Annotated in this window: 53 protein-coding genes and 1 pseudogene (2 of these 54 running past the window's edge); 30 read left to right on the top strand and 24 right to left on the bottom strand. The window is 70.8% G+C overall.

Annotated elements, in window-relative coordinates:
• The 3 genes from JK363_RS27340 to JK363_RS27330 all read right to left on the bottom strand — a co-directional run.
• Nucleotides 1-650, bottom strand: the 5' end (the start) of a protein-coding gene (locus JK363_RS27340; protein WP_201878284.1) for an MFS transporter. 652 nt of this gene lie to the left of the window's left edge; 650 of the gene's 1,302 nt are visible here — the first part of the coding sequence; its start codon is at nt 648-650; its stop codon lies beyond the left edge, outside the window.
• A gap of 91 nt (nt 651-741) precedes the next feature.
• Nucleotides 742-1,245 carry a MarR family winged helix-turn-helix transcriptional regulator gene (locus JK363_RS27335; RefSeq protein WP_201878148.1) on the bottom strand — a complete coding sequence of 168 codons (504 nt, stop codon included), beginning with the start codon at nt 1,243-1,245 and terminating at the stop codon, nt 742-744.
• A 92-nt stretch (nt 1,246-1,337) separates the two neighbouring features.
• Entirely contained in the window at nt 1,338-2,567 is a 1,230-nt protein-coding gene (locus tag JK363_RS27330) for a YncE family protein (RefSeq protein WP_307821884.1), read from the bottom strand.
• Between the two features lie 256 nt (nt 2,568-2,823).
• On the opposite strand from JK363_RS27330, the gene JK363_RS27325 reads away from it, so the two are divergent.
• The 3 genes from JK363_RS27325 to JK363_RS27315 are packed head-to-tail and all read left to right on the top strand — an operon-like array spanning nt 2,824 to nt 7,009.
• Nucleotides 2,824-3,570, top strand: a complete 747-nt coding sequence (locus JK363_RS27325) for an HAD family hydrolase (RefSeq protein WP_201878146.1) — start codon at nt 2,824-2,826, stop codon at nt 3,568-3,570.
• The gene (locus tag JK363_RS27320) at nt 3,567-5,912 is read left to right on the top strand and encodes a glycoside hydrolase family 65 protein (RefSeq protein ID WP_201878144.1); all 2,346 of its coding nucleotides are present in this window, start codon (nt 3,567-3,569) and stop codon (nt 5,910-5,912) included. The genes JK363_RS27325 and JK363_RS27320 overlap by 4 nt, the downstream gene beginning before the upstream one ends.
• A 20-nt stretch (nt 5,913-5,932) precedes the next feature.
• Nucleotides 5,933-7,009 carry a PHP domain-containing protein gene (locus tag JK363_RS27315; RefSeq protein WP_201878142.1) on the top strand — a complete coding sequence of 359 codons (1,077 nt, stop codon included), beginning with the start codon at nt 5,933-5,935 and terminating at the stop codon, nt 7,007-7,009.
• Between the two features lie 12 nt (nt 7,010-7,021).
• Here the strand turns inward: JK363_RS27315 and JK363_RS27310 are convergent, their stop codons facing one another.
• Nucleotides 7,022-7,594 carry a YceI family protein gene (locus JK363_RS27310; protein ID WP_201878141.1) on the bottom strand — a complete coding sequence of 191 codons (573 nt, stop codon included), beginning with the start codon at nt 7,592-7,594 and terminating at the stop codon, nt 7,022-7,024.
• A 203-nt stretch (nt 7,595-7,797) separates the two neighbouring features.
• On the opposite strand from JK363_RS27310, the gene JK363_RS27305 reads away from it, so the two are divergent.
• The 3 genes from JK363_RS27305 (at nt 7,798) to JK363_RS27295 (ending at nt 9,824) form a co-directional block, all read left to right on the top strand.
• Entirely contained in the window at nt 7,798-8,367 is a 570-nt protein-coding gene (locus tag JK363_RS27305; protein WP_201878140.1) for a hypothetical protein, read from the top strand.
• A gap of 17 nt (nt 8,368-8,384) precedes the next feature.
• A complete protein-coding gene (locus JK363_RS27300; protein WP_201878139.1) occupies nt 8,385-9,566 on the top strand; it encodes a hypothetical protein in 1,182 nt (393 codons plus the stop codon).
• A gap of 69 nt (nt 9,567-9,635) precedes the next feature.
• A complete protein-coding gene (locus JK363_RS27295; protein ID WP_201878134.1) occupies nt 9,636-9,824 on the top strand; it encodes a hypothetical protein in 189 nt (62 codons plus the stop codon).
• A 9-nt stretch (nt 9,825-9,833) separates the two neighbouring features.
• Here the strand turns inward: JK363_RS27295 and JK363_RS27290 are convergent, their stop codons facing one another.
• From JK363_RS27290 to JK363_RS27275, 4 genes are read right to left on the bottom strand one after another with little or no spacing between them, the layout of a single operon-like run.
• The gene (locus tag JK363_RS27290) at nt 9,834-10,307 is read right to left on the bottom strand and encodes a nuclear transport factor 2 family protein (RefSeq protein ID WP_201878132.1); all 474 of its coding nucleotides are present in this window, start codon (nt 10,305-10,307) and stop codon (nt 9,834-9,836) included.
• 47 nt (nt 10,308-10,354) lie between these two features.
• Complete coding sequence (locus JK363_RS27285) at nt 10,355-10,834, bottom strand: macro domain-containing protein (RefSeq protein WP_201878130.1); 480 nt, start codon at nt 10,832-10,834, stop codon at nt 10,355-10,357.
• Between the two features lie 42 nt (nt 10,835-10,876).
• Complete coding sequence (locus JK363_RS27280; protein ID WP_201878129.1) at nt 10,877-11,554, bottom strand: response regulator; 678 nt, start codon at nt 11,552-11,554, stop codon at nt 10,877-10,879.
• Nucleotides 11,551-12,822, bottom strand: a complete 1,272-nt coding sequence (locus tag JK363_RS27275; RefSeq protein WP_236076137.1) for a sensor histidine kinase — start codon at nt 12,820-12,822, stop codon at nt 11,551-11,553. Before JK363_RS27275 ends, JK363_RS27280 begins: the two co-directional genes overlap by 4 nt.
• A gap of 171 nt (nt 12,823-12,993) precedes the next feature.
• Between JK363_RS27275 and JK363_RS27270 the strand changes: the two genes are divergently transcribed.
• Entirely contained in the window at nt 12,994-13,887 is an 894-nt protein-coding gene (locus tag JK363_RS27270) for a CPBP family intramembrane glutamic endopeptidase (protein WP_215911325.1), read from the top strand.
• Nucleotides 13,888-13,959: 72 nt separating this feature from the next.
• Here the strand turns inward: JK363_RS27270 and JK363_RS27265 are convergent, their stop codons facing one another.
• From JK363_RS27265 to JK363_RS27245, 5 genes are all read right to left on the bottom strand, one after another.
• Nucleotides 13,960-14,778 carry a class I SAM-dependent methyltransferase gene (locus JK363_RS27265; RefSeq protein WP_201878125.1) on the bottom strand — a complete coding sequence of 273 codons (819 nt, stop codon included), beginning with the start codon at nt 14,776-14,778 and terminating at the stop codon, nt 13,960-13,962.
• Nucleotides 14,779-14,939: 161 nt separating this feature from the next.
• Nucleotides 14,940-16,148 carry a globin domain-containing protein gene (locus JK363_RS27260; RefSeq protein ID WP_201878123.1) on the bottom strand — a complete coding sequence of 403 codons (1,209 nt, stop codon included), beginning with the start codon at nt 16,146-16,148 and terminating at the stop codon, nt 14,940-14,942.
• Between the two features lie 73 nt (nt 16,149-16,221).
• Entirely contained in the window at nt 16,222-16,671 is a 450-nt protein-coding gene (locus tag JK363_RS27255) for an RrF2 family transcriptional regulator (protein ID WP_201878121.1), read from the bottom strand.
• Between the two features lie 36 nt (nt 16,672-16,707).
• Entirely contained in the window at nt 16,708-17,496 is a 789-nt protein-coding gene (locus tag JK363_RS27250) for a metallophosphoesterase (RefSeq protein WP_201878119.1), read from the bottom strand.
• A gap of 163 nt (nt 17,497-17,659) precedes the next feature.
• Nucleotides 17,660-18,727: an AI-2E family transporter gene (locus JK363_RS27245; protein ID WP_201878117.1), complete on the bottom strand. Its 1,068-nt coding sequence runs from the start codon at nt 18,725-18,727 to the stop codon at nt 17,660-17,662.
• Nucleotides 18,728-19,197: 470 nt separating this feature from the next.
• Between JK363_RS27245 and JK363_RS27240 the strand changes: the two genes are divergently transcribed.
• The 3 genes from JK363_RS27240 (at nt 19,198) to JK363_RS27230 (ending at nt 23,756) form a co-directional block, all read left to right on the top strand.
• Entirely contained in the window at nt 19,198-20,418 is a 1,221-nt protein-coding gene (locus JK363_RS27240; RefSeq protein ID WP_201878110.1) for a cysteine desulfurase-like protein, read from the top strand.
• A 427-nt stretch (nt 20,419-20,845) separates the two neighbouring features.
• Nucleotides 20,846-22,141: an acyltransferase family protein gene (locus JK363_RS27235; RefSeq protein WP_201878108.1), complete on the top strand. Its 1,296-nt coding sequence runs from the start codon at nt 20,846-20,848 to the stop codon at nt 22,139-22,141.
• A 193-nt stretch (nt 22,142-22,334) separates the two neighbouring features.
• A complete protein-coding gene (locus JK363_RS27230) occupies nt 22,335-23,756 on the top strand; it encodes an FAD-binding oxidoreductase (RefSeq protein ID WP_201878106.1) in 1,422 nt (473 codons plus the stop codon).
• 59 nt (nt 23,757-23,815) lie between these two features.
• Here the strand turns inward: JK363_RS27230 and JK363_RS27225 are convergent, their stop codons facing one another.
• Nucleotides 23,816-24,622 (bottom strand): SDR family oxidoreductase, encoded by an 807-nt coding sequence (locus JK363_RS27225; RefSeq protein ID WP_201878278.1) that lies wholly within the window; start codon nt 24,620-24,622, stop codon nt 23,816-23,818.
• Between the two features lie 205 nt (nt 24,623-24,827).
• On the opposite strand from JK363_RS27225, the gene JK363_RS44305 reads away from it, so the two are divergent.
• The 4 genes from JK363_RS44305 to JK363_RS27210 all read left to right on the top strand — a co-directional run bounded on the left by JK363_RS44305 (nt 24,828) and on the right by JK363_RS27210 (nt 27,468).
• Complete coding sequence (locus tag JK363_RS44305) at nt 24,828-25,334, top strand: SDR family NAD(P)-dependent oxidoreductase (RefSeq protein WP_307821883.1); 507 nt, start codon at nt 24,828-24,830, stop codon at nt 25,332-25,334.
• Nucleotides 25,237-25,569: an SDR family NAD(P)-dependent oxidoreductase gene (locus JK363_RS44300; RefSeq protein WP_307821882.1), complete on the top strand. Its 333-nt coding sequence runs from the start codon at nt 25,237-25,239 to the stop codon at nt 25,567-25,569. The genes JK363_RS44305 and JK363_RS44300 overlap by 98 nt, the downstream gene beginning before the upstream one ends.
• Nucleotides 25,570-25,645: 76 nt before the next feature.
• A complete protein-coding gene (locus JK363_RS27215) occupies nt 25,646-26,824 on the top strand; it encodes an AAA family ATPase (RefSeq protein ID WP_201878104.1) in 1,179 nt (392 codons plus the stop codon).
• Nucleotides 26,825-27,042: 218 nt separating this feature from the next.
• On the top strand, nt 27,043-27,468 hold the full coding sequence (locus JK363_RS27210; protein WP_201878102.1) for a VOC family protein: 426 nt from the start codon (nt 27,043-27,045) through the stop codon (nt 27,466-27,468).
• A gap of 111 nt (nt 27,469-27,579) precedes the next feature.
• On the opposite strand, the gene JK363_RS27205 is transcribed toward JK363_RS27210, so the two are convergent.
• Nucleotides 27,580-28,530, bottom strand: coding sequence for a hypothetical protein (locus JK363_RS27205; RefSeq protein WP_201878100.1), 951 nt, complete (start codon nt 28,528-28,530; stop codon nt 27,580-27,582).
• Between the two features lie 466 nt (nt 28,531-28,996).
• Here JK363_RS27205 and JK363_RS27200 point away from each other — a divergent pair, with 466 nt between their 5' ends.
• The 7 genes from JK363_RS27200 (at nt 28,997) to JK363_RS27170 (ending at nt 43,238) form a co-directional block, all read left to right on the top strand.
• Nucleotides 28,997-30,967, top strand: a complete 1,971-nt coding sequence (locus JK363_RS27200; RefSeq protein ID WP_201878098.1) for a helix-turn-helix domain-containing protein — start codon at nt 28,997-28,999, stop codon at nt 30,965-30,967.
• 620 nt (nt 30,968-31,587) lie between these two features.
• A complete protein-coding gene (locus tag JK363_RS27195) occupies nt 31,588-33,801 on the top strand; it encodes a hypothetical protein (protein ID WP_201878097.1) in 2,214 nt (737 codons plus the stop codon).
• Nucleotides 33,801-34,766: an AAA family ATPase gene (locus tag JK363_RS27190; RefSeq protein ID WP_201878095.1), complete on the top strand. Its 966-nt coding sequence runs from the start codon at nt 33,801-33,803 to the stop codon at nt 34,764-34,766. The genes JK363_RS27195 and JK363_RS27190 overlap by 1 nt, the downstream gene beginning before the upstream one ends.
• Nucleotides 34,763-35,983 (top strand): DUF58 domain-containing protein, encoded by a 1,221-nt coding sequence (locus tag JK363_RS44295; RefSeq protein ID WP_201878093.1) that lies wholly within the window; start codon nt 34,763-34,765, stop codon nt 35,981-35,983. The genes JK363_RS27190 and JK363_RS44295 overlap by 4 nt, the downstream gene beginning before the upstream one ends.
• Nucleotides 35,980-38,316: a transglutaminase TgpA family protein gene (locus JK363_RS27180; protein ID WP_236076149.1), complete on the top strand. Its 2,337-nt coding sequence runs from the start codon at nt 35,980-35,982 to the stop codon at nt 38,314-38,316. The genes JK363_RS44295 and JK363_RS27180 overlap by 4 nt, the downstream gene beginning before the upstream one ends.
• Entirely contained in the window at nt 38,309-42,673 is a 4,365-nt protein-coding gene (locus JK363_RS27175; RefSeq protein ID WP_201878088.1) for a caspase, EACC1-associated type, read from the top strand. The genes JK363_RS27180 and JK363_RS27175 overlap by 8 nt, the downstream gene beginning before the upstream one ends.
• An 88-nt stretch (nt 42,674-42,761) precedes the next feature.
• Nucleotides 42,762-43,238 (top strand): effector-associated constant component EACC1, encoded by a 477-nt coding sequence (locus JK363_RS27170; protein ID WP_201878080.1) that lies wholly within the window; start codon nt 42,762-42,764, stop codon nt 43,236-43,238.
• 131 nt (nt 43,239-43,369) lie between these two features.
• On the opposite strand, the gene JK363_RS27165 is transcribed toward JK363_RS27170, so the two are convergent.
• Nucleotides 43,370-43,918 (bottom strand): tellurite resistance TerB family protein, encoded by a 549-nt coding sequence (locus tag JK363_RS27165; protein WP_201878078.1) that lies wholly within the window; start codon nt 43,916-43,918, stop codon nt 43,370-43,372.
• Between the two features lie 246 nt (nt 43,919-44,164).
• Here JK363_RS27165 and JK363_RS27160 point away from each other — a divergent pair, with 246 nt between their 5' ends.
• The 5 genes from JK363_RS27160 (at nt 44,165) to JK363_RS27140 (ending at nt 49,063) form a co-directional block, all read left to right on the top strand.
• Entirely contained in the window at nt 44,165-45,034 is an 870-nt protein-coding gene (locus JK363_RS27160) for an LLM class F420-dependent oxidoreductase (RefSeq protein WP_201878076.1), read from the top strand.
• A gap of 229 nt (nt 45,035-45,263) precedes the next feature.
• Nucleotides 45,264-46,259: an alpha/beta fold hydrolase gene (locus tag JK363_RS27155; RefSeq protein WP_201878075.1), complete on the top strand. Its 996-nt coding sequence runs from the start codon at nt 45,264-45,266 to the stop codon at nt 46,257-46,259.
• Nucleotides 46,260-46,444: 185 nt separating this feature from the next.
• Nucleotides 46,445-46,957 (top strand): GNAT family N-acetyltransferase, encoded by a 513-nt coding sequence (locus tag JK363_RS27150; protein WP_201878073.1) that lies wholly within the window; start codon nt 46,445-46,447, stop codon nt 46,955-46,957.
• A 188-nt stretch (nt 46,958-47,145) separates the two neighbouring features.
• Nucleotides 47,146-48,048, top strand: a complete 903-nt coding sequence (locus tag JK363_RS27145) for a DUF817 domain-containing protein (protein ID WP_201878276.1) — start codon at nt 47,146-47,148, stop codon at nt 48,046-48,048.
• 130 nt (nt 48,049-48,178) lie between these two features.
• Entirely contained in the window at nt 48,179-49,063 is an 885-nt protein-coding gene (locus JK363_RS27140; RefSeq protein WP_236076135.1) for an aminoglycoside phosphotransferase family protein, read from the top strand.
• A 109-nt stretch (nt 49,064-49,172) separates the two neighbouring features.
• Here the strand turns inward: JK363_RS27140 and JK363_RS27135 are convergent, their stop codons facing one another.
• Complete coding sequence (locus JK363_RS27135; RefSeq protein WP_201878068.1) at nt 49,173-49,664, bottom strand: FBP domain-containing protein; 492 nt, start codon at nt 49,662-49,664, stop codon at nt 49,173-49,175.
• A 70-nt stretch (nt 49,665-49,734) separates the two neighbouring features.
• Between JK363_RS27135 and JK363_RS27130 the strand changes: the two genes are divergently transcribed.
• Both JK363_RS27130 and JK363_RS27125 read left to right on the top strand, forming a co-directional pair.
• Nucleotides 49,735-50,304: a TetR/AcrR family transcriptional regulator gene (locus tag JK363_RS27130; RefSeq protein ID WP_201878066.1), complete on the top strand. Its 570-nt coding sequence runs from the start codon at nt 49,735-49,737 to the stop codon at nt 50,302-50,304.
• A 90-nt stretch (nt 50,305-50,394) separates the two neighbouring features.
• Nucleotides 50,395-51,597, top strand: coding sequence for a GDSL-type esterase/lipase family protein (locus JK363_RS27125; protein ID WP_201878064.1), 1,203 nt, complete (start codon nt 50,395-50,397; stop codon nt 51,595-51,597).
• 26 nt (nt 51,598-51,623) lie between these two features.
• Here JK363_RS27125 and JK363_RS27120 read toward each other — a convergent pair whose 3' ends face one another.
• The 5 genes from JK363_RS27120 to JK363_RS27100 all read right to left on the bottom strand — a co-directional run bounded on the left by JK363_RS27120 (nt 51,624) and on the right by JK363_RS27100 (nt 55,484).
• Nucleotides 51,624-52,562 carry a MerR family transcriptional regulator gene (locus JK363_RS27120; protein WP_201878062.1) on the bottom strand — a complete coding sequence of 313 codons (939 nt, stop codon included), beginning with the start codon at nt 52,560-52,562 and terminating at the stop codon, nt 51,624-51,626.
• Between the two features lie 132 nt (nt 52,563-52,694).
• The gene (locus tag JK363_RS27115; RefSeq protein WP_201878061.1) at nt 52,695-53,564 is read right to left on the bottom strand and encodes a recombinase family protein; all 870 of its coding nucleotides are present in this window, start codon (nt 53,562-53,564) and stop codon (nt 52,695-52,697) included.
• A 432-nt stretch (nt 53,565-53,996) separates the two neighbouring features.
• A complete protein-coding gene (locus JK363_RS27110) occupies nt 53,997-54,866 on the bottom strand; it encodes a PhzF family phenazine biosynthesis protein (RefSeq protein ID WP_201878059.1) in 870 nt (289 codons plus the stop codon).
• A gap of 110 nt (nt 54,867-54,976) precedes the next feature.
• Nucleotides 54,977-55,288, bottom strand: a complete 312-nt coding sequence (locus JK363_RS27105; RefSeq protein WP_201878057.1) for an EthD family reductase — start codon at nt 55,286-55,288, stop codon at nt 54,977-54,979.
• Entirely contained in the window at nt 55,281-55,484 is a 204-nt protein-coding gene (locus JK363_RS27100) for a hypothetical protein (RefSeq protein WP_201878055.1), read from the bottom strand. Before JK363_RS27100 ends, JK363_RS27105 begins: the two co-directional genes overlap by 8 nt.
• A 139-nt stretch (nt 55,485-55,623) precedes the next feature.
• Between JK363_RS27100 and JK363_RS27095 the strand changes: the two genes are divergently transcribed.
• Nucleotides 55,624-55,920, top strand: coding sequence for a winged helix-turn-helix transcriptional regulator (locus tag JK363_RS27095; RefSeq protein WP_201878052.1), 297 nt, complete (start codon nt 55,624-55,626; stop codon nt 55,918-55,920).
• A gap of 3 nt (nt 55,921-55,923) precedes the next feature.
• Here the strand turns inward: JK363_RS27095 and JK363_RS27090 are convergent, their stop codons facing one another.
• A complete protein-coding gene (locus JK363_RS27090; RefSeq protein ID WP_201878049.1) occupies nt 55,924-56,526 on the bottom strand; it encodes a Tn3 family transposase in 603 nt (200 codons plus the stop codon).
• Here JK363_RS27090 and JK363_RS44750 point away from each other — a divergent pair.
• Nucleotides 56,522-56,626 (top strand): annotated as a pseudogene (locus JK363_RS44750) (VOC family protein); the annotation flags it as partial. The gene JK363_RS27090 and the pseudogene JK363_RS44750 overlap by 5 nt on opposite strands.
• 30 nt (nt 56,627-56,656) lie before the next feature.
• On the opposite strand, the gene JK363_RS27085 reads toward JK363_RS44750, so the two are convergent.
• Nucleotides 56,657-56,799, bottom strand: the end of a protein-coding gene (locus tag JK363_RS27085) for a DUF2268 domain-containing putative Zn-dependent protease (protein WP_201878047.1). 745 nt of this gene lie beyond the right edge of the window; the window shows 143 of its 888 coding nt (coding positions 746-888); its start codon lies beyond the right edge, outside the window; its stop codon occupies nt 56,657-56,659.

Raw genomic sequence — 56,799 nt, 5'->3', positions numbered from 1 at the left:
AGCGCCTTGAGCGGGTCGGCCAGGGATGTGCGGCGTGGCGGGACCGGGGTGGGTTCGACCAGTACGACGGTGGCCACCAGCGCGATGGCCATCAGGACCGACACACCGAAGAACGGACCGCGCCAGCTGATACTGCCCAACTCGCCGCCCAGCAGTGGTCCGATGGCGATACCGATGCCGAGCGCCGTCTCGTAGAGGATGATCGCCCCGGCGAAACCGCCGCTGGCCGAGCCGACGATGACGGCGAGGGAAGTGGCGATGAACAGGGCGTTGCCCAGTCCCCAGCCCGCGCGGAAACCGACGATTCCGTCGATGCTGCCGGACGCTCCGGCCAGCGCGCTGAACAGCACGATGAGTACCAGCCCGGCCACCAGAGTGCGCTTGGCGCCGATACGGCTGGAGACAAAACCGGTGATCAGCATGGCGACGGCCGTGACCACCAGATAGCTGGTGAACAGCAGGGACACCTGGCTCGGTGTGGCATGCAGCTTGGCGGAGAGCGAGGGCAGGATCGGGTCCACCAGGCCGATGCCCATGAACGAGATCACACAGGCGAAGGCCACCGCCCAGACGGCCTTCGGTTGGTTGAACGGGCTCTGGGCGCGGGGAGGGGTGGACCGGTCGGTGCCGGGGGCGGGGTGGGCGGATATGCCGGAGTGAGCGGACAACAAGGGCTCCGTCGGGTCAGGACCCGGGCCGTGACGGCATGACGAGCCGTGGCGCGGCGGGGGTGCCGATGGGTCAGGAAGCGGTGCTCCCCGGAGATCTGCGCACCCGCGCCGCGCTCTCGACCAGCCGCTGGAAAGCGGGGCCCGCGGCGCGGACGGCGGTGGCGAGTGCCTCTTCGTCCTCCGGGGACAGGGTGGCCAGCAGTTCGGTCAGCTGGGTGGTACGGCTGCGGCGCCGTGCGGCGAGCAGTGCGCGCCCGTCGTCGGTGACCGCCACCAGCACCACCCGTCCGTCGGCCGGATCGGCGACCCGGGTCACCAGACCCTGCCGCTCCAGTCGCTGGACCAGCTGGGTCATCGACGGCTGGGTGACCCCCTCGTCCGAGGCCAGTGCGGTCAGCCGCGCCGGACCCTCCCGGTTCAGTCGCCCGAGTGTGGACGCGGCCGTGAAGCTGATGTCCCGGTTGGTCAGATGGCGGATCGCGAGGAACGCCAGCTGCTCCAGTGCCTCCGCGACCTCTTCGCGGACCGCGGGGGCGTCGGGCTCACCCGGATCGGACTGCTGTGTGTACTCCACACTTATATTTGTATCACGGGCCTATATAGGTGGTCGATATAGGTGTCCATAAAGCGGGTGCAACGGCGTCGGGCAGCGGGGGAGCGTCGGGCTCAGCGGAAGATTCCGGTGTGGCCGAGGGAGTAGCGTCCGGGCTGCGGATAGACCGCCAGCCCGTGCGGCCCGCCGCCGACCGGGATCCGGGCGCGCAGCTTTCCGGTGCGGGTGTCGATGGCGTACACCTCGGAGTTGTAACGGCCGGACAGCCACAGCACTTTGCCGTCGGCGGACAGCCCGCCCATGTCGGGGCTGCCGCCACCGGGCAGCCGCCACCGGTCGACCAGCTTGCCGGTGGCGAAGGAGAGCACCGAGACGCTGCCCTCGCCCCGGTTGGAGATGTACATCGTGCGTGAGTCGCGGCTGACGTAGAGACCGTGGGTGCCCTTGCCGGTGGGCAGCAGCCGCGGACGGCTGAAGGTGTCGCCGTTGAGCACCCACACCCCGTTCGCCACCATGTCGGCCACGTACCACTTCCGGCCGTCCGGTGAGATCTTGACGTCCTGTGGCATGGCGCCCGTGATCGGCAGTCGCTGCTGCCCGATCACCTTCATCCGCGCGGTGTCCACCTTCAGCAGTTCGCCGGAGAACTCGCACGAGACGATGAAGTAGCGGCCGTCGGGGGAGAAGTCCGCGTGATTGACGCCGTAGCAGCTCACCGGCAGCGCCTTCACCACACGCATGGTGTGCGCGTCCCGGAAGACAAGCTGCCGGTCCTTGGAGGCCATCACCACGGCGTGTTTGCCGTCGGGGGTGAAGTAGAGGTTGTACGGGTCGTGGACGTCCACCGTCCGCCCGGCGCGGCCGGTGGCCGGGTCGATCGGGGTGAGGGTGTTGCCCAGGTCGTTGTTGACCCACAGCGTCTTCAGATCCCAGGAGGGGACCACGTGCTGTGGCTGGTGGCCGACCGGGATCGTGCGGATCACCTTGAGGGTCTTCGGGTCGATGACGCTCACCGTGTCCGACAGGGTGTTGGGCACATACACCCGCGACGGGAAGCGCTTGACCGCCTTGGCCAGCTTGCCCGGCCGGTCTGCGGCGTACAGATCGTGGGGATCCAGCGGTGGGGGCATGCCCGGCAGCAACTTGGCGCGGGCGGCCTTCTTCGCCGCGGCCGAGGGGTGGACCCCATGGCCGGCCCGTGATGTCGCCCGGTCCCGCTCATGGCCGTGATCGCTGGAGGAGGCGCAGGCCGGGACCGCGGCACAGCACAGCAGCAGGGCCGTGGCGGCCCGGACCGCAGCGCGGCGGCGCGCGGGGGAGCGGTGGGTCGGGCCACTGGCCACGGTTTCCTCCAGCGGTGAACTCCAGTGGTGAAACTCCGGCGGTGAAGGGGACTGCGGCCGCTGCCCGGACCACGGTGGGCCGTGGCCCAAGATTGTCACCCGCACCCCCCACCGGCACCCGCCGACGTCCAAGCAGGTGAGGCGCGTACCGCCGGTGGCCGAAACCTGTCCCCGGGCCGACGGGCGTATCGGCGCCCCGCCCGCGTATTCCCGTGCGCATCCGCATATTCCGGCGCGCGCGGGGGATTCGGGGGCCATGACCATGCCCTGCCTCCCGACGGTTATCCGGGCCTGTCTGTTCGATCTCGACGGGGTCCTGACCCGGACCGCCGTGGTGCACGCGGCGGCGTGGAAGCAGACGTTCGACGCATTCCTCGAGCGCCACGACGGCCCCTCCTTCCGTCCCTTCGACCGGGTCGCCGACTACGACGCGTACGTGGACGGCCGCCCGCGGGCCGACGGTGTCCGCACCTTCCTGGCCTCCCGGGGTATCGAGCTCCCCGAGGGCGCGGCGGACGACCCGCCCGACAAGGACACCGTGCACGGTCTCGGCAACCGCAAGAACGCCCTGGTCCTGGCCAAGATCCGGGAGGAGGGCGTCGAGGCGTACCCCGGATCGGTGCGCTTCTGCGAGGTGGCGCGCGCCGCGGGGCTGCGGACCGCGGTCGTCTCCTCCAGCGCCAACTGCCGTGATGTGCTCATCGCCGCCGGTATCGAGCACCTCTTCGAGGTGCGGATCGACGGTGTGGTCGCCGCCGAGCGCAAGCTGCCGGGCAAGCCCCACCCGGACACCTTCCTCGAGGCCGCGCGCGAGCTGGACACCGCCCCGGACGCGGCCGCCGTCTTCGAGGACGCCCTCGCGGGCATGGATGCCGGGCGCGCGGGCCATTTCGGCCATGTGGTGGGCGTGGACCGGGTCGGCCAGGCCGACGCACTGCGCCGCCACGGCGCCGACGTCGTGGTCCGGGATCTCGCCGAACTGCTGGAGGAGGACGCCTCGTGATCACCGACTCCTCGTACGCCGTCGACCCCTGGCTGATGCGGGAGACCGAGCTCCACCTGGATGTGCTGCCCCAGAGCGAATCGGTCTTCGCGCTCTCCAACGGCCATGTCGGCTGGCGCGCCAATCTGGACGAGGGCGAGCCCCACGGTCTGCCCGGCTCCTACCTCAACGGGGTGTACGAGCGGCGCCCGCTGCCGTACGCCGAGGCCGGATACGGCTACCCCGAGGCCGGTCAGACCATGATCAACGTCACCAATGGCAAGATCATCCGGCTGCTGGTGGATGACGAGCCCTTCGATCTGCGCTACGGACGGCTGCGCTCCCACGAGCGCGTCCTCGATCTGCGCGGCGGTGTCCTGCACCGCAGTTGTGAGTGGACCTCCCCCTCGGGCACCAGCGTCCGGGTGCGCTCCACCCGGCTGGTCTCCCTCACCCAGCGGGCCATCGCCGCCATCGCCTATGAGGTGGAGGCGCTCGACGCCACAATCCGCGTGGTCGTCCAGTCCGAGCTGGTCGCCAATGAACAGCTGCCCAGCCTCGCGGGAGACCCCCGCGTCGCTCAGGCCCTGGAGTCCCCCCTGCTGCCCGAGGAGAACGACGCCAGCGGCAACCGGCTGCGGCTGATCCACTGCACCGACGCCAGCCGGCTGCGGGTCGCGGCAGCCGCCGACCACCTGATCACCGGACCGCCGCCCACCCGCCACTCCAGCGAGAGCAGCGACGATGTCGCCCGGCTGACCGTGACCTCCGTCCTCGAACCGGGACAGATCCTGCGGCTGGAGAAACTGGTCGCCTACGGCTGGTCCAGCGTCCGCTCCCTGCCCGCCGTACGCGACCAGGTCGAAGCCGCATTGGCCGGGGCCACCAGCACTGGCTGGCGCGGTCTGGTCCATCAGCAGCGCGCCTGGCTGGAGGACTTCTGGGACCGCGCCGATGTGGAGGTCGAGGGCGATGCCGAGATCCAGCAGGCGGTCCGCTTCGCTCTCTTCCACGTACTCCAGGCGGGCGCCCGCGCGGAGGAACGCGCCATCCCCGCCAAGGGCCTCACCGGCTCCGGCTATGACGGACACTCCTTCTGGGACACCGACACCTTCGTCCTGCCCCTGCTCACCTACACCTTTCCCGAGTCCGTGGCCGAGGCGCTGCGCTGGCGCCAGTCCACCCTGACCGCAGCCCGCGACCGGGCCCGTCAACTCGGCCACGAGGGCGCCGCGTTCCCCTGGCGCACCATCGAAGGGTCCGAATGCTCCGCCTACTGGCCCGCGGGTACGGCGGCCTTCCATGTCAACGCCGATGTCGCGGACGCCGTGGTGCGCTATGTCGCCGCCACCGGCGACGAGGAGTTCGAACGCGAGACCGCCGTGGAGCTGCTGGTGGAGACCGCCCGGCTGTGGCGCTCCCTGGGCCATCACGACCACCACGGCCGCTTCCACATCGACGGGGTGACCGGCCCCGACGAGTACAGTGCCCTCGGCGACGACAACGTCTACACCAACCTCATGGCCCAGTCGAACCTGCGGGCGGCGGCGGATGTGGTGGAGCGCCACCCGGCCAAGGGCGCGGCGCTGGGCGTCGACGACGAGGAGGCCGCCGCCTGGCGGGACGCCGCGGAATCCATGACCATCCCCTACAACAAGTCCCTCGATGTCCACGAGCAGCACACCGGCTTCACCGGCCATCAGGAGTGGGACTTCCAGAACACCCGCCCCGACGACTACCCGTTGATGCTCCACTTCCCCTACTTCGAGCTGTACCGCAGACAGGTGATCAAACAGGCCGATCTGGTGCTGGCGATGTATCTGCGCGGTGAGTGTTTCACCGAGGATCAGAAGGCCCGCAACTTCGCCTACTACGAGCCGCTGACCGTCCGCGACTCCTCCCTGTCCGCCTGCTGCCAGGCCGTCATCGCCGCCGAGGTCGGCCATCTGCGGCTGGCCTACGACTACTTGGGCGAGGCGGCGCTGATGGATCTGAAGGACCTGGAGCACAACACCCGCGACGGTCTGCACATCGCCTCACTCGCGGGCACCTGGATCGCCCTGGTCGCCGGGTTCGGCGGAATGCGCCACTTCGCGGACAGCCTGGAGTTCGCGCCCAAACTGCCGGAGAAGCTGGCCCGCCTCGCCTTCACCGTGCAGGTGCTGCGCCGGCGGCTGAGAGTGGAGATCACCAACACCTCCGTCATCTACTCCCTGATCGAGGGCGCCCCGATGGAAATCCGGCACTACGGCCGGGCGATCACCGTCTCCGACAAGGCGCCCAAGACCTGTGAGATCCCCGATCAGACCGCCCGCCCCGAACCGCGCCAGCCCCCTGGCCGCCGGCCCGACCGCCGGGCCTGAGACGAAGGGGCGTGCGTGCGATGGATCCGCTGACCGCCTTGGACCGGATCGCCTTCCTCCTGGAGCGCGCCCAGGCGCCGACGTATCGCGTACGCGCCTTCCGGACCGCCGAAGCCATCCTGGCCGAGCTGCCCGAGGAGGAGGTACGGCGGCGGGCCCAGGCGGGCACGCTCACCTCGCTCAAGGGGATCGGCCCCAAGACCTCGCAGGTGGTGCGGGAAGCGCTGCGCGGCGAGGTGCCGGACTACCTGGCCACGCTCGAAGCCGAGGCCGCCGAGGCCGCCCAGAAACCCGATCCCGCGGCGGCAGCGCTGCGTGCGGCGCTGCGCGGTGACTGCCATCTGCACTCCGACTGGTCCGACGGCGGCTCACCGATCGAGCTGATGGCGCGTACGGCCGCACGGCTGGGACACGACTGGGCGGTGCTCACCGACCACTCGCCACGGCTCACCGTGGCAGGCGGTCTGTCGGCGGAGCGGCTGCGCGCCCAGCTCGACGTGGTGGACGCACTGCGTGCGACCCTCGACCCGTTCCGGCTGCTCACCGGTATCGAGGTCGACATCCTCCCGGACGGATCCCTCGACCAGGAGCCGGAGCTGCTGGACCGGCTGGACGTGGTCGTCGCCTCGGTCCACTCCAAGCTGCGGATGGACGCCCGCTCCATGACCCGCAGGATGGTGGCCGCGGTCCGCGATCCGCATGTCGATGTGCTGGGCCACTGCACCGGGCGGCTGCTCGGCGGCAAACGCCCGGAGTCCGCGTTCGACCCGGCCGAGGTCTTCGGTGCCTGCGTGGAGTCGGGCACCGCCGTGGAGATCAACTGCCGTCCTGAGCGGCTGGATCCGCCGCGTCGGCTGCTCCGGGAGGCCGTCGCGGCGGGGACGTTCTTCTCCATCGACACCGACGCCCACGCGCCCGGCCAGCTCGACTGGCAGATCAACGGATGCACGCGGGCGGCGGAGTGCGAGGTGCCGCAGGAGCGGATCATCACGACCTGGACCGAGCGGCAGCTGCTGGAGTGGACGCGTACCCGCAAGGCCCCGGGCCGCCCGGCCCGGCGCGGTAGCGCCTCCCGCCGTACGGCCGACGGAAACTGACCGCCCGGAACCTCAGGACCGCGGGCCCGCGGGGTCGAGCACCGCCTCGATGTCGATGGTGAGGTCCACCATGTCGCTCACCACCACACCGCCCCGGTCCACCGTGTCGTTCCAGGACACCCCGAAGTCCTGCCGATTGACCCGGGCCGTGGCGAGGAAGCCCGCGCGCCGCCGCGGCCCGAGGTTCTTGTCCCCCTCCCACCAGGGTGTGTCCCACTGCCCCAGATAGTTCACCCGCAGGAGCACGGGGCGGGTGACACCGCGCACCGTGAGCTCCCCGTCGACATCGAACTCGGTCCCGCTCAGCTGCGTGACACTGGTTCCGGAGTAGGTCCACGTCGGATGGTTCTCGACATCGAAGAAGTCCGCGCTGCGCAGATGGGCGTCCCGCTGCGGCTGGCCCGTGTACACCTGGGTGGCGTCGATCGTCGCCTCCACCCGGGCGCTCTCCGGGTGCTCCGGATCCACCTCCAGAAACCCCTCGATGTTCTTGAACTGCCCGCGCACGAACGTGACCATCATGTGCCGGGCCTTGAACTCTGCGCCCGTGTGACCGGGCTCGAAGAACCACCTGGTGACTGCCATAACCGCTTCCTGACGTGTGATCCGCTCTGGGCCGCCCCGGAACGATCATGCGCCAGAGGGTAGGGGGCGACCTCGGGGGCCATACACGAAATGCGCGGTGAGTTCACCTATTTGCCGTAAGTCATCACATCGTCTCCTTCGATCGGGCTACCGTCATTCCGTCGCGCACGCCCGTCCGTGGCGTGGCGCATCGGGGGGAATCCATGACGGACATGACAGGGCTCAGCGACACCACGATCAAGCGGATCCTCACGATGGTCGACGCGTCCGCGCTCGCCGTCGCCGAGGAGGAGCACGAGGAGCTCTTCGAGGAGTTCGCGGAGGAGTTGCGCGCGGGCCGGCGGGTGCCGGGCGCGGGGGAGTTCTTCGACGACACCAGTGGGGCACCGGCCGTCGACACCCATGTGTATCTCACCATCGGGCTGTCCGTGCTCGGCCAGATCGCCTTCAAGGTGCTCTCGACGGCGACCGACATGGCCATCGAGCGCGGGCTGCGGGACGCCGTCGGCTACCTCACACGGTGTCTGCGCGGTGGTGACGGCGGGGAGGGCGACGACGGCGGGGAGGACGGCACCGTGGCGATCGCCCAGCGGGTGACGGTGGAGCTGAGGCTGCCCCCGGAGGTCGACCCGGAGACGGTACGGACCGTCGTACGCATCCAGGCGGAAGCCCTCGTCCGCTCCGCGGGAGAACCCGCGGGCGAGCCCGCATCCGCATCCGCATCCGCATCCGAACCCGGATCCGGGCCTGGCGGCGGGGACGACGCCGGGTAACGCCCACCGTGACCACCGTGTCCCCGGTCCGCCGGCTGCGCCGCGCCGAGCGGATGTGCTGGCTGATCCTGCTCGGCCCGGTGTGCGCGGCGCCCGTCACCACCGGCAGTGTGATGGTCACCGGGGATGACCCGCTGAGCGTGCCCGCCGCGATCGGCGGGACGGCACTGCTCGCCGTGGTGGTCCTCGGCGCGCTCTTCCTCCTCCCACTGATCAACGAGTGGCGTTCCGACTCGCTCAGTGGCCGTGAGGCGGACGAGGAACTCACCCAGATCAATTGGACGGAGAAGGGCTGGAAACGCATCCGGGACACCTTCCACGCGGCCGGGCTGGACACCGCGGAACTCCACGCGGTCTCCACCTGGGCCCCGCTGCCGGGGCTCATGGTGCTGCATGTCCCGCAGCCCTCACCGGGCTTCCTCGGCCGGATGGAGGACTGGGGGACCCGGCTCCAGCGCCGCAAGTCCGTGTGGGCCGTGAGCGCCGCCTGCGGACTCGCCTTCGCGCTGCTGAGTGACCGGATGACGCTGCCGGTCGACGACGACGAGCTCCTCGTCCCCCTGACGGTGGCGGTCGTGGCCATCGCCGCCGTGGCGGGAGTCTTCCTTTACCACGCCTTCTCCCTCAACGTCCGCAAACCCACGGTCCACGTCACCATTCCGCAGGGCTGGCGCACCCTGCTGCGGAGCCCGGTCGGAACGGTGCTGCTCCGCCACGAGATCTCCCATCTGCGCCACCGCGATCCGATGCGACGCCGCTATCTGCGCCATGTACCGGCGGTGGGAAAGCTGGCCGTGTGCTTCGACTCCGTGGCCGCCCTCGGCGTCACACCGGTGGAGACCTCCGGCCAGACCATCGTCTCCATGACGGCCTGTGCCCTCGCCCTCACCGGCGGGCTCTACGCCAACAGCCGCGCTCGCCGACTGATGGTGACGCTGATGGAGATGCGGGCCGACGCCGAGGCGGCAGCCCACGACACCGAGTCGGCGGACCGGCTCGCCGCGTTCCTGGCCCGTCAGCAGGACAAGAACCCCACCCCGCAGAAGGCCGCCCGGCTGCACGCCCTCACCCACCGGTGGACCGTCGGGTATCCCGCCCCGTACACCCGGGCCGTCGCCGCCGTTTGTGTGTTCGCGGTCGCCACCTGCGTCCCGGCGATCGGGTTGTGGACCGGCGTCCTGCATGGAGTGTCGTCGTGAGCGGCGGCCGGGGTACCGTTCGGAAGGGTGTGGGGTGCACGGTGAAAGCTGCGAAAGGGGACGCGGAGGATGACCGGTACGGCGGAGCCGGGTGGCGGCCCACAGGAGGAGCCGGAGAGTCACCGGGCGCCCGCGGAGCCCGAGGGCGGCGAGCCCGCCTGCTGGCTGGACCGCGTCTGCGCCGTATGCGGCGCCATCCAGGACACCGTCCCCTTCGACCGCTGCGCACGCTGCGGAGCGGTCGCTGAGAAGGACTGATCCCGTCGGCTACTGGCCCTCCGCGTCCCCCAGCCGCCCGGTCGGCCCGCCGAAGGCCAGGTGCGTGGTCCGGGAGGCGAGCAGCCAACGCCCCTCCACCTTGCGGAACGTGTCCTCGTAGTGCCCCACATTCGAGGGCAGCCGGGTGGGGACGATGCCTTCCGCGTAACCGTCGACCCGGTACGTCGCGAAGTAGGACGTGGCGGTGGCGGCGGTCGCGGACTCCACCGTGACCGCGATGTTCGAGGTCAGGCGGCGCGAGAGCCGGTCCGCCGGGCGGGAGCCGAAGTGCGTCCCGAGCGCCTCACGCCCCTCCACCCGGCGGTTTCCGGCGGGCCACTCCCACACCCCGTCCACGGTGAACAACTCGGCCACCGAACTCGGATCCCCCAGATCGAGCCGGTGGAGGAAATCTATGATCAGGCGCTCACAGGCCCGTTCGGCGAGCAGCCGGTCGATCGGGCCGAGTTCTCCAAAGTCCATGATCTCTTCCTACCAGGGTCGTGAAAGGGCTTTGCGCTCCTGCCGCTTCAGCTCTCGTGGTCGTACACCGTCACCGGAACACCCCGGGCCACCACATGCCGCGCTATCAGCGGCTCGACACGCGACCAGCGGCCACCCGCCAACCCGCAGCCGATGCGGGGCATATGGACCGAAGCACCCTCCTCGGCGGTCCTGGCCGCCACCGTGGCCAGGGCGGTTCCTATCGCCTCGTAGCGCACCGGAACCCCCTTGCTGCCAGGGCGCATTCCCCGCTGACCGATCATGTTCGCCACGGTCAGATACGGGCTCACCCGCACCAACTGCACCGCGCCCAGGCCGAAGTCATTGCCCGCGCGCTCCCGGTGCCAGCGCCGGTACGCCGCCTCCGGCTCCGGCCAGCGGCGCGAGACCGCCAGCACAAAGCCCTTGCCCCAACCGCCCAGGTCGTTGCAGACATGAGCGATGATCTTCTGTCCCTTGCCGCGCGGTGAGGTGGCATCCCCGCGGACGTACACGATGTCCCCCATGGCTCCACCGTACGGTCCGCCACTGACACACCCCAACGGAATTCAGTGCGGTGCCAGCCCCGCCTGGAAGGCCACGATCACTGCCTGGGTCCGGTTATCGGCACCCAACTTGGCCAGCACATTGCCCACATGCGTCTTCACCGTCTCCAGGCTCACCGTCAGGCCGTCGGCGATCTGCTGATTGGACAGCCCCTGTGCCATCAGTTGGAGGATCTCCGTCTCCCGGCGGGTGAGCGCGGCCGCTCGCGCCGCCGCCTCCGGCCGTACCGGGCGACCGGTGGCCAGACGGCGTACCGCGTCGGGGAAGAGCATCGAGTCGCCGGTGGCCACCAGCCGGATGGCATGGGCGATCTGCTGGGACGGAGCCCGCTTGCGGATGAAACCGTCGGCGCCCGCCTCCAGCGCGTCGTAGACGTACTCGTCGTTCTCGAAGGTGGTGATCACGATGACCTTCGGCGGCTCGGACAGCGTGGTCCGCAACTGCCGGGTCGCCTCGATCCCGTTGAGCGTGGGCATCCGCACATCCATCAGGATCACGTCGGGGCGCAACGCCATCACCAGTGGCAGCACTTCGGAGCCGTCCGCGGCCTCGCCGACCACCGTGAGATCGGGCTTGGTGGACAGCAGGGTCCGCAGCCCGGTGCGGGTGAGTTCCTCGTCATCGACAACCAGCACACTCACCGTGCCGTCCGCCGGATTCGACGCATCCGTCGCGCTCATCGCCCCGTCCCCAGCGGCAGCCGCGCCATGAGTCGCCACCCCGCCGCGTCGGCCGCCCCGTCGTGGGACATGTCGTGCGCGGGGCCCGCGGCGACCTCGCCGCGCAGCAGCCGCACCCGTTCGGCGATCCCGTTCAGCCCCTGACCGGAGCGTCCGGCCCCGCGGGCCGCCGGGCCATCGTCTCCATGGCGGACCAGATTGACAAGCTCCACCTCCAGCCGCCCGCCGCGCACCTCGACCCGCAGCCGGATCCCCGTCTTCTCGCCGTACCGCAGCGCGTTGGTCAGCCCCTCCTGCGCGATGCGGTACGCCTCCCGGGACACGGCGGCCGGGAGCCGCCCCAGATCCCCGCCGCGCTCCATCCGCAGCTCGGCGCCCGCCTGCCGTACCGACTCCACGAGCGCGTCGAGATCGGCGAGGGTGCGCTGCGGCGCCTTCGGGGCCTGCTCGTCGCGGAGTGCGCCCAGCACATGGTCCAGGTCGTCCATCGCCGCGCGCGACGTCTCCTCGATGCTGGTGAGCGCCCGCCGCGCGGCGGCTGGATCACGTTCCAGCAGTTCCCCGGCCACCGCGGCCTGGATGGTCGACGCGGTGAGCGTGTGCCCGATGGAGTCGTGCAACTCCTGGGCCAGCCGATTGCGTTCGGTCAGCACATTCATCCGCTCCTCGGCCGCTGCCAGCCGCTCGGCGGGCCGGTGGTCGAGGAAGACCGGGGCCAGCAGCCGCAGTGCGGCCGTACCGACCGCCGTGGTGTATCCCGCGAGCAGCAGGCACACCACCGAGCCCAGTGGTGTCCACAGCCCCTCGCCGCCCGCCGGTACGGTGACCTGCCCCCCGAAGACGGCGATCTCGCCGCCACCGCCCCACCACACCGCGGGAAGCGCCACGGCGCCGAAGACGAGCAGCCCCGTCACGGTGATCACCGCCACGCCCACCGCCATATGCGGCACCAGCCACGCCGCCGTACGCAGCCGGTTGGCCCACCGGGACCGCGGTGATTCGGCGGCCGGGTGCGGAAGTCCGGTACCCAGCAGCCCGTTGGCCAGCCGTACACAGCCGCGGCGTGCGGCGCGCGGCGTGCCCAGGGCGGTGACCATGACCACCAGCGCGAGGGTGAAGCCCGCGATACGTGCCGTAAGCGGCCACCGGGGCGGAGCGGACAGGGCGGCGGCCGTCAGTGGCGGCGCGCTCAAGGCCGCCCCGAGCAGTGCATGGGCCCAGCCCCGGTAGGTCGCCGTGGTGAACAGCGGACGGATCAAGGTGTGCATGGACCGCACAGTAGCCGCCGGGAGTTGGGGCCGCCTCCCTCCGAAGAGCCAGCTCATATCGCTGTTTCGAGCGGCATGGAGTTCGCTCCGGGAGGCGATGTGCCCGGTTGCCGCGCCATGACACCTTCACCGCTGTCAACCCGTCGCGGAGTACGAAGGGCGAACACATCGATGTCATCGACCACCACCGGGCAGACCACCCCCTCGCCACCGGCCCCAACGGTGTCACCGACCCGAGGGTGGGTGGTATTCCTCGTCCTGTCCTTCGCGGGTACCTGGCTGTGGCTCCTGATCGGGCACACCCTCCTCGGCCTCTCGGCGCTCAACCTGCTGCTGCAACTCCCGGGCTTCTGCATACCGGGTCTCGCGGCGGTCATCGTCCGGCGCTGGGTCACCCGGGAGGGATTCGCCGACGCGGGCCTCGCGCTCCGTCTCCGGTCCGCCTGGGCCTACTACCTCGTCGCGTGGCTCGGCCCGTTGGCTCTCGCAGCGGTGACCATGGGATGCGCGGTCGTCCTCGGCCTGTGGCATCCGGATCTGTCGTCCCTGGACGAGCTGTCGCCGGGGATGCCGGGATGGGTGGCGGTGATCGCCCTGATGCTGGTCCTTCCCCTGCTCACTCCGGTGTACTGGGGTGAGGAATTCGGCTGGACGAGCTATCTGAGGCCGCGGCTGTTCGGCGGCCGCCTGCTGCCGTCCATCGTCGCCACGGGACTGATCTGGGCGTGCTGGCACTTTCCGCTGGCCTTCATCGGCTACGTCGACTTCTCGAACGTGGTTCTCGGCCTGGCGGTGTGGACCGTCTGCTTCCTGTGCCAGGAAGTCGTCCTCGCCTGGCTGTATCTGCGCAGTGGCACGGTGTGGGTGGCAAGCCTGGCCCATGCGGGAAACAACATGGTCCTCTTCCTGCTCACCGGCCAGTTGCTCACCGCCGACGACGGCCACGGCCCTGCCCACGGCGCCATGGTCACCACGCTGCTTCCCACGATTCCGGTGGCCGTGCTCGCCCTGTGGGCCGGATACCGGTTGCGCGTCCGACCGCCCCAGGACGTCCGGACACGGTGAGGTCTGGCCACTCCGGCGCCGGGTGCCCCGGCGCCGGACCGGGACGCGGCCAGAGCCCGTCTTCCAAGAGGTCTAGAAGCGGTAGCGCAGAATGCGGCCCACATCCCGGAAACCGGGCAGATGGGCCATCACCTTCATGCTCATCCGCCCCGTCGAAGGCATCTTCTCCAGCCCCGGCATATCCACGCTGCGCACCGCGTCCAAGCAGCTCAGTCCGTCGTGCCAGCCCTCGAGCTCATAGGGGTCGTCCAGCCCCCAGTGGAGCGTGGCCCCCGCGTTGCGCACCGCCGGAACACACTTCTGGAGCTTGATGCCCAGCGAGCCGTAGCAGTCGAACAGCAGCTGTCCGCTGGGGAAGCGGCCGGTGATCCGCTGGATCAGCCGCTTGCCCTCGTCCTTGGTCAGATACATCGTCAGGCCCTCGAAGACCGCCACCGTCGGCCGGTCGTCGGGCACTTCACTCAGCCACGCCTCGTCGGTCACCGAGGAGGCGACCATCTCGTAGTCGCCCGACGGCTCCGGGAGCAGCCGTCGGCGCAGTTCGACGACGTCCGGGAAGTCGACGTCGATCCAGTGCACCGATGACGGCGGATCGAGCCGCTGTACCCGGGTGTCCAGTCCGCAGGCCAGATGCAGCACGGTGGCCTTCTGGTGCTCCGCCAGAAACGCGGTGGTCCAGTCGTCGAGCTGTTTGGCTCGCAGCGCCACGCCCACCGCCGTCGTGGCTGTCATCCCCGTTTTGCCGAAGTCGTACGCGATGCGCTCCACCGCCGCCTGGGCGGCGGTGTCGCCCAGGACGGTGTCCGGTGAGCGGCTGTCCACCGCCCTGGCGTAGAGCGTGGCGAGCATGGTCTCCTGAGTGCCGCTGAGAGTGATCTTTTCCTGGTCCATGGTTCCTCGGTCGATGTGGGGGTGCCGGGGCCCCTGAGTGAGGTCGGGCACGGAGTGTTCGTGTCCGTGTGCGTACAGTCCCACGTGTTCCCTGGCGAAGGCGACCGAGTCCTGGGCCGTTCGAGTGCTTCCCGCCATCTCTCCGGGCCCGCCGTGGGCCGTCAGTTCTGCGCGGCGAGCCACAGATCGGGGCCGAACACCTCGTAGTGGACGGCGGAAGGCCGTACGCCCCGCTCCAGCAACCGGGCACGTACGGCCCGCATGAAGGGCAGCGGTCCGCACAGATAGACCTGCGCGCCTTCGGGGACCGCGACGCGGGACAGGTCCACCAGACCGGTGTACGCCTCCGGCCACTCGCCCTCCGGCCGTTCGTACCAGAAGTGGGCCGCGCCATGGGCCAGCTTGGTGACCAGCCGCTCCTGATCGACGCGCAGCGCGTGGTCGGCGGCGGAGCGGTCGGCGTGGACAACCGTCACCGGACCCTGGTGCCCCCGGTCGACCAGATCCTCGAGCATGGCCACCATCGGAGTGCATCCGATGCCCGCCGAGATCAGCAGCAGCGGGGTGTACGTGTCCGTGGTGTCGAGGACAACGTCGCCGTACGGAGCCGAGACGCTGATCACGTCGCCCACCCGGACGTGGTCGTGCAGCTGGCCGGAGACCTCGCCCACCGGTCCTCCCTGCTCCCCGTCCGCCCGCTTGACGGTGAAGGAGCGCACGGTTGAACCGGGTGCGTTCGTCAGGCTGTACTGGCGTATCTGCCGTGCTCCGTCGGCCAGTTCGACCTGGACGGACACATACTGGCCCGCCCGGAACGCCGGGGCCGGGCGGCCGTCCGCGGGCCGGATCCGGAAGGTGACCACATGCGGGGTCTCCTGGACCCGCGCCACCACCGTCCACGGGCGCCAGGTGTCCCCGGCGAGCACGCCCTGTTGTGCGTACAGCCGCCGTTCGATCTCGATGAGGGCGTTGGCCATCAGCCAGTAGACCTCGTCCCAGGCGGCGGCCACGTCCTCGGTGACCGCGTCGCCGAGCACCTCCGCGATGGCTGCGGACAGATGGCGGTGCACGATCGCGTACTGCGCGGGTGACACCCCCAGCGAGGCGTGCTTGTGCGCGATCCGGTCGAGCAGGGCGTCGGGGCGGACGCCGGGCTGTTCCACCAGGGCGGTGGCGAACGCGGCGATCGCTCCCGCGAGTGCCTGCCGCTGTGTTCCCGCGGCCTGGTTGCCGCGGTTGAACAGATGACGCAGCAGCTCGGGGTGAGCCTCGAACATCCTCCGGTAGAAGAGCTCGGTGATGGTGCCGATGGCCTCGCCGACGGCGGGCAGCGTGGCGCGGACGGTCTCAGCCGACTTCGGGGAGAGCATAGGAGGCTCCTAAGTTGAATGTGAGATTCGTATTTAACGGCGTGAAGAAGTCCGCCACGGGGGGCTCCTGGAATCAGCGGGGCAGGTCGGGGCTGCGTCCCACCAGCCCCAGCAGTACCGGGCCAGTGGGGGAGGCGACCAGATCGTCGACCGTCAGTGGATCGAGCGTGGCGTAGAACGCCTCCTGGGCCCGGCGCAGCGCCATCCGCAGCCGACATCCCTGTCGCAGCGGGCAGGGGGCGTCCCCCTCGCAGTCGACAACATCACCAACCCCCTCCAACTCCCGGACGAGTTGGCCGATCGAGGCGGTGCGCCCGGTCTCGGTGAGCACCAGTCCGCCGCCGCGCCCCCGGCGTGTCTCGATCATGTCGAGATGCTGGAGCCGGGCGGCGACTTTGGCCAGGTGGCTGTACGGAACCTGCATCTCCGCGGCGACCTGCCGCGCGGTGCACGGCTCGGCGCCGCTCACCGCGAGGCGCATGATCGCCCGGAGGGCCAGATCCGTTGACTTCGTCAGCCGCATGGCAGCAGATTAGATAATGCGCATCTGAGATGCAAATTAACCGGCGTCGGTCGGAACGGCGCGGAAGTGGGTGGTCACCCGGTTGGTTTCGTCGAGGACGTGGAAGGCGACCATCGGCGGCAGGCCGAAGTTGATGGGGCCGTCCTCGTCCCCGCACTCGCTGGGCAGGGTGAGCGTGGAGACCACCCCGGGCGCGGCCAGCAGGGGAAGACCGGCGAAGGTCGTGGTCGCGGCGGTGTGCGCATGGCCGCACAGCAGCGAGACCACATGGTCGTACTGGTCCAGCACCTTCTCCAGGCGCTCGGCCTGGAACTGCCGGATCTCATCCACGTAAGGGATGTGCAGCGGCAACGGCGGGTGGTGGAAGGCGACGAAGGCCGGGACATCCGGAGGAGAGTCGGCCAGCTCACGGTCGAGCCACGCAAGGGTGACATCGTCCAGCAGTCCGTCATGGCGTCCGGGCACCGAGGAGTCGCACATCAGGAAGGTGGCCCCGGGGAGATGGTGCGCCCGGTTCACCGGAGCGGTGGCGTCCGCACCCGAGGTGTTCTCACCCAGGAAGTGGCGCCGGTAGGCGGTCCGTTCGTCGTGGTTGCCCGGACAGGTCAGGACCGGGCGTGGCGAGGTGAGGAGCGCGGCCGCCTCGCGGTACTCCTCCTCGGTGCCGTGGTCGGCGAGGTCACCCGTCACCAGGATGGCGTCGAGCTGCCCGGGGAGACCGTTCAGATACGCCATCACCCGGCGGGTGCGCTCGGCGGCCCGGGCGCCTCCGTCCCCGCGGTCCTGCCCCACGTGCACATCACTGATCTGAGCGAACACCAACATCACAAGCCTCCTGACGACGGGGCCGTCCCCGGCCGCGCGGCGGATCGGCCGTGGTCACCCTATGCGGCCGACGGCGGCGCCCGCCGCGTCATTTCGCCGACCTCGCCCCGTGCGCCCGGAGCCCCGTCAGATCCCAGCGAAAGGGCCCGCCTTGGCTGCCCCGTCAGACACCCTCGGGCGGAGCGTCGCGCAACGCGCGCGTCACCGACCAGGCGACGGACACCATGGGCACGGCCACCACCGCCCCGGCCACCCCGGCGACGATGCCCCCGCCGATGACCGAGATGGCGACCACCACCGGATGCAGCCGCACCGCCCAGCTCATCACCAGCGGATGCAGGACATGGCCCTCGAATTGCCCGACGACCACGATGAGCGCCAGCACGACCGCCGCGATCACCGGCCCGCGCCCCGCCAGCGCCACCACCGTGGCCACCGCCAGCGCGATCGGCGACCCGATCAGAGGGACGAAGGTGGCGAAGAAGACCAGGAGGGTCAGCGGCAGGGCCAGCGGCACCCGCAGCAGAAACAGCGCGACACCCACCAGGACCGCGTTGGTGGCCGCCACCAGGATGATGCCCCGGGTGTATCCGGCGAACGTGCTCCAGGCCGCCCGGCCGGCCCGGTCCCATGGCGACCGAGCGGCCTCCGGGAGCTGTCCTCGGAACCACCGCCACATCCCGTCGCCGGAGTGGACGAAGAAGATTGAGCAGAACAGCGCCAGAACCGCCGCGGTCAGCGCCTCCACCGCGCGGCCCGCACTGCTGAGCGCCCGGCTGATCAGGGCCCCGCGGTTCCGGGCGACGAAGGAGTTGATCCTGTCGTGCAGCCCCTCCAGGGTGCCGCGCCGGACATGGAACGGAGGCCCCTCCAGCCAGTGTTGGATCCGGCCGATTCCGCCGCGGAACTCACCCACCAGCCTGCTCGCCTCACCGGCCGCCGCGTTGCCCACCAGCGCCAGCAGCCCCAGCACCAGGAACAGGCTGCCGAACACCGAGAGCGCCACCGCCAGCGGCCGGGGCACCACCCGGGCCAGCAGATCGGCCAGCGGGCGCAGCAGCGCCGTGGCCACCAGCGCGAGGAATACCGCGATCGCGACGAGTTCGAAGCGCCCCAGCACTGTGAACGCCAGATAGACGGCGACTCCGACGACCAGGATCCGCCATGCGTACGCCGCGGCCATCCGCAGCCCGGGATGGACGAGCCCACCGTCCCCGCTCGCTCCGCGCATGGCCGCGGCGACCGCCGCGGATCCGGAGCGGGCACGGGCCAGGGCGGCTCGTGAGGCACGACGCGGACGACCGCCGGCCGCCCTGCGCGGAGGTCGTGAGCGCCGCGACGTACTCCGGCTCGTGTGCTTCTCGCCGCTCGTCGCGCCGCCCCGCTCCGGTCCGTCGTGTGCCGCGCTGTTGTGTGCCGCTCCGTCAGATGCCGGTCCATCGGACGGAGGGAGAGACCCGTCGCTCACGTCGGCGCCACCGCCTTCCGTGTCCCGGCCCTTCGTGATGGAAAGCGTCCGGACTCAGGTTATTTATCCGACTGATCCTGAATGTAATGATTGAAGCAGGGTGGGTGTCCGGGCGCTCGCCCCGGGCGCGGCGGGTCGCACGGCCGCCGCGTCCACGGAGCGAGGAGCTGACCGTGGTGTTCCCTCCCGCCCACGGTGACTCCATAATCGATCACCCGTCCAAGGAGTCGCCCGTGACGTACGACATCGCCGCCGTCCGCGCGCAGTTCCCCGCCCTGAAGGCCGGATCGGCGCACTTCGACGGACCAGGCGGCACGCAGACACCCCGACCCGTCATCGAGGCCGTCTCCGAGGCGCTGGCCAACCCCCTGTCCAACCGGGGCCGGCTCACGGTGGGGGAGCGGAACGCCGAGACGATCGTCGCGGACGCACGTCTCGCGCTGGCGGACCTGCTCGGGGCTGACCCGGGCGCGGTCGTCTTCGGCCGCAGCGCCACTCAGCTGGCGTACGACTTCTCCCGCACCCTCGCCAAGACCTGGGCGCCGGGCGATGAGGTCGTGGTGTCGCGTCTGGACCACGACTCCAACATCCGCCCGTGGGTGCAGGCGGCCGCCCGTGCGGGCGTCACCGTCCGCTGGGCCGACTTCGATCCGGCCACGGGCGAGCTGACCCCGGATCACATCGGCGCCGTACTGAGCGACCGCACCCGGCTGGTCGCGGTCACGGCTGCCTCGAACCTGATCGGCACCCGCCCGGCGATCACGGAGATCTCCCGCATCGTCCATGCCGCCGGAGCACTGCTGTATGTCGACGGTGTGCATTACACCGCGCATGCCCATGTCGATATCGACCGGCTCGGGGCCGACTTCTTCACCTGCTCCCCGTATAAATTCCTCGGTCCTCACCTCGGCGTTCTGGTGAGCCGTCCGGAAATCCTGGAGAGTCTGTCCCCGGACAAACTACTGCCGTCGACCAACGCCGTCCCCGAGCGTTTTGAATTCGGCACCCTTCCCTATGAATTCCTCGCCGGAACGCGCGCCGCGGTCGATTTCCTGGCGGGCCTCGACTCGGCGGCCCGGGGTGGCCGCCGGGAGCGGCTGGCCGCGTCGTTCGAGGCCCTCGAAACGTACGAGGACTCCCTGCGGCTGCGGATCGAAGCGGGCCTTGCCGCGTTCGACGCGATCACGGTCCACTCCCGGGCCGCGCACCGCACCCCGACCCTTCTGCTGACCATCGACGGACGCGACACGGCCGACGCTCACCGCTGTCTCGCCGCCCGTGGTGTCGACGCCCCGTCCGGCTCCTTCTACGCGCTGGAGCCGTCCCGCAGGCTGGGGCTCGGCGACACCGGAGGGCTCCGGGTCGGTCTGGCTCCCTACACCAGCGCCGAGGATGTGGACCGGCTGCTCAACGGCCTGTCCGACTTCCTGAACGAGCCGGTCACACACCCCTGAAGCCGTCCGTGTACCGTCCGCACGCGGCCCGCACGCCGTCCGTGCTCGCCTCGGCCGGAGCGCGGACGCGGTGGCCATCGGGCACCCGGTCGGGAGAGCTTTCCGGCGCGACGGGGCGTGTGCTGCCGCGCCCCGTCGCACACCGAAGCCCCGATTCCCCCGCCGTGCCCTCAGAAGGTGTACCGGCAAGGGCGTGCCGCGGTCCGCGCCACCACCGCTCCGGCCATGACCTGGCGGTCCGTCATCCAGTCCCGCCGTCCGGCAGGTCGGTCGCCGCGGCCTGCCGAGCCGAACGATGACAGCGGCGCGCTCGGCTGCCTTTCCGTCCGTTGCTCGTAAATAAGTTCTCCGCCCTACGCGGTGCTCCGACGGTCTTTTCCGGGCATGCTCATTCCGGTTCGCTCCCCACATTACGGAAAGGCATCCCATGGCCAGCGCCTTACCGCATCCGGACAGGCTCCCCTCGCTCACCGGCTATCGATTTCTTCTGGCGTGCGCGGTCCTTTTCGGTCATGTCCTGACACTGGGAAGACTCTTTGCGGACGAGGCGATCTACGAGGCCGCCGACAGGTCCCATATGCTCAGTGCCGCGGCCGTCTCCACCTTCTTCATGCTCAGCGGCTTCGTCCTGACCTGGACCCTCCGCCCGGACGACACCGCCGGACGCTTCTGGCGGCGCCGGTTCGTCAAGATCTTCCCCAACCACGCGGTGACCTGGACCCTCATGCTGGTCCTGCTCATGGCGACGGGGACGGCCACACTGCTCCCCGTACCGGACCCGGCCATCGACGAGGCCCTGAAGAATCTGTTCCTCGTCCACACCTGGGCCCCCGACATGGCGGACTTCAGCAGTGTGAACCCGGTGACCTGGTCCATCTCCTGCGAGGCGTTCTTCTACCTCCTCTTCCCCTTCCTGATCCGGCCGCTGAACGCCCTGCCCGCCCGCCGGATCTGGCCCGGGATCGGACTGATCGCCGCACTGATCCTCGCCACGCCCGCGATGGTCACGCTCGTCACCGACGAGGCCGCTGCCGGGAGTTGGACGCCCCTGTCCATGGAGCGCTGGTGGCTGATCTACTTCTTCCCGCCCGTGAGGTTGCTGGAATTCCTCCTCGGCATGCTGCTCGCCCTCGCCGTACGGACGGGCCGGTGGCCCGCGCTGCGGCTGCGCTGGCCGCTGCTCGTCCTCATCGGCCTCTTCGTGGCGCAGCCCCGGCTGCCGGACGAGTACGTCTGGGGAGCGGCCACCTGTCTGCCGCTCGCCGCGGTGATCGCCGCACTCGCCGGCCGCGACATCGACCGCCGCCCCACCTGGCTCGCTCTGCGCGGTCTTGTGGTGCTCGGCGAGGCGTCCTTCGCCCTGTACATGATCCATTTCCCAATCCTGTACGCGATCCGCCTGCTGCTCGGTGAGCGAACCTTCGGCACCCTCGCGGCCACGGCCATCGCGCTCGGTGTGGCCACGGTGTGCGTCCTCGCCTCCCTCCTGCTGTGGCGCACCGTCGAGTTGCCCATGATGCGCCGCTACTCCCGGCCCCGGTCCCGTCCCGCCCATCAGGCCACGGCGACCGGCGGCGCGGCCATGGACCACACCACGCCCGGCCACGGCGTGACCGGCCACGTCACGACCGACCACGTGACGACGGACGACGACACGATGGAACGCGGCCGGGCCGACCGCGGCCGGGCGGGGAGGGCACCGCAGCAGGATCCGCTGCCCTGACCCAGCCGCACCGCACACCACCGCCGAGGACGTCCCGGGCAGGGCGTGGCCCCGGCCACGGCCGGGGCCGGTGGAACGGGGCCGGCCTCCCGAGCGACTGTGCCCGGCCCCCGCCCCGACGTTACGATCGAAGGGGAGGGTCTGGGCCCCACGGGAGCCCGGGCGGCACCCCGGGGGGAGAGAGCGGGGCTCCATGACACCCGGTGGTATGGACGGCACGGCTCTCGCCGGTCTCCGCGAGGGGCTGGCGGGTGAGGTGATCGTGCCGGGCGACCCGGCCTACGACGAAGCCCGCACGATCTTCAACGCCATGATCGATCGGCGACCGGCGATGATCGTCCAGTGTGAGAGCCAGGACGACGTCAGCCGCGCGGTCGCCTTCGGCCGCGACCGGGGGCTGCGGATCGCGGTCCGCGGCGGCGGGCACAGCGTCGCGGGCATGTCCCTGTGCGACGACGGCCTCGTCATCGATCTGCGCCGGATGCGGGCGGTGACGGTCGACCCGGGGGCCCGGGTGGCGCGCGTGGGCGGCGGCGCGGTGATGCGCGATCTGGACCGGGCGACCGAACCGTACGAGCTGGCGACCACCGGCGGCCGGGTGTCGACCACGGGCGTCGGCGGCTTCGTCCTGGGTGGTGGCACCGGCTGGCTGGACCGTGCCTTCGGCCTGGCCTGCGACCACCTGCTGTCCGTGGACCTCGTCACCGCACAGGGCGAAGCGCTGCACACCAGCGAGGACGAGCACCCCGAGCTGTTCTGGGCCCTGCACGGAGGCGGCGGCAACTTCGGCGTGGCCACCTCCTTCGCCCTCCGGTTGCATCCGCTCCCTGTCGTCACGGCGATGCTGCTGATGTGGCGCCCCGGTGCGGGCCGGCACGTGGCGTGCGCCTACCGCGACTTCCTGGAATCCGCGCCCGACGAGATCGGCGGCGGACTCCTCTACCTCACGGCTCCGCCGGAGGACTTCGTCCCCGCGGACATGGTCAACAAGCTCGCCTGCGCCGTCATCGTCACCTTCACCGGCCGCGAACAGCAGGCCCGATCCATCGCCGCCCCGCTGCTGCACCTCGGCCACGACGCCGAGATGATCACCGAGTTGCCCTACGCGGATCTCCAGTGCATGCTCGACGATCCGCCCGGCTACCGGAACTACTGGTCCGCCGAATACCTTGACGCGTTCCCGGACCCGGCGGTGAACCTCTTCTGCGCCCGCGCGACGGACATGGTCATCCCTTCTCCCTCCCAGCATGTGCTGTTCCCCCAGGGCGGGGCGGTGGCACGAGGCCCCGCGGACTATCCGGTGCCATGGCGGAGAGCGCCGTGGATCGTCCATCCCTTCGGGCTGTGGGAGGACCCGGCCGACGACGACCGCGCGCGGCGGTGGGCCCGCGCCACACGCGAGGACGTCCGACCGTGGTCCAGTGGCGCGGTCTACCTCAACTTCATCGGCGCGGAGGGCGAGGACCGTGTCATCGCGGGCTTCGGCCCCGAGAACTGCCAGCGGCTGACCGAGGTGAAGGCCCGGTACGACCCCGACAACGTCTTCCGGCTCAACCACAACATCAAACCCCGCCCGGCGGGCCAGAAGGCCGCCGCGGGAATGGCCGGAAGGTAGGCGGGGTGCCGCCACCCCCTGTGCCGCCACCCCCGCGCCGCCACCCCGCGCTCGCACCGTCAGGCGAAACCGCCGTTGCTCATCAGCAGTTGGCCATTGACCCACTGGCCCTGCGGTGAGCAGAGGAAGTCCACCAGATGGGCGGTGTCCCGCGGGGTGCCCAGCCTGCCCAGCGGTGTCCGGTCCTGACAGTACGACCGCACCTCGTCGGACATCCAGCCGGTGTCCACCGGTCCGGGATTGATGACATTGGCGCTGACACCGAGGTGCGCGAGCTCCTGCGCCGCGGCCAGAGTGATGCGGTCCTGGGCGCCCTTACTCGCACCGTACGGAAGGTTCCCGGCGGTGTGGTCGCTGGTGAGACCGACGATCCGACCGCTCCCCGGCACACCGCGGAAACGCCGCCCGTACTCACGGATCAGCAGCCAGGTGGCACGTGCGTTGACGGCGAAGTGCCGGTCGAAGCTCTCCACCGTGGTGTCGAGCAGCCCGGAGTCGACCGACTCGCAGTGGCACGTCACCAGGGCGGTGACACCGCCCAGCCGGTGTTCGGCCTCGTCGAAGATCTTCGCGGGCGCGTCCGGGTCCGCGAGGTCCGCCTCGATCGCCACGGTGGCCGCCCCGTGCTCCCCGAGGGAGCCGATGATGGCGTCGACCGCTCCGGGCTCGGCGCCCCAGGGCATGCGCTCGTCATAGGAGCGCCAGAAGGTGAAGGCGATGTCCCAGCCCGACATCGCCAGCCGACAGGCGATGCCCGCTCCGATCCCGACCGTGCGGCCCACGCCGGTGACCAGCGCGAGCGGACGGGAGCGGCCGGACACCGGGTGGCCGCTGTTGATGTCCGGCGCTTCCGGGTCGATGGTCATGGCGAGGATCATCGCGGCCGATCCGATGACGGGCAACTCCGCGACGTACAGGGGCAGTACCCGGGGCGGACGGTGTGCCATGGCCCGTTCGGCCCCAGGACGGCGGGCCGGTCCGCCGCGACGTGCCGATGTGGGGTAGACCTCGACTGTCGGCTTCGCCCTGCCACCCCACCACCATGTGACGGCTATGTCGAGGAGTGCGCGCGTGAGTACGGAACTGAGCGGGTCCACGGTCCTGGTCACCGGTGGCACCGCGGGAATCGGCCGTACGGTCGCCCTGCGCTTCGCCGCGCTGGGGGCGGAGGTGGTGGTCCACGGCCGCCATGCGCGGCGGGGAGCCGACGCCGTCGAGGACATCCGTGCCACGGGCGGACGGGCCAGATTCATCGCGGCCGATCTCGCCGACCCCGACGCCGTCCGCCGTCTGGCCGCCGAGGCGGGCGAGGTCGATGTGCTGGTGAACAACGCGGGCATGTACCGCTTCGCCAGCACGCCGGAAGGTACCACCGAGATGTTCGACACCCACATGGCGGTCAACACCCGCGCCCCGTTGCAACTGGTCGGCGCACTCGCACCCGGCATGGCGGCCCCGTGGCCACGGAGCCATCGTCAACATGAGCACCGTGGCCGCCACCACCCCGGCGCGCGGCGCCGGAGTGTACGGCGCCTCCAAGGCCGCGCTGGAACTGCTCACCCGCATCTGGGCCGATGAGTTCGGCGCCCAGGGAGTGCGGGTGAACGCCGTACGCTCCGGTCCGGCCCGCACCCCCGGCACTGTGGAGATGGGGGAGGACATCCTCCAGGCACTGGGTCGGACCACCATCCTGGGCAGACCCGCAGAGCCCGAGGAGATCGCCGAAGCGGTTGTCTTCCTCGCCTCCCCGCGGGCCGGCTACATCACCGGCACCGTCCTCGAAGCACGCGGTGGCGAACTCGCCCTCAACTGATCGCGCCAACCCCGCCCGGATCGCACCCGCGCACCCGGCCGGAACAGCCGGTACGGGGGTGACATAGCCTGGGGATGTGATCACCACACTCGCTGTCGAGAACTACCGGTCGCTGCGCCGACTGGTGGTCCCCCTGGGACGACTGACCGTGGTCACCGGCGCGAACGGCACCGGCAAGTCCAGCCTCTACCGGGCCCTTCGCCTGCTCGCCGACGCCGGGCGCGGGGGAGCGGTCGCAGCCCTGGCCCGGGAGGGCGGACTGCCGTCCGCGCTGTGGGCCGGACCCGAGACCTCCGCACGGGCCGTGCGGGAGGGCCTCCACCCCATCCAGGGCACCGTCCGGACCGAACCGGTCAGCCTCCGCCTGGGCTTCGCCGGTGACGAGTTCGGCTACGCCGTCGACTTCGGCCACCCCACACCCTCCCGTTCCATGTTCGACCGTGATCCGGAGATCAAGCGGGAATGCGTGTGGAGCGGTGCCGTCCTGCGGCCCGCCGCCCTGCTGTCGGAACGCACGGGCCCCGCCGTGCGCACCCGGGACGCCCAAGGGGAGTGGAACCGTACCCAGGGGGCCGTGCGCCCGTACGACAGCATGCTCAGCGAACTGGCCGATCCGCAGCGCGCCCCCGATGTGCTCGCCGTCCGTGAACACATCCGGTCCTGGCGCTTCTACGACCACGTACGCACCGACGCCCACGCCCCCGCCCGGGCAGCCCAGGTCGGCACCCGCTCCCCGGTCCTCGCCTCCGACGGCTCCAACGTGGCCTCGGCCCTCCAGACCATCCGGGAGATCGGCGACGGCGACGCGCTCGACACCGCCATCGACGCGGCGTTCCCCGGCAGCCGCGTGGAGGTCGCGGACCGCGGTGGCCGCTTCGAACTGGCCCTGCGCCAGCACGGGTTGCTGCGCCCCCTGGGGGCCGAAGAGCTCTCCGACGGCACCCTGCGCTTTCTGCTGTGGGCGGCCGCGCTGCTCACCCCGCGCCCACCGGATCTGCTGGTGCTCAACGAGCCCGAGACCAGCCTGCACCCCGAACTGCTCGAGGCGCTGGCCGGTCTCATCCTGACCGCATGCGACCAGACCCAGATCGTGGTGGTCACGCACTCCCGCCCGCTGGCCACCGCACTCGCGGACGGCGCCGGGCGGTCCCGTACCGAGGTGAACACCATCGAACTGGTCAAGGAGGCGGGCCGGACGCTGGTGGACGGGCAGGGCACCCTCGACGAGCCTCTGTGGTACTGGCCCAAGCGGTAAGTACGGCCACGCATTGCCGTTGCCTTCGACGGGTATTAGGGTCGGTCGGGTGACTGCCGGGTCGGCCATGGGCCATACACGAGTGAGGCGCCCGGCCTCGGCGTGAGCGCGAGGCGGGCCAGAGCCCCGCCTTCCCTCTCCGTGTCTATGACCCGGGCGCCGCGCACGGTGCCTCCGTTTCCATGTGGAACCCCAAGTCACCCGGAGAAGACTCACTGATGACGCTCAATCAGCAGGACCAGCCGCAATCCTCCGCCACCACCGCCGTCCAGTTGAACCACACCGCGGTCTTCGCCCGGAACAGGCAGCGGTCGGCCGAGTTCATCGCCACGATCCTGGGCCTCGAAGTCGGCGCCCCGTTCGGGCCGTTCCTGCCCATCGACCTCGGCAACGGGGTCACCCTCGACTACTACGAGAAGAGCGATGAGCCCGTCCAGTCGCAGCACTACGCGTTCCTGGTGCCCGACGAGCAGTTCGACGACATGATCGCCCGGTTGGAGGCGGCCGGTACCACCTACTACGCCGACCCGAGCCACACCGAACCCGGGCGGATCAACACCCTCTTCGGTGGTCGCGGCGCGTACTTCGACGACCCGGACGGCCACAACATGGAGATCATGACCCGGCCCTATATCCGGCCCTGAGAAGCGACCGGGAGGTATCGCGGCGCGAACGTGGCCGAGGTCGGCGAACCAACCAGGAAATGGCCGGTGTTCGGGGGAGTGGGGCCGCAATGAGTCCGCGGCTCCCCTTCGTCAGACCCCCAGACGGTCTTGCCACCGCCGGAACTCGCCCACCGGGTTCCCGTCCCGCCGCCACGGCCAGGAGGTCACGCGCCCTTTCAGCAGCCGGAAGATCTGGGTGGCGTCGTCCTTCCGGTTGGCGGTGATGAGGGCGTACGCCAGGAGGTTCAGATCGGCGAGGGCCGCGGCGTGATGGAAGAATCCCGGCTTCTGCCAGGTGTCGTAGGCCCGGTCCAGCGCCTGGGAGACCGAAGGGTTGGCCCAGTGGTTGCGGGCGAGGAGTGCCTCCATTCCGCCCCTGTCCAGCACGGTGTGATATTGCATGACATGTGCGGTCAGCTCCACCACGGCACACGGCGCGTTCGCCGGCATCTGGGCGCGCATCCCGTCGATGAATTCGAGAACGTGCATATGGGAGCCGCCCTCGTCAGGCGAGAGGAAGTCCAACATGCTCAGATGGGCTTCGCGATGCCACCGATCGCGCGCCAGTAGTTCCTGCCACAGCGCGAACACGTCGTTGCGCGGGTAGCGCTCCAAGCGGTAGACGCCCAGCAGCACCACCCACGGCGTGGGGTCGTGCTGGTTGAGTTCGGCGGCACGGTGGCATTCTTCGACCACCGCGGCGGCGTCGGGCAGTCCTCCCTGCCAGCGGCCACGGACGAGCTGGACCCAGGTGTGGAGCACCAGCGCATCGGGGTTGTTCGGCTCACGAGCGGCCCACTCGGACGGGAGGCTGGAGTCCGACAGGGCATGGGCCAGCACCGAGACCCGGTGGGCCCGGCGGTCCCAGTCGCCCGGGTTGCGCTTCAGAACGCCGCCCACACGAGCCGCGCCCAGCTCTGCCGCGCCGATGGTGCCCCATGCGCTCGAGTCACGCAGCATCTTCATCAGCTTGGCCAGCTCCCCGTCGTCGAGTTCAGGAGTGAGGCGTGCTCCAGTACGGCGAAGGGAAAACATTGACATGATCGAAGGCTATGAGCGCTGGGGCGCAGGGCAAGCGATCTGCGGAGATCGTTATCCCACGCATATCTTCGCGGCGGGAGGCCATCCGCATGCTGAGATGCTGCCGATGGCGCTTGACAGCGGTGGCCGTCACCGTCCCGATTCCGCTTCCGACGTGGACTCGGGACCCCGTGATCAGACGGTAGGGGGCGCCGTGTCGATCTCCGCCAACCATGGGGACCATCGTCGGCGGCCTCGTGCTGCCGGCAGCGGCCCACGAGAACGCCGTCCGACGGTGCGCAGGACACCTGTGGAGCACGACGAGTGGCCCCCGCGCCGGCTCGCTCGTGGCATTGTTACGTATTCATCATCTCCCCATGCAGGGCTCATGATGTGGCCGGTCAACCGTGCGAGCATGGACGCTTGGACGACTCCCACTCCACGCTTCGTACAACGTGATACTCCCGCTCGCCGTGCCCTCACCGCCATGTTCCCCGCACCGCCCGCAAGCGGGAAAACGGCATCCCTCACGCCTCCTCCCCTCGTCGGCCGCGAGGCCGAATGCGCGGAGCTGGCGAGGCTGGCCGCCTCGGCCGCCACGGGCAACGGGCGGGCGGTGTTCATCCGGGGCGAGGCCGGGGGCCACGGACACGACGTCGACGGGCTCACCCGGCCCCCTGCGCTCGGCAGCCGCACCGTACTGGAGCCGGGGCCACTGCCCCCGTCCGCTGTCCTCGCCGTGCTGACCGGCCTGTGCGGCGGTGAGCCGGGCCCGCGGCTGCGGGCGATGGCCGAGGGAGCGTCGGGAAACCCGCTCTACCTCACGGAACTGGTCACCGCCCTCCGGCGCGAGGAGGCGCTCGAGGTGCGCAACGGCACTGTGGAAGCCCTCACCGACTGCCCACCACCCGCGCTCGCAGAAGTGGCCGGCCAGCTCGCGGAAGCCGAGGAGACGGCACGATGCGCACTGCTCGGCCCCGGCGCCACGGCGTGGGAGTGGCCCCTGCGCTGGATCCTCGTCCAGGCCGCCTGCGGGCGCGGCCGGGCCGAAGTGGCACTGGCGGAGTGCCGCGCCGCGTACGGCCGCGAGGGCGTGGCGGCGGCCGAGGCCGTCCGGTTCCGGGCCTTCGCGGCGGTGTGTCTGCTCGCCCTGGGCAGATTGCCGGAAGCCTGGGCGGTCGCCGCGGCCACCCGGCACACGGCAACGGCGAACCGGGATGGACCCGCCCTGGCCGACGCCCTGCATGTGCTGGCCGCCCGAGGCTTTCTGGAAGCGCCCGGCACCGAGGCGCTGGACCTGGCCCGGTACGCGGTCCGACTCGCGTCGCCCGCGCACCGTCCCGCGCAGCACATCGCACTGCAACTCACCCTGGCCAACGGATGTACCGCCCTCGACCGCGGCCATGACGCCCGGCACGCGCTCACCGCCGTCCACGACGAGAGCCGGCGCATCGGCGGTGTCTTCCTGCCCTGGCACCACCTGACCAGCGCTCTCCTGGCCTTCCACTCCGGACGCTGGGACGATGCTCTCGCCGATGTCGAAGCCGGGCTCGGCCGCGGTGAACACGACGCCCTGAGCCGGGCGCTGCGTGCGATCGCGGGCCTGATCGCCGTGCACCGAGGGCAGCGGATCACCGCGGCGGCTCCTGATGCCCCCGCGGCGGGGGCGTCCGAGACCACCGTCATCGCCTGGTACTACGCGTATCTGCCGGTGTGCGCCGAGGCGCTTCTCGACGAGGCGCGGGGGGATGCCGAACGGGCCTACCGCAGGCTCACGGACGCCTTCGACCACGGCATCGGCGATGTGCCCGGCCGCCTCGTCCTCGGCCCGCTGGCCCCCGATCTGGTCCGGCTGGCCCTGGCCCACGGCGATCGGAGACGCGCACGGCGGTACGCCGCCGCGTCCCGTGCCAGGGCCGGTCGCGGCGCGGGACCAGCCCACCACGGCGACGCCTACCGCTGCCAAGGGCTGCTGACCCGGGACCCCGAGTTGCTGCTGCGAGCGGCCGACCGCTACCGTACGGCGCCCAGACCGCTGAGCGAAGCGCACACCCTCACCGACGCGGCGGAGCTCCTGGCCCGTCGTCGGCCCGCGCAGGCCAGAACCCTGCTCGACCAGGCACTGGGGATCTACGCACAGCTGGACGCCCGCTGGGACATCGCCCGCGCCACCTCCCGGCTGCGCGCCGTCGACGTCCACCGCGGCAGACGGGGGCCGCGCAATGGCGCGCGTTACGGCTGGGAGGCGCTCACCATCACCGAACTCCGGGTCGTCGAACAGGTGGCGGCAGGGGACTCCAATCCCGACATAGCCACCCGTATGTGCGTCTCACCGCGCACCGTCAGCACCCATGTGTCGAACATCCTGCGCAAGCTCGCCATGACCTCGCGCGTGGAACTGGCCGCCGCCGTCATTCAGCGCCGGCACCAGAACCGCTCCTCGGGTGGGAAGGAATGATGGGCGTCAGGTGTGCGTGCCCGATCCCGGAGCGGATTCCTCGCCGCGCTCCCGCATGCCTACGTCAGCTGACGGATGTATCGCACAGGGCGCGATGGCACGATCCTCGTGCCCGCGTGCGCGACAGGGCGCGTCGGGCGGTGGAGACCACCCGGTGACCCCGGAGGAGAACACCCCTCTCCGCGGCAAGCACAGCCCCCGGCAGGGCTTGCCGCGCAGCGTGCCGACGAACGGCCGGCCACTGCCTCCGTGGCCGCGTCGGCACAGGGGCCTTCCGGCTGACGCGGATGCCCGCCGTCGGCCGGAAGGCTCCGTCCTGACACCGTTCGAAAGTCTGTCCCGCAGTGCGTTTCCATGACGCATTGAACCCCGGCATGACTCGCCCCAACGGCTTGTTCCTTGCCGTCGATCGATGAGAGGGGCGGCTTCCACCTGCCCGAATCGCGTGGTGGTTTGGCGGCGAACCCTGTCGGGAAATCACGTTGCGACGCGCGGCCGTATGGGATCGGCGGTCGCGAGGGGGCAGGGGGACGCGGGTGAAAGTAGCCTTACGCATCCGGTATCGCCGTATTCATGCCGCTGTGGCGTGTTTCTGTGCCGCGGTCGTCTGGGTCACGCTGATGAACGCGGAACCGCGACGGCCCGCCCGGCTGGAACTCGACCCCGGCACGGCCTGGTTGGTGAGTACGAAGCCGGGACTGCTCACCGCCGTCAGCGGGGAAGCCGCCGCCCCGTCCGCCCAGGTGCCCGTACCGGACACCCGGGCGGCGCCGAGGATCGACACCCATGAGGGCCCCGGGTTCGTCGTGGTGGCCAACGCCTCGTCGAGCCCGAAGGACGGGGCGCGTGGCTTCGTGCTGGACACCACCCGGATGAAGGTCGTCGGTACGCGTCGGTTCGATGCGGAGGACGCGCGCATCGAGCTGTCGGGCCGTGCCGCCTACGAGGTGCATCCCTCCGCGGGCAAGGTGATCCCGGTCAGGCCCCCGGCACTCGGGATGTCCGGAAGGACGGTGGATTTCCACTCACCGATCAGCGCGGTGGTGCCCGACGGTACGGGAGGCTTATGGGTGCAACTGCTCGCCAGCGGCCGGACGGTACGCGTCCGGGGCGAGTCCGCGCGGACCGTCCTCCGGGGCGAGCCACGCCATGACGTGCTGCTCACCAGTGGGGACGGACGGGTGGTCGTCATCGACCGCACCGCCTCGACGCTCACCGTTCTGCACACCGCCGGGGGGCACCGGCAGCCCTCCGAGATGCAGCTTCCACTCGACACGGCCTCCCGGCAGCGCGTGGCTGCCGCGGCCGTCGGGCCACGGAACCGGCTTCACCTGGTCATCACGCCGTCCAACGACCTGCTGACCGTGGACCTCGGCACTGGACGGACGCTCGACCGCGCGAACCTCGTCGCCGGGGCACCGCACCAGTTCGGGACACCGGTGGAGGACCGCGGGCAGGTATGGGTGCCGGACCGGAGCACCGGCCGGATGCTGCGCTATGACCGCGCCACGCACAAGAGCCTGACTCCCGTCACGGTGTCCCACGGCCGTGCGCCGATGCTCCGGGTGTTCCGGCGCGGCGGCTTCGTCTGGGCCAACGACCCCCAGGGTCCGTCGGCGATGGTGGCCGGTGGGCGCGCACCCACCGTCTTCCGCAAGTATCCGCCGATGCGGCGCTCCGGCGGCCATCCGTCCCCCACACCCTCGACGCCCGCCGCCCCCGCACCCTCACCCGACCACGCCTCCAGCAGTCCTCGGCCCGAACGGTCGGCCAGGCCCACGCCCTCGGCCACCACCGGGCCGACGGCGAAGCCGAAGCCGTCGGACGCGACCTCACCCCCTCCCACCGATGGGGACGAGCAGACCTTCCCGTCCCTGCTCACCACCTACTCCGGCGGCAGCTGGGGCCGATTCTCACCCGACGGAAACGCACTGGCCGTGCTGGGAGGCGACCGCTCGACGATCACCTTGTGGTCGATGGAGAAGCCGTCGGAACATCGCCGTCTGAGCCGCTTCCAGCCGTTGGGAGCCTCCGAGACCCACGGCTTCGTCTTCCCCCGTGACCGGCGGAAGATGTTCGTCACCGGGAGCGGCGGAGTCGGCATCTACGACATCGGAGATCCGAAGAATCCACGGGAAGAACATCGCTGGCGCTATCTGGAAAACGTCCCGCCGTCCATGAACGTCCTGGCTGTCAATCCCGACGCGACCCTCATGGCCTATCCCTCCTATGTGCGCTTCGATCAGGCCAGCCAGCTGAAGATCGGTGACACGTCGGATCACTCCGACCTTCCTGAAATCGACTACGGGCGCAGCATCGGAGGAGAAGGCTCCTTCATCCACGGGGTCGAGTTCAGCCCGACCGCCCCGCTGCTGGCCGTACGGGTCTGGGACGTGTCCGGACAGGGCGTGAGGGTCCTGCACTTCCTCGACCTCACCGATCTCGCGCATGCGCAGTCCGTCTCCTGGACGGTGCGAACCGGAGCGCCGCCCCGGTTCACCGCCGACGGCCGTCTGATGGCCGGTCCGGGGACCACGACCGAGATCTCCCTGTGGGATGTCACCGACCCGGCACACCCGCGCGAACATCCCGTACGGAACACCGCCCGGACCGTCACCGCTACGGCGTTCAGCCCCGACGGCACGATGCTCGCCCTGGGCGACGGGAACGGCAAGGTGACGCTCTGGCAGGTCTCCGGAGACGGCTCGGTACGACGGCCCGTCACCTTGCCCGGCAGCCGTTCCGAGGACATCTCCGCACTCGACTTCAGCCCCGACGGCCACCTGCTCGCCGTCGGAAGCGATGACTCCGTACAACTGTGGAAGGTTGGCTGATGCAGCGCCCTGCCCAGGAGGACTTCGACGGCCTGCGGATCCGGTTCGACACGGTGGCGGAGGCCGTGGGCGAGGTGCTGCGCGGTAAGCGCGAGGCCATCCGCCTGGCGCTCATCTGTCTCATGGCGGAGGGCCACCTGCTCATCGAGGATGTGCCAGGGGTGGGCAAGACATCGTTGGCCAGGGCCCTGGCGGCGGCCTTCGGAGTGACCAGCGGCCGGATCCAGTTCACCCCCGATCTGCTGCCGTCGGACATCACCGGAGTACAGGTCCTGGAGCGGGGGGCATTCACCTTCCAGCCCGGCCCGGTCTTCGCCCACATCGTCATCTGCGACGAGGTCAACCGGGCCTCGCCCAAGGCACAGGCGGCACTGCTGGAGGTGATGGAGGAACGCCAGGTCTCGGTGGCCGGTGAAACCCGCCCCGTACCACGTCCGTTCATGGTGGTGGCCACCCAGAACCCCATCGACTTCGAAGGGACCTACCCCCTCCCCGAGGCACAGCTCGACCGCTTTCTGATGCGCGTCAGCATCGGACCCCCCGACGCCCGGGTCGAGAGCGAGATCCTGGCCCGGGAGGCCACCACACTGAGCCCCGAGGCCACCATCGGCACCGTGCTGGACCGGGAGTCCCTGCGCGGCATGATCGAGACCGCACGGCGGGTCAGGGTCGACGGCTCGGTCAACGACTACATCGCCGCCCTGCTCCAGGAGACACGGTCGCCCGCACACCGCGAGGAGATCAGGCTCGGCGCCAGCACCCGCGCCGGACTCGCCCTGCTGCGTGCCGCGCGGGTGTCCGCCGCGGCCGAGGGCCTTCAGGGTGTCCTCCCGGACCAGGTCCGCGCACTCGCCGTACCGGTCCTGGCCCACCGTCTGGTGCTGACCGAGCGCGCCGTCTGGGACCAGGTCACCTCCGAGGACGTCATCCGCCGGATCCTCAGCCGGGTACCGGTGCCGCGGTGATCACGCGTACCGGTGCCGCGGTGCTGGCGGGTTCGCTGGTCCTGGCGCTCCTGGCATGGACCTTCGCCTCCACCGCGCTCGCCGCCCTCGCCGGATGCGGGGCGCTCGCCGTGGCGGCCGGACGGCTGGTGCTCCACACCACACCCCGGATCGCCACCGCCCCGCGGACACCCACCCGCCAGATCCCCCGTGGCGAGCCCCTGACGGCGACCATCCCCGTGCCCGCGGTGCGCCGCCGGTGGCTGCCGCGGCCCACCGTGCTGGTCACCTGCTCACGGCAGCCCGCCCTCGGAGCGCCGGACGGCCGGGCGGACACGGTCGTGGCCGGCACGGTGGCGGACAGCGCGGAAGGCGCCGAGTACCACCTGCCGCTGCCCACCGACCGCCATGGACCCCTGGTCGTCGGACCGACCCTGGTGCGCCGGTCCGACCCGCTCTTCCTGTTCCGTTCCGACACCGCCGTCGGCACACCCCTGACCGTTCAGGTGCTGCCCCGTGTGCTGCGGGTACCGGCGGCGCCGTCCCGTGACGTCACCGGTCGGGACGGTGCCGCCAGGCGCCCCGGCCCGCTCGGCGCCTGGGAGTTGCACTCCCTCCACGCGTACCGCCCCGGCGACGACGTACGCCGTATCCACTGGCCGAGCAGCGCTCGCGGTGACACACCGCTGGTACGGCGCGACCTTCAGCCCGACGAACACCTCCGTCACCTGTGGCTGGACACCCACCCCGACGCGTACTCCACCGGCGCCGACTTCGAGGAGGCGGTGGACACCACCGCCAGTCTCGCTGTCGACGCGCTCCGCCGTGGGCTGGCGGTGCGCTTGTGGACCAGCGCGGGGCGCTTTGTGCACGGGGATTCCCCACCGGGCGGTGTGACGCAGGTGCTGCGCTTTCTCACCGCCGTCGTGCCCACGGCCTCCGTCGGCCCGCCGGGGGCCGGACGCCCCGGCCGGCTGCGCTCGGGTGGCCCCTCGGTGGAATCGCTCACCGTGGTCACCGGTGACGCCCCGGCGGTGTCCCTGCCGTCGCTGTCCGCCCGGCGCGGGCGGCTCCTGGTCCTCCGGCTGGGCACCGCCCGGCGTACGCCGGGTCGTTCGCCGGGACGCCGTACGACGGGCGTGGCCGACCGGGGCACGGTGCGGTACGCGGCCGACGCGGAACAGGCCCTGGCGCTCTGGAGCGCCGCGTTCGGAAGCGGGGTCGGCCGGTGGCGATGACTCCCTCCCCGTACACCTCCGCCCGCCTTCCCGTGACCGCCACCGCCCCGGCGTCGGCCGTTCTCGCCGCCGCGGTGGCGGGAAGCGCGTTCCACCCCGTCTTCGGCTACCGGCCCCTGCTGTTGCCGGTGGCGGTCGCCGCGATCCTCCCCGTGCTCCTCGCCACCGTGTGCGCCCGCCGGGCCCGGCCCCTCCCGCCCGAACTCGCCTTGTGCGCAAGCGTTGTGCTGTGGCTGGCCGCCTGCGCGATCACGGTGTACGACGTGCGCACACCCGGGGACATCGGCACCGGTCTGCGACGTGTGGCGGAAGAAACGCCGAGCGGGTGGGGGCGGCTGCTGGATGCACCACTGCCCGCTCCGGCCGAAGCGCCCCTGGTGGCCGTGGTGTTCACCCTGACCTGGGCCGCGGCCGCCGCCGGAGCCGAACTCGCGCTGCGCACCCGTGGCCGCGCCCGGTGCCTGGCTCCCGCGCTGGCGCTCTTCGTGGCCGCCACCGCGACCACCATCGGCGGGCCGGGAACGACTCTTCCCCAAGCGGTGGCCATGGCGGTCGTCTCCGGGGCCGTACTGGCCGTCGGACACCAGCCGGAAGTGCGGCTCGGGAGTTCGCCGGACCGTGCCACAGGCCCGGCCACCACGCGCCGCCGCCCCGCCCCCGTGGCCCGCGCCCTGCTGTGGCCGTCGCTGATCGCCGCGCTGGCCGTGCCGTCGGCCGCGGCCCTGCCCTGGACACCGGGCGGCGCCCCATACAACCCGCGCGAACACCGCACCGAGCGCACCGCCCCGGTCCATCTCACCCATCCGCTCGAACAGTTCTCCGGCTGGCGTTCCTCGCCCCGCCAGGTGCTGTTCACCGTGCGCGGCAGTGCCGTCGGACGCTGGCGGCTGACCGCGCTCACCGCCTACGACGGTGCCCAGTGGAAGCCCTCGGGGCTGTTCACCCGCCACCTGGGCACGGATCTGAAGCCGGGCACCGAAACCGGACGGCCCACCCACTCCGAGGTCACCGTGAAAGGACTCACCGGGCGGTTGCTCCCCGTGCCGGAAACCCCGCTGCGCGCCGGGGCACCGGTGGCGGTGAACGCCGAGGACGGCGCCGTCCTGGCCGATGACCCACTGGCCCGCGGCGTCCGGTACCGCGTCACCAGTGTCACTCCCCACCATCCCGCACCCCTGGACGCCGCCCGGTTGCGAGCGGCACCCGGCGCTGCCACCACCCTCGCGGTGCCGAGCGAGGCCCCGAAGGCGCTGACCGTCCTCGCCCACCGCGCCCGCGTTGCCTCCCGTTCCCCGTACGGACGCGCCACCGCACTGGCCGCCATGCTGCGCAAGGAGTACACATGCCTGCCCAAGGCGCCGGGGAACCAGTCCCTCGGCGCCCTCGACCGCTTCCTCACCGAACGCCAGGGCGCGCCCGTGGACTTCGCCTCGGCGTTCGCCCTGGCCGCGCGGGTAACCGGACTGCCCACCCGGATCGTGGTCGGCTTCCAGGTCACCCGGCGCGGCTCCGGCGACCTCCGCGTGACCGGGGCCGATGCCCGGGTGTGGAACGAGATCGCGCTCGCCGGGGCGGGCTGGGTGCCCGTGGATCCGGTGCCGCCACCCGGGCGGGAGCGGCACACCCCACCGTCCGCCGAACCCACCCCCGCTCCTTCGCCCTCGGCCGAACCCCGGCCCTCGCACCACCCCACGCCCGCACCGCCCGCCCGCGGCGCCGCCCCACGCCCCTCGGTCGGCCCGGCCACCGACATGGACTGGGTGCTGGTCGCACTCTGGGGCGTGAGCATCGCCGCCGTGGCGGCACTGCTGCTGCGCGGGTGGCTGCTGCTGATACGCCCGTGGCTGCGGATCCGGCGCGGCAGAACCGCCCCTGTCCCGGCGCGGCGCGCCACAGCCGCCTGGCAGGCGGTTGTTGAACAGGCCACGGTGGCGGACACCTCCGACCCGCCGCCGTCCGCCACGTACCACGACATCGCCACCCACCTCGCGGCGACCGGAGGCCCCGGCACCCGCGCCGCGGCCGCGCCGCTGGCACTGCTGGCCGCACGGGCCCGGTTCTGCGAACCCACCGCGGAGGAGGCGGCCCGCGAACCGGCGTGGCGTCCGATGCCCGCACAGGACGCCGACCGTGCCTGGCTGCACAGCGATGTCATCAGGGCGGAGCTGAAAGCACATCAGGGGTGGCGGGCGCGCGGCTGGGCCCGGCTGCTGCTCCCGCGGCGCATACGCCGACTGTCAACCGGCCACTCCTCCGGGCGAGATGGCAGCGGCTCTCTCCGGCGAGACGGCGGCGGCTCTTCCCGGCGGGGCGATGGGAGCGGCGATGACTGACCTCGCACTGGGACTCGCCGGGCCCGGCGCTCGCGCCCTCCTCATCGGCACCGGGACGGTCGCCGACCCCGCGGTGCTGCCGCCCGTTCCGGCCGTCCACCGGACGCTCGTCGATCTGCGCGCCATCCTGCTGCGGCGCACCGGGCTCAGCGAGGACCGGATCCGGGTGCTGGAGGACCCCGAGGACGCGCGGACCATCGGACAGGCCGTCACCGAGGCCGCGAAGGCCGCCTCGGACACCCTGCTGCTGTACTACGTGGGCCACGGACTGGTGGGAGCCGCGAACGAACTGCGCCTGTGCACCCGGGAGACCACCGGCGACGCCGACACCGACCCCTTCACCACCGCGTCCTTCCGGGACCTTGCCGCACTCATACGCCGCCACCGGCCCACCCGGTTCGTCATCGTCCTGGACTGCTGCCACGCCGAGCGCGCGGGCGACGAATCGCTCACCGCCTTCCGCCACCACTACCTGCTGGCCGCGGCCGCCCGCGACCAGCGGGCACTGGCACCGGTCGGGGACGTGCACACCGCGTTCACCGGTGAGCTGATCCGGCTGCTCCACAGCGGCGATCCGCACGGCCCGGAGGTGTTCACCCTCGAGGAGCTGAGACGGGCGCTGGCGGACCGCGATCTGAGCCCGAGGGCCCGGCACGACGCGCCCACCGCCTGGTTCGGCTTCGCCCGCAACCCGGCGGCCCGCGCCGAACCGGCCGCGGAGCCGACGGGCCACGACACCGGGGTGTGCCCCTATCCGGGCCTGTCCGCCTACGACGAGACCACCCAACACTGGTTCCGCGGCCGGGACCGGCTCACCGGCAAGCTGGTCCGCGAGGTCACCCGCGCCGACGGCCCCGGTGAGCCCGTGGTGCTGCTCGGCGCGTCGGGATCGGGGAAGAGCTCACTGATCCGCGCCGGACTGCTGACAGAGCTGAGACGGAGCGCCATCGGCAACTCCCCGGACACTCCCGGCCATTGGCGGCCGCTGGTGTGCACACCGACCGCGGCACCGCTGCGCGCGCTCGCCGAAACCCTGTCCGGGCCCGCGCGGCTGCCGGTCCCCGCGGTCGAACGCACCCTCGCGCACGACGCCGCGGAGCTCGTACGGCGGTTGGCCCGGCCCGAAGCCCCCGTGCTCCTGGCGGTGGACCAGTTCGAGGAGGTCTTCTCCCTGTGCGAGGACGAGACCGACCGCGCGGCCTTCATCCGTGCGATCGCCGCCCTCGCCACCACCGGCGCCACACCCTCGGCCCCGGTACGGGTGGTCCTGGCCGTCGCCGCCCCCTACTACGCCTCCTGTGCCGAGTGGCCGGAGCTGGCCCATGCGCTGTCCGGGCGGCAGATCCTCGTCACACCACTGAGCGCCGAGGAGGTACGGGAGGCCATCACCGAACCCGCCCGCCAGGAACACCTGAGGGTCCAGGAGGGGCTGGTCGAGCTGATTCTCACCGACCTCGGTTACCCCCGCGCGGCCACGCCCGTCCCCGAACCGGGTTCGCCACCCCACCCGTTCACCCTCGCCCACTTCGCCCAAGCCCTCACCGCCACCTGGCGGCGGCGCGAGCGCGGGGTGCTGACCGTCCGCGGATACCAGGAGTGCGGCGGACTGTCCGGCGCCATCGCCCAGGCCGCCGACAGCGTGTACCAGGACCTCGGCTCCGACAACCAGCAACTGGCGCGCATCCTGCTGCTGCGCATGGTGCGGCCCGGCAGACCGCTGGAAGGTGTCCCACCCGCCCGACGGCCGGTCGACCGCGCCGAGCTGGTACGCGAACTCGGTGGCGGACGGGCGGACGCACTGCTGGGCCGATTCCTCGCCAAGGGCCTTGTCGTCGAGCGGGAGGGGGCCGTGCAACCCGCACATGACGCGGTCCTCCACGCCTGGCCCCGGATGCGGGCCTGGCTCGCCGCGGATCCGGTGTGGCGGCTGCACCACGAGCAGCTGACCGCCGCGGCCAGGGCCTGGACCGACTCCCAGGGCGATGAGGCCGACCTCTACCGTGGACACACCCTGGCCAGGGCGCTGGAACAGGTCGAGGGACGGCCCCGGCTGGAAGTCGGTGAGGACGTCTGGCAGTTCCTCAACGCCTCCGTGGCCAGGCAGCGTTCAGCCGCCCGGCGCTCTCGCCGCCGTCGCCGGACGCTGCTCGTCCTGGCCATCACCACCGCCCTGTGCGTCATCGCGGCCGTCGCCGCGCTCTGGACCGCACGTGACGCGCACCGCGCCGGCTCCGCGGCCGAGGACGCCGACACCTCCCGGCGGCTCGCCGCCGCCTCCCGCTCGGTGGCACCTACCGATCCGCCACTGGCCGGACGGTTGGCGGTGGCCGCGTACCGCAGCGCCCCCACCGACGAGGCATGGGCCGCCATGATCGCCGCCGCTGGGGGCTGGTCGAACGCCTCGGACAGCGGGGACGACGGTGGCCGGATCCCCGGCGGCGTCTCCGTCGAGTTCTCGCCCCACCACGATCTGCTGGCCATCAACGACGGTCAGGGGCTGTGCCTGTGGGACACCGCCGCCCGGCGCCTGCTGGGTGCACTGGGCACACCCGGGATCGGGCCCGCCGTCAAGGACATGGCGTTCAGTCCTGACGGGCGACGCATCGCGTTGCTGCTGCCAGACGGCACCGTGCAAATCTGGCACACCGACAAGCCATCGGGACCACCGGTGGACCAGATCGTGATGCCGGGGCCGACCCAATCGGGGGCCTCATGGGTGTCCTTCGGTCCTGGCGGGCGGACCGTCGCCGTCGCCATGGTGACGGGCGGAGACGCGAACCGGGCCACGGGTATCACCTGGGTCACACCGCTGCCCGGGAAGAGCGAACCGCGACGCCTCGACCATGTGCGGGCGCGCTACACCGCCGGTGGCAGGTTGCTGATCGGGCTGGAGGACGGCGGACGGCTACGGGTCACCCGCGTGTCCGCCACCGGAGCCACCCGGCACACGGAACGGCTGCCCCGCCGCCCCTCCCCGTACCGGGGCACACCCGCTGTCGCGGCACAGGGCGGCACGCTGGCTGTCGCCTACGACGACGGCCTGGTGGAAGTACACGACATCACCGAGGGCGGCCGCGTCCGGCCGCGCACACGGCTCCGGACGAACGTGAGCGCGCTGGCACTGTCCCCGGACGGAAGGCTGCTCGCCGTGCAGGAGAACGATGGCCCGCTCACCCTCTGGGACGTCACGACAGGTGACGACCCCGTACCCCTGACCTCCCGGCCCGGCGTTCGCAGTACCGACGAGCGCGGCCTCGCCTTCAGCCGGGACGGAGGGCTGCTGGCCGCCATCACGAAGGGCGGGACCGCGCTGGGTGACATACGGTCCGCTCGGCAACCGGCGGTACTCGCCGACATACCGGTGCCGGACGGAGGACCCACGGCGGTGGCACTCTCCGCGGACGGACGTGTCACCGCCATCGGCACCCGGCACGGCACCGTCGCTCTGCGGTCCGTCGACGGCCGGTCGCCACGCGCGCCAACCGGGCTGGCCGACCCCACCGGACACCCCGTGGTGGACCTCGCCTTCGCGGCTGACCGGCGCACCCTGATGGTCACCCGGGGGAGCGGTGTCGAACTGTGGGACAGCACCCGCCCCTCCGCCCGGCGCCCCCTCGCGGTACTGCCCGGCGCCCGTGCGGCCGTTGCCGTGAACGCCCCCGTACTGCTCACCCGTGCCCCCGGCGGCGTCGCCCGGCTGTGGCGTATCACCCGTCCCGAACGGCCGGACCACCAGAGCGACTTGGACGAGTCATCCGGCACCGAGGAGGCCGTCGCACTCACACCGGACGGCCGCACCGCCTACACCGGCGCGTGGTGGAACGTCCGTCGCGCCGATCGGCCCCACGTGATGAGTGGGCCGGGCAGTCGGCACGGGGAGGTCGATCCGTCCCTCCCCACCGGTGCCATGCACCGGGTGAGCCTGGCCCCGCACACCGGTCTGCTGGCCGAAGCGCGGAGCCCGTACGCACGCACCTGGACCGATGAACCCGGCCGAACGCTGGAGCAGGTGGCCCATCCCGGGACCGTCCTCACCGGTCTCGCGGTGTCCCCCGACGGTCGGCTCGCGGCCACCGGAGACGATGAGGGCGGAGTGCGGCTGCACTCAGGATCCGCCACCGCCGGATGGCATCCGCTGGCGGACTTCCGCCTACGCGGAGCCCCGATCTCGGCCCTGGCGGTCGGCCGTGGCGGCGTGGTGGCGGTCGCCTCCGAGGACGGACGGGTGCGTGTCTCGGATGTGTCACCCGGCGCACTGCAAAAGCGGCTGTGCAGGGGGACGTTGCCGGTGGACTCCGCGGCTGCCTGGACCGCCCACGCGTCAGGAGACCTACTGCCCGAGGACTGCGGCGCATGACATCTGACTGCATGACCCCTGACTGGGGCTCATGACCACCGTGGGACGACGTTCGCACCCAGAAATCGCACACAGAACAGGAGACTCCGTGGCGCTGCACATCAGCATCGAGGACGGAAGCCGGAGCACCGAACCGGACGACTGGCGCGGGCTGGCGGACCGACTGCGCGATGAACCCGATCTGGGGCCGGTGCGTGAACTGCGCTCACCCGTCGGGCAGGGCGAGCTGGGCGCGGACCTCCTCGGTGTCCTCGTCGAGGTCGGCGTGGCGGCGGTCGCCACCCTGGGAGTGGTCCTGGAAGCCTGGCTCCGGCAGCGCGGTGGCAGCTTCAAGGTCACCTGGGAGCGCGAGGACAGCGACACGCGCGTCCACATCACCCTGGAGGGAACCAACGCCCACGGTGCGGCAACGGCCCGCGCCTTGCTGGACGACCTCAACCAGGCGGTGGCCCAGGCGGAGCCGACCGGAGAGCGGTCGGACGCACACGGCCAACGCGACGGCCACGACGGACAGGACGGCCACGACGGACAGTCGGACGATCCTCCGGCCGCGGCCGTCGGCTGAGCGGGGGCCATGACCCACGCCGGGCAGCCGCCGAGCCCTGCCCTCGCGGAGGGCAGGGCTCCGAGAAGTGCGCCGCGATCCGAAGGCGTCGCCGCGGGCGCGACCGGGACCGGCGGTGCCCGGACCGTGTGTCAGATGCCGAACTCCGCCGAGGACAGCCCGAGCGTGCCGCACACCTCCCGCAGGACCTGCTCCTCGGCCGGCGACACATAGCCGTCGGCACCGGCGACCACAATGCCGGTCTGGACCACGGCTCTGGCTTCGGCGGGCTTCTTGGCCGCCTTGGCCACCTCCTGGAGCGCCTCCGCCTTGCCCCGGGCGAAGTCGGCCGTCATCACGTCGACGTGCTTGTTGAACCGGGTGCGCAGCTGATCCGGCGGAAAGTTCTGGAGAACGTCGTTGGACAGGATCAGCGACTCGACATGCTGCCGCTCGGCGGGGTCGACATGTCCGTCGGCCGCTGCCACCAGGGCGCACACGGCCATGCTGGCGTCCCGGTAGGCACCGCTCTTCAGCTCGGTCTTGAGCGAAGTGAGCTGTGTCTTGAGCACACCGACGAGCTGGGCCTTGGACCCGCCGCCCGAGCGTGGGCGCCCGTGTCCTCCGGAGCCACCTGTGCCATGCCCCCGCTGCTGCTGGAGGGCCTTGGCCTGGTCCTTGATCCGATCCCACATCGCCACTGCTGCCACCTCGGCTTTGCCGTGTCGTTCGTCACCGGACACGTGCCGTCACGTGTCATCCCGGCAACGTACATGACCGCCTCCGAGTTCCGCCGTGCGCGGAGGAGCGGCCCGCACTCCTGCCGGAGGCGCTCGCCGAGCGGGCCGTCCGGGTGACACGACCCCACCGACCACCGCGCGGAACTCCGTCGCGTGGTCGCCCGCCGCCACCGACGCTACGGTCGTCTCGAGGTCGGGAGGTGGCAGATGCAGGTGGGACTGCATGCGCTGGGCGTCGGGAACGGCGCCCGGCCGCAGATCATCCGCGCGGTGGCGGAAGCCGCCGAAGCACGCGGCTTCGCGACCCTGTGGGCAGGTGAACACGTGGTCATGGTCGACGAGCCGACCTCCCGCTATCCCTACTCCGCCGATGGCCGGATCGCCGTCCCCGCCGACGCGGACTGGCTGGACCCGTTGCTCGCGCTGACGTTCGCCGCGGCGGTGACCACCCGGATCCGCTTGGCCACGGGCGTCCTGCTGCTCCCCGAGCACAACCCGATCGTGGTGGCCAAGCAGGCCGCGACACTGGATGTGCTCTCCGGCGGGCGGCTCACGCTGGGAATCGGCGTCGGCTGGTCATCCGAGGAGTTCGCCGCGCTCGGCGTCCCCTTCGCTCACCGCGGCCGCCGCACCGCGGAGTACACCGCCGCGATGCGCACGCTCTGGTCCCACGATGTGGCCTCGTTCGAGGGGGAGTTCACACGCTTCGACGCGATCCGGGTCAACCCCAAACCGGTGCGCGATCGGCAGATCCCGGTAGTGGTGGGCGGTAACAGCGATGCGGCACTGCGCCGGGCCGCCGCCTTCGGAAACGGCTGGTACGGATTCAACCTCCCCGCGGACCTCGTCACCGAGCGCGTCCGCGCCCTCAGGGAGCACTGCGCGAGCCACCACCGCCCGGCGACGGAGCTCACCATCGCCGTCGCGCCGCTCGACGGCGGCCCGGACCTGCTGCCCGACCTGGCAGCAGCCGGGGTGACCGAACTGGTGGTGATCGGAGCGCCACCCGCGACACCGGACGCGGCCACCGCGTGGGTCGCCGACCTCGCCCACCACTGGATCACACCGGGCCCATGACAAGGACCACGGTGGCATGGGAGGTCACGACCGGCTACACCGCCTCACCGACGAGCCACTGCGGCTGACGGCTGCCGCCGCCGTTGCGTTTGCCGGATCGGCAACTGACATCGCCGACGCCGTGCCGACTGCCGCATGATCGGAGCTGGTGCGGCCACGGCGAGTTGCATGAACGCCACTTCTCGCGTCCGTGGCCACCGACCATCCGCACAGGGCCCGGGAGGAATTCATGTCGCATCCGTCCACCGCCGATGTCATCCATCGCCTGGTGCCCTCACCGGTGGGGCGGATCCACCTGGTGGAGCGGGGCAGTGGGCCGCTGGTGCTACTGGTGCACGGGTTTCCGGAGTCCTGGTACTCGTGGCGCCACCAGTTGCCCGCCCTTGCCGAGGCGGGCTGTCGAGCGGTGGCGGTCGACGTCCGCGGCTACGGGCGCTCGTCCAGGCCCGGGGCGGTGGACGCATACCGGATGCTCGAGCTGGTCGAGGACCAAGTGGCGGTGGTGGACGCGCTGGGGGAGGAGAGCGCTGTGATCGTCGGGCACGACTGGGGCGCGTCGATCGCCGCGACCTGCGCGCTGGCCCGGCCCGATGTGTTCCGCGCGGTCGGGCTGCTGAGCGTGCCGTACGCACCGCGCGGTGGGCCCAGGCCCAGCGAGGTCTTCGCTCGGATGGGCGGTCCGGAGGGCGGTCCGGAGGAGTTCTACATCTCCTACTTCCAGCGGGCGGGACGCGCCGAGGCGGAGATCGAGCCCGACGTACGCGGCTGGCTCGCGGGCTTCTACGCCGCCTTCTCAGGCGACACGATGCCCGCACCTGGCAGGCCGGACCCGCACTTCACCGGCCCCGGCGGAACACTGCGCGAACGGTTTCCCGACGGTCGTCTGCCGTCCTGGCTCGGTGAACCCGCACTCGACGTCTACGCCGGGGAGTTCGAGCGGACCGGGATGAGTGGGGCGCTGAACCGCTACCGGAACATGGACCGGGACTGGGAGGAGCTGGCCGCGTTCGACGGCGCCCCCATCACCCAGCCGTCGCTGTTCATCGGTGGGGCCCTGGACGCTTCCACCACATGGCTGGCCGATGCGATCAGCGAATTCCCCCGTACCCTGCCCGGCCTGGTGGCCTCGCACATCCTCGACGGCTGCGGCCACTGGATCCAGCAGGAACGCCCCGAGGAGGTCAATCGCTTGCTGACCGGGTGGCTCGGTTCCCTGCCCTCCTGACTGATCAAAAGGCTTTGCCCGGGGTTCGGCGACGTTGCTAACGTCGCGTCTGCGCGAGAGGCGTGCGATCAGCGGGACGAGGGGGTTGATGAATATGGCCGCGGTAGGTGCTCGTCGGCATGCCCTTGTCCGGCTCGCGCGTTGGCGAAGCGCGGTCCGGTCATTCCCACCATCAGGAGTGACACGTGACGTCCTCATCCTCATCAACGCACGTCGATCTGACCACCGACCGTCTCGTTCTGCGGCCCTGGACCACGGCCGAGGCCACCGCGGTCCTCGCCGACACCAGGTCGGCGCACTGGGCTGACGACTTCCCCGCCGACGGCGACCGCGTCATCGCGGGCCTCTTCGACGACCACCCGGCCTGGCTCGGCGCACACGGCCACCGCCTGGTGGTGGAACGGGACAGCGGTCTGGTGGTGGGGTCGATCGGCCTGTTCTGGCCGCCCAATGACGGCACCCTCGAAATCGGGTACGGCATCGTCGAGTCCCGCCGCGGTCGGGGCTATGCCTCCGAAGCCACCCGGGCCCTGACGGAGTTCGCCCTCACCGCCCCGGGTGTCCGGACCGTGTTCGCGAACGTGGAGCCGGCCAACCCGGCCTCCGTCCGGGTGCTGGAGAAGGCGGGTTTCCAGTGCTGGGCCACGGAGGAGGACGTGGTCCGCTTCCGGTTCACGGGACCTGACCCGCGCGGGTGATAAACACCAGTGGGGTCGGCGGTCTCCCGCCGACCCCACCGTGCCCGCCTGTGGAAGACCTCGTGGCCGGGGAGGCCGGCTCGGCCGACCGATGTGCGGATCCGGTGAGGGGCGACTTTCGCCACACGTTCGGTACAAGTTCATCGGTGCGGCCAACCAAGCAGCACCCCTGCGGCGTCCTCCTGGTCATGTGCAAGATCCTGGGCCCGATACGCCAGCTGATCCGCTTCACCGTGTTGCAGGCGCGCTGCTGTGCGTTCGCGGTGGCGCTGCTGGGCGGCATCGCCCTCTCCCGTGTGCTGCCGGACCTGCCGATCGCGCGGTACGACCTGGTACTCGTCTATGGGGTGCTACTCACCTTCGTCGCGCGCCGGGTGGGATGGGAGAGCGGGCGGGACACGCTGCTGATCGCCGTGTGTCATGTCATCGGCCTGCTCTTCGAGCTGGTGAAGGTGCACCTGGGGTCCTGGAGCTACCCGGAGGACGCCGTGACGAAGATTGCCGGTGTACCGCTGTACGGCGGGTTCATGTACGCGGCCGTCGCCGGCTATGTCTGCCGCGCCTGGGACCTGTTCCAGCTGCGCTTCACCGGCTACCTCGCCACCGCGACCACCGTGGTCGCGGCAGCCGTCTACCTCAACTTCTTCACCCACCACTGGCTACCGGACGCTCGATGGCTCCTGGCCGCGGTGATGCTGGCCGTCACCGCCCGGGCCTCGGTCGGCTTCACCGTCGGCGAGCGCCGCTACCGTATGCCCCTTGCGCTTTCCTTCGTGCTGATCGGCTTCTTCCTGTGGGTGGCGGAGAACGTGGCCACCTACGTCGGGGCGTGGAGTTACCCCGATCAGATGGGCGGTTGGCAACCGGTGGCACTCAGCAAATTCGGGGCCTGGGCCCTGTTGATCAGCGTCACATTCGTACTGACGGAACGCGTCAAGTCCGCCGAACGCCGCACGGTGAGCGAGGGACGCCCCTCCCGTACCTCGGCCACCGTGCCGGACGGCGGAAAACAGGATGTGGGCCGCTGTCTTGCGGTCGGTCCCGGCGAGGGCATGGACCGGCCTGCCCGCAGCCCGGCGAAAAGGAGTTGACGGGGTATGTCCTGACGCGTTCGTATGGGCGCTGGTCGACAGCCGTGGTTTCCATCTTCCACATGACCGCCGACCACCTCCCCATGGTGGAACCGCCTCCCCTCAGAAGGTGCTCATGTGTGCTGGGAAGATGCATGCCGGAGAGCCGGACATCGACGCCTCTCTGGTGAACCGGGCGATTGCCGCGCAGTTCCCGCAGTGGGCGGGTCTTCCCGTCGAGCCGGTTGGTTCTGTCGGCACCTCCAATGCCATGTACCGGCTCGGCGCGGACATGGTCGTGCGATTCCCTCGAACCGCGGGGGTCGCCAACGATGTCGACAAGGAGCACGCGTGGCTGCCACGGCTCGCTCCCTCGCTTCCGGTGGCGGTTCCCGTGCCACTGGTCAAGGGAAAGCCGACTGAGGGCTACCCCTGGCCCTGGTCGGTCTACCACTGGTTGGACGGCGAGAACCCGGCCCCCGGGCATCTTGCTGACCCCGGCTTGTTGGCGAAGGACCTCGCTGAATTCGTCACCGCGCTGCACGGGATCGACCCCGCGAGCGGGCCTCTGTCCTACCGCGGTGAGCCCTTGGAGGCGCGGGACGCCTCCACACGCTCCGCGATCGCGGAACTGCGCGGCATCGTCGATGCCGAAGCGGCGACCGCCGTATGGGACGCCGCCCTGAAAGCACCTGTGTGGGCGGGCTCGCCGGTGTGGATCCACGCGGATCTGCAACCGGGCAATCTGCTGGTGGCCCAGGGGCGGCTCAGTGCCGTTATCGACTTCGGATGCATGGGACTCGGCGACCCCGCCGTCGACCTGATCGTCGCGTGGTACGTACTGCCGGCGTGCGTGCGCGACGCCTTCAGGGATGCCGTGGGGGCTGACGACGCCACCTGGGCACGAGGTCGCGGCTGGGCGCTGTCGATCGCGCTCCCCGAATTGACGTACTACAGGGACACCAATCCCGTCATGGCGGCGATCGCACGACACGTCATCCACGAACTCCTCGCTGATCCCGGGCGCGCGGTGTAAGGCGGCGCGGTGTAAGGCGGATCCCTCCGGACACCCATGCTCAAGCGAGTTGCTTGTGCATCAGGACAGCGAGCCGGACGCCGGCCGGCAGCGGGGGCACCGAACGGCCTCAGGCGGTCACCTTCGCGAAGAACGCGGCGATGTTCGCCACCGTCCGCTCGATCTTCTCCTCCAGGCTGAGCGATTCCTGTGGTCGCGCAGCGACACCCGCGTCCTTCTTCCCCCGCACATACAGTGAGCAGGCGAGGTCGCCGCATAGGTAGGTGCCGACCGAGTTGCCCTGCTGCCTGGCCTTCCCCGCCTTCGGCGCGACCATCAGGGACACACCGCCGGTGTGGGAGGTCAGGCATATCGAGCACATGCCGCGCCGCCTGTGCCATGAGGCGGGGGCGGGGGAGCGCAGCGTGATGGCCCTGGGATGGCCGTCCAGCACGGTGACCAGATAGGCGCGGTCATGGGCCTGAGCATCACGCCAGCCGAGGAAGTCCAGGTCGTCCCAGGGCCGGTCGGCCAGGTCACGGGGGACGGAGAGGCGCTTCGCCTCGCCTTTGGTGCAGTTCACGAACGCGGCACGGATCTCTTGCTCAGTCAGCGACTCCATAACATCAGGCTATTTTGCCTAAAGGTGTTAGGCAAATGCATAATCAGTTCTGTCGAACGAAGGGAAGGGCATGGCATACGCAGGACTGACCACCGAACGCCTGACCCGGGCCGGGGCGGAGCTGGCCGACGAGGTCGGCTTCGACCAGGTGACCGTGTCGGAGCTGGCCAGACGGTTCGACGTCAAGGTCGCGAGTCTCTACTCGCATGTGAAGAACTCCCAGGACCTCAAGACCAGGATCGCCCTCCTCGCACTGGAGGAACTCGCCGACCGGGCCGCCGACGCCCTGGCCGGACGGGCCGCCAAGGACGCCCTCACCGCGTTGGCGAACGTCTACCGCGACTACGCCCGGGAGCATCCCGGCCGCTACGCCGCGGCCCAGCTCAGGCTCGACCCGGAGGTGGCGGTCGCCAGCGCCGGTGTGCGACACGCACAGATGACGCGCGCGATCCTGCGTGGCTACGACCTGACGGAGCCGGACCAGACGCATGCGGTCCGGCTGCTGGGCAGCGTCTTCCACGGCTACGTCAGCCTGGAGATGGGCGGAGGGTTCAGCCACAGCGCCCCGGACACTCAGGAAACCTGGTCACGGATCCTGGAGGCTCTCGACGCCCTGCTGCGGAACTGGCCCGAGCGCTGAGCAACGCGACGCATCGGCCCTCCGCGTGTTGGCGCATTGGCGCATTGGCGCGTCAGGTCACACCCCTCACATCGATCAACAGGCTGGACGATGCACACCACCGAGCATGACTGGATCACCACGCCCCTCACCGCGGACCTCCTGCGCGGCGCCCTCGAGCTGGAACACACCGAACACGGCGTGCTGCCGCACCGGCTGCCCGCCCGGGCCCGCGCCCAGTACGCCGACGCCCAACTGGCCATGGCGGAGGCCCAGCCCTCCGGCGTACGGCTGGTCTTCCGGACCCGGGCCACCGCCGTCGAACTGGACACGCTGCCCACCAAACGCGTCTACGTGGGCGCCACGCCCCGCCCGGACGGTGTGTACGACCTGCTCGTCGATGGCCGACTGACCGCCCGGGCGAGCGTGACCGGCGGCAACACCCTGACCCTCGACATGGCCACCGGAACCGCCACCCACCAGCCCGGCGCGAGCGGCACCCTCCGTTTCACCGGCCTGCCCGACGGCGTCAAGAACGTCGAGATCTGGCTGCCGCACAACGAGACCACCGAACTCCTCGCCCTGCGCAGCGACGCCCCCATCGAGCCCGTACCGGACTCGGGCCGCAAGGTGTGGCTGCACCACGGCAGTTCGATCAGCCACGGCTCCGACGCCGCAAGCCCCACCACCACCTGGCCCGCACTCGCCGCCTCCCTCGGCGGTGCGGAACTGATCAACCTGAGCCTGAGCGGCAGCGCTCTGCTCGACCCGTTCACCGCCCGCACGCTGCGCGACACCCCCGCCGACCTGATCAGCATCAAGATCGGTATCAACCTGGTCAACACCGACCTGATGCGCCTGCGTGCCTTCACCCCCGCCGTCCACGGTTTCCTCGACACCATCCGTGAAGGCCACCCCACCACACCTCTGCTCGTCGTCTCACCGATCCTGTGCCCCATTCACGAGAACACCCCCGGCCCCAGCACCCCGGACTTCAGCGCGCTCAGCACCGGACAACTGCGGTTCCGGGCCGCGGGCGATCCAGCGGAGCGCACGAGCGGAAAGCTGACCCTGGAGGTGATCCGGGACGAGCTGGTCCGGATCGTGAAGCAGCGGGCAGCCGACGACCCCAACCTCCACTACCTCGACGGCCGTGAGCTCTACGGTCAGGCCGACTTCGCCGAACTGCCACTGCCCGACCAGCTCCACCCCGACGCCGCCACCCACCGGCGGATGGGCGAACGCTTCGCTGAGCTGGCCTTCACCGTCGGCGGGCCTTTCACCGGCCGCGGCGCCTGTCAGGGCACCGTGTGAGCGAAGCCGTGTGGCGATCATGTCCGTCAGGCGACCGTCCGCATCCGCAGTGCCGTCATGGACCAGACGATCACCGGGGCCAGAGGCTCCGGTGGCGGCCAGCCGTTGATCAGTGCGAGCAGCTGGAAGTACCGGTCCCGGCGGGGGTCGTTCGCCGCCCGCAGTCGATGGAGCAGCCGCTGCTTCAGTGCGGCGTCGTCGGGGCGGCCATCGGCGAGCGCACACCGCGCGGTGAGGTCCGCGACCACGGGATCCGCCTGTGGCGATTCAGGGGAGATGCCCGACGCCACCGCCGCTCTCACAAGATCGCGGGCGATGGCCACCACGTCCGGCCGCGGCGGCCTGCGGCAGTCGTCGAGCGAGTCCGCCGCGCGGTCTTCGGCCAGGCGCCGCACACTGCTGCGGAAATCCGGGTCCAGCGACAGTTCCGCCAGCTCCACCCATGCCGTGATCTGGTCCTCCGTAGGGCTGTCCGGTAGCTCGGGGATCATCGAGCGGCGGACCGCCGCATGGCCGCAGACGTCATCGACACCGTTGAAGACGGTGTCCAGGAAGTCGTCGATCAGACGTCGCCGTTCGGCTTCGGACAGTGTGGCCAGCTGATGCATGAGTTCCATCTCCTCGGGGCCGGGTCCGCGCTCGGCCACGGCCATCAGCACCGCCCGCCGCAGACGCAGCACCCGGATCTGTACGTCCAGCGCGGCCGCGTGCTCCGCGGCCACGTCGCCGAGCGTGAGGTGCCGGTCCACGACCCGCTGGATGGTGTCGAGGCCGAGCCCCAGTTGGCGCAGCGTCCGTACGAGAGCCAGACGGGCGACGGCGTCAGGGCCGTAGCGTCGATATCCGGCGGCGGTGCGTTCCGCCGGCACCACGATGCCGCGATCGGAGTAGAACCGGATCGTCTTGACCGTCAGCCCGGTGCGCCGGGCCAGGTCACCGATCGAGTAGAGGGTGCCGCTTTCCATGACCCCATCCTGATGTCTCCTCCTACGGGAGACTCAAGCCCCCGGTGCGCCGGGCCGACGAACCACGGCCGCACACGCCTTGGTGGGGTGTGACCCAGATACGGCCCAAACGGGCCATGGGATGATCTTGGTCTAGTCGGCCTCGGTGAGCGCGCGGTAGAGCGAGGCGACGGACGGGTTCCTGCCGGCGTTCTTGCCGGTCTTGATGGTGAGCTTCTTGGCGATCTCGGGGACCGGGGTGCCTTTGGCCTTGAGCGCGACGGCGAAGGTGAGCATGTCGTCGTCAATCACCTTCGGGCGGCCGCCGTGGTTGCCCTTGGCGGCGGCGGCCTGCTGGCCCTCGAGGGTCTTCTCGCGGATGTAGTTGCGATCGATCTGCGCGGAGGCGGCCAGGACGGCGAAGAACATCGCGCCCATGCCGTTGGGGTCGTAGATGCCGGTGAGCGGGCCGGTGAGGAGTTCGAGCTGGACGCCGGCGGCCTGCAACTGCCCGGACAGCGCCATTAGCTCGGCGGCATTGCGCGCGAGGCGCTTGAGCTCGTGGACGGTGAGGATGACCGGCTGGTCCGGGGCGGCCTCGCGGATGTCGTACGCGAGCTTGAGCGTCTTCTCCAGTTCGGGGCGGACCTTGACGCGGGTGGAGATCTTCTCCGAGAAGACGCGCTTGCAGTTCGCGCGGTCGAGCGCGTCGAGCTGGGACTGCAGTTCCTGCTGGGCGGTGGAGCAGCGGGCGTACCCGATCCGGATCGCGGCCGCGGCCGGCGCCGGCGTCTCGGCCTTGATGCGCGGGCCGGGCACCCAGACCCGGCCGGGGCCGCGGTCGTCAGGAACGGCAACGTCGAGTTCCTCGCGCAGCGCGGGAACGAGGATGAAGCGGGCGGTGTGGTACTTCGTCGCGGTCTTCCCGCCGCGGGTGCGGCACGGACTCCCGGCCGGAGCCTCGCACTTCGGGCAATCCTGTCGTTCTACCGCATTAGCGGCCTGCTCGGTCGTGAGATCCACGCGGGAAGTCTCTCAGAACTGCCTTGCAGAACACCGGAGTTTTGAGAGGTTTTCTGCCAATGGCGACCTGCGGGAACGTGATCACGAACCGGCCTCTCGCAGAACTTTCACAGATGGTCATTTGTGAGAGTCGCGGACCTCGTACATCAGTGTCCGTCCTCGAAGAGCTCGGCCAAGTCTGGCGACATCTGTGGCAGGGGCTCGGGGTTGATGGCCGATCACGTCGTACTGGTGCGACTCGTACCTACTTGTCGTCTCCTTTTCGTTCTTGTTCGGGCCGCCGCCCTTCCGGCGAGCCGGTCATCGTCTCGACCGGCCCTGGCTCGGTGCGTCGGTCGGGGCTGCGGCCGCCACCGGGTGCCAACGCTTGACCGCAGCGGACAGCCCCAGCCCCATGCGCGGATCGCAGAAGAGGACGGTCTAGTCGTCGCCTCAGTGTCCGTCGCGGACCACCGCTAACCCGCCGACCCGGGTCGTGATGCCCGCCGGCCCGCGTCGGGCCGAAGCGAGCACGCTGGCCGGTCGACCGAGGGTGTCGCCCTGCTCCATCTCGATCGCGACCGTCTGCGCCCCTGTCGTGTCGAGCAGGTGGGCGGCCAGGCAGCCGGTGCTGTTGGCGTTGGCGACGTCCTCGTCGACACCGATCGCCGGCGCGAACATCCGCGCCGCACCCGGTCGGCCGCCCACCGGCGGTACGTACACGAAACAGCCGAGGAGCCCGTACCGCTGGCACGCCGCTGTCAGCCTGCCCAGGTGTGGGCGGACTCGGAGCAGCGCCGACCTGTCGTGGACCGGTACCAGCATGCGTGGTGCGCCGGGCGCGGCGATCCGTGGCGCGTCGGTCGGATGCGGATCGTCCGCGGTGAGCCCGAGCGCGGCGACGATTGCGGCGCGCTCGTCCGGTGCCGGGTGACGCAGCGCGACGAGGCCCTGGTCGAACCACACCTCGATGCCGGCGGGGCGGCGGATCGCGACGGTGTCGAACGTGCGCCCGCCGGTGTGTTGGCGGTCGTTCAGCTCACCCAGCGCGGTGCGGGTCAACCGGACGGCCTGCGCGGCAACGGTGCCGTGCCCGCACCCGGACAGTTCGGCGGTGGCGGTGAAGAACCGGACCGGCCAGCCACCGTCCGGCGCCCGCCCCGGGCCGAGGAACGCCGCGTGCGAGGTGCCTGCCGCAGCGGCGACCGCACGCCGGTCCGCGTCCGTCGCCGCCGGGTCGTCGTCGGTGACGGCCGTGGGGCTACCGCCCCGGCCGTCGCGTCGCACGCACGCATCAACCATCGTGACATCACGCCAGGACATCGGCCCACCTTTGACGCTCAACGAACCGGCAACCGCCAACGGCGTCCGCCGCTAGCCGGACCTGGCCTTAAGCGGCCGACCGAACGCGTCCCAGAGCGTACCGGCCTGCCTCAGCCGGTGCCGTCCTGCACCGGATAGTGGATGACGACCAAACCGCCGGTGGCGTAGTTGACGACATCGGCGGCCACCCGCTGGCCATGCGGCGACGCCCGCGCCGCGGCCATGGCGGCGGCGTCAGCGAAGTCGGCTTCGAAGACCGCGAAATACGGCGCTTCTCCCTCGGTCGCCGCCACGTCGAAGCTGTAGCGCCACGCAAGCGGGCCGGGCCAATTCTTGACCAGTGGAAGGTGGTTGTTCACGTAGTAGTCGCGGAAGTGGTCAGGGTCGGCGGGCTCGGAATACAGGACCAACGACCTATGCATGACGACCTCCGTCCAGGGACGTCAGCCGGCTGCCCAACTCGTAGCGACCCCACCCGTGCATGGCGTCGGCCATCGGGAGGTTTCTGGCGAACATGCGGAACAGCCCGATCGGCGGGGCGTCCCCGGGCATCATGCGCGCGAGCAGTGCGCCGGCCTGGTCGGTGCACGGCGGTTCCAGCAGGGCTATCCGCGACATCGGCTCTCCCGTCGAGTTCGTTTCGAAATCAGAAACACCGGATGGATGCTATTGTTTCGAATAAAGAAACGCAAGGAGGGTCATGCCGACGCCGCGCCCAGGAACACCGGTTCGTGGATCGACGACCGGCCGTCCCCTCATGGCCGCGATGGACCTGTTCGGCCGTCGGTGGGCGCTGCGAATTCTCTGGGAGCTGCGTGCGGGTCCGCTCGGTGCCCGCGCGCTGCTGGCACGGTGCGAAGGGCTGTCATCCAGCGTCCTCTACCAGCGGCTCCGCGAACTCGCATCGAGCGGGATCATCGCGCCCTCGGCCGATGGCTACGAGCTCACTCGGCTGGGGACAGCACTCCGTGATGCCCTTCGTCCGCTCGACGAATGGGCGATCGCCTGGGCGCAGGAGCAAGAACACAACGATCAGGAGCCCACGGAGACGTGAAGGTCACGCCCGACCAGGTGGAGCGGTGATGTGACGGCCGCCGACTCGGGACACGGGCTCACGCGGCCTGCGAGAAACCCTCGGTCGCTGGCTCGTCGCCGCGCAGAGGGGTGAAGTCGCGTCCAGGCGCGGGTCGTACGCGTCGGGCTCGTCGCCGAGCTCGTGGGTGGAGTACTCGCCGAAGCGCCGGATGTGCTCGGTCAGGTACGGCGAGACCTGTGCCAGGTCCTCCGGGGCGATGTCCATCCCCTCGGCCTGCAGCTGGCGCACGATCTCGGCGATGTCGAGCGCGTTATGGAAGATCACCGCATTGGACAGCAGCGCGTTGAACTTCGCGGTCTTCTCCTGCTCGACGGGGTCGTTGTCGGCGATCACGCCGCCGTTGCCGAAGCCGACCCACTGGGAGAACCGGTTGAACGACTCGACCTTGTTGGTCGCGGCGGTCACCCGCCGGCGCAGCGGCGCGTCCGTCAGATACCGCAGAAGTTGCACGGTGCGGATGACGCGGCCGACCTCGCGAAAGGCGGTGTACGTGGCGTTCTTGTTGGAGCCCGCACGCAGCCGGCGCAGCAGCAGCGTGGAGGAGATCGCGCCCTCCCGCGCCACCGAGTTCGCCGTGCCCGTGACCACCGCTCCGTGGGCACGCGAGGTCGAACTCCGCGACCCCGACGGAAGCCGCCTGCGAGTGGGGACCCCCATCCCGTAGCGGCCGTTCTGCCCGATCGCACAGCGACCGTCAGGCGCTGGTCGGCACCCCCGCGTTGACGAGGATCTCGCGCGCGGGCAGGGCGGTGCTCTGGGCCGCGGTCAGACCGGAAGCTGCCAGGTGGGCGTCCACGATCCGCAGTCCGGCCGCGTACCCAGCGAAGTCCGGCAGCC

Source organism: Streptomyces coffeae (assembly GCF_016741875.1).
GTDB classification, from domain to species: domain Bacteria; phylum Actinomycetota; class Actinomycetes; order Streptomycetales; family Streptomycetaceae; genus Streptomyces; species Streptomyces coffeae.
The sequence above is the reverse complement of the archived record's forward strand: the minus strand, read 5'-3'. Positions and strand labels throughout refer to the sequence as shown.

Excerpts from the sequence above, each read along its gene's own strand:
- JK363_RS27315 (WP_201878142.1), top strand. The coding sequence starts at position 5,933 with ATGGATCCGCTGACCGCCTTGGACCGGATCGCCTTCCTCCTGGAGCGC.
- JK363_RS27205 (WP_201878100.1), bottom strand. The coding sequence starts at position 28,530 with ATGTCAATGTTTTCCCTTCGCCGTACTGGAGCACGCCTCACTCCTGAA.
- JK363_RS27210 (WP_201878102.1), top strand. The coding sequence starts at position 27,043 with ATGACGCTCAATCAGCAGGACCAGCCGCAATCCTCCGCCACCACCGCC.
- JK363_RS27145 (WP_201878276.1), top strand. The coding sequence starts at position 47,146 with ATGTGCAAGATCCTGGGCCCGATACGCCAGCTGATCCGCTTCACCGTG.
- JK363_RS27195 (WP_201878097.1), top strand. The coding sequence starts at position 31,588 with ATGAACGCGGAACCGCGACGGCCCGCCCGGCTGGAACTCGACCCCGGC.
- JK363_RS27305 (WP_201878140.1), top strand. The coding sequence starts at position 7,798 with ATGACGGACATGACAGGGCTCAGCGACACCACGATCAAGCGGATCCTC.
- JK363_RS27295 (WP_201878134.1), top strand. The coding sequence starts at position 9,636 with ATGACCGGTACGGCGGAGCCGGGTGGCGGCCCACAGGAGGAGCCGGAG.
- JK363_RS27140 (WP_236076135.1), top strand. The coding sequence starts at position 48,179 with ATGCATGCCGGAGAGCCGGACATCGACGCCTCTCTGGTGAACCGGGCG.
- JK363_RS44300 (WP_307821882.1), top strand. The coding sequence starts at position 25,237 with ATGAGCACCGTGGCCGCCACCACCCCGGCGCGCGGCGCCGGAGTGTAC.
- JK363_RS27200 (WP_201878098.1), top strand. The coding sequence starts at position 28,997 with ATGTTCCCCGCACCGCCCGCAAGCGGGAAAACGGCATCCCTCACGCCT.
- JK363_RS27190 (WP_201878095.1), top strand. The coding sequence starts at position 33,801 with ATGCAGCGCCCTGCCCAGGAGGACTTCGACGGCCTGCGGATCCGGTTC.
- JK363_RS27245 (WP_201878117.1), bottom strand. The coding sequence starts at position 18,727 with ATGCGCGGAGCGAGCGGGGACGGTGGGCTCGTCCATCCCGGGCTGCGG.
- JK363_RS27225 (WP_201878278.1), bottom strand. The coding sequence starts at position 24,622 with ATGACCATCGACCCGGAAGCGCCGGACATCAACAGCGGCCACCCGGTG.
- JK363_RS27270 (WP_215911325.1), top strand. The coding sequence starts at position 12,994 with ATGTCATCGACCACCACCGGGCAGACCACCCCCTCGCCACCGGCCCCA.
- JK363_RS27155 (WP_201878075.1), top strand. The coding sequence starts at position 45,264 with ATGTCGCATCCGTCCACCGCCGATGTCATCCATCGCCTGGTGCCCTCA.
- JK363_RS27280 (WP_201878129.1), bottom strand. The coding sequence starts at position 11,554 with ATGAGCGCGACGGATGCGTCGAATCCGGCGGACGGCACGGTGAGTGTG.
- JK363_RS27125 (WP_201878064.1), top strand. The coding sequence starts at position 50,395 with ATGCACACCACCGAGCATGACTGGATCACCACGCCCCTCACCGCGGAC.
- JK363_RS27120 (WP_201878062.1), bottom strand. The coding sequence starts at position 52,562 with ATGGAAAGCGGCACCCTCTACTCGATCGGTGACCTGGCCCGGCGCACC.
- JK363_RS27260 (WP_201878123.1), bottom strand. The coding sequence starts at position 16,148 with ATGCTCTCCCCGAAGTCGGCTGAGACCGTCCGCGCCACGCTGCCCGCC.
- JK363_RS27105 (WP_201878057.1), bottom strand. The coding sequence starts at position 55,288 with ATGCATAGGTCGTTGGTCCTGTATTCCGAGCCCGCCGACCCTGACCAC.
- JK363_RS27100 (WP_201878055.1), bottom strand. The coding sequence starts at position 55,484 with ATGTCGCGGATAGCCCTGCTGGAACCGCCGTGCACCGACCAGGCCGGC.
- JK363_RS27310 (WP_201878141.1), bottom strand. The coding sequence starts at position 7,594 with ATGGCAGTCACCAGGTGGTTCTTCGAGCCCGGTCACACGGGCGCAGAG.
- JK363_RS27255 (WP_201878121.1), bottom strand. The coding sequence starts at position 16,671 with ATGCGGCTGACGAAGTCAACGGATCTGGCCCTCCGGGCGATCATGCGC.
- JK363_RS27180 (WP_236076149.1), top strand. The coding sequence starts at position 35,980 with ATGACTCCCTCCCCGTACACCTCCGCCCGCCTTCCCGTGACCGCCACC.
- JK363_RS27130 (WP_201878066.1), top strand. The coding sequence starts at position 49,735 with ATGGCATACGCAGGACTGACCACCGAACGCCTGACCCGGGCCGGGGCG.
- JK363_RS27110 (WP_201878059.1), bottom strand. The coding sequence starts at position 54,866 with ATGTCCTGGCGTGATGTCACGATGGTTGATGCGTGCGTGCGACGCGAC.
- JK363_RS27285 (WP_201878130.1), bottom strand. The coding sequence starts at position 10,834 with ATGGGGGACATCGTGTACGTCCGCGGGGATGCCACCTCACCGCGCGGC.
- JK363_RS27275 (WP_236076137.1), bottom strand. The coding sequence starts at position 12,822 with ATGCACACCTTGATCCGTCCGCTGTTCACCACGGCGACCTACCGGGGC.
- JK363_RS27235 (WP_201878108.1), top strand. The coding sequence starts at position 20,846 with ATGGCCAGCGCCTTACCGCATCCGGACAGGCTCCCCTCGCTCACCGGC.
- JK363_RS27230 (WP_201878106.1), top strand. The coding sequence starts at position 22,335 with ATGACACCCGGTGGTATGGACGGCACGGCTCTCGCCGGTCTCCGCGAG.
- JK363_RS27160 (WP_201878076.1), top strand. The coding sequence starts at position 44,165 with ATGCAGGTGGGACTGCATGCGCTGGGCGTCGGGAACGGCGCCCGGCCG.
- JK363_RS27095 (WP_201878052.1), top strand. The coding sequence starts at position 55,624 with ATGGCCGCGATGGACCTGTTCGGCCGTCGGTGGGCGCTGCGAATTCTC.
- JK363_RS27290 (WP_201878132.1), bottom strand. The coding sequence starts at position 10,307 with ATGGACTTTGGAGAACTCGGCCCGATCGACCGGCTGCTCGCCGAACGG.
- JK363_RS27135 (WP_201878068.1), bottom strand. The coding sequence starts at position 49,664 with ATGGAGTCGCTGACTGAGCAAGAGATCCGTGCCGCGTTCGTGAACTGC.
- JK363_RS27265 (WP_201878125.1), bottom strand. The coding sequence starts at position 14,778 with ATGGACCAGGAAAAGATCACTCTCAGCGGCACTCAGGAGACCATGCTC.
- JK363_RS27175 (WP_201878088.1), top strand. The coding sequence starts at position 38,309 with ATGACTGACCTCGCACTGGGACTCGCCGGGCCCGGCGCTCGCGCCCTC.
- JK363_RS27325 (WP_201878146.1), top strand. The coding sequence starts at position 2,824 with ATGACCATGCCCTGCCTCCCGACGGTTATCCGGGCCTGTCTGTTCGAT.
- JK363_RS27250 (WP_201878119.1), bottom strand. The coding sequence starts at position 17,496 with ATGTTGGTGTTCGCTCAGATCAGTGATGTGCACGTGGGGCAGGACCGC.